Origin of the sequence: Bacillus sp. MUM 13 (genome assembly GCF_001866725.1) — a bacterium.
In the GTDB taxonomy this organism is placed as follows: domain Bacteria; phylum Bacillota; class Bacilli; order Bacillales; family DSM-1321; genus Peribacillus.
This window is the reverse complement of sequence record NZ_MLYQ01000009.1, coordinates 57,672-113,974: the sequence shown is the minus strand read 5'-3', so window position 1 is coordinate 113,974 and position 56,303 is coordinate 57,672. Positions and strand designations below refer to the sequence as shown.

Annotated in this window: 54 protein-coding genes and 2 other annotated features (1 of these 56 only partly in view); of the genes, 44 read left to right on the top strand and 10 right to left on the bottom strand. The window is 43.5% G+C overall.

The window, feature by feature from the left end:
- Positions 1 to 378 precede the first annotated feature (378 nt).
- The 3 genes from lonB (at position 379) to yihA (ending at position 5,311) form a co-directional block, all read left to right on the top strand.
- Positions 379 to 2,043, top strand: a complete 1,665-nt coding sequence (lonB, locus tag BIV59_RS03720) for an ATP-dependent protease LonB (protein ID WP_071350101.1) — start codon at positions 379 to 381, stop codon at positions 2,041 to 2,043.
- Positions 2,044 to 2,411: 368 nt separating this feature from the next.
- Positions 2,412 to 4,733, top strand: a complete 2,322-nt coding sequence (lon, locus tag BIV59_RS03715) for an endopeptidase La (protein WP_071350100.1) — start codon at positions 2,412 to 2,414, stop codon at positions 4,731 to 4,733.
- Entirely contained in the window at positions 4,730 to 5,311 is a 582-nt protein-coding gene (gene yihA / locus BIV59_RS03710; protein WP_071350099.1) for a ribosome biogenesis GTP-binding protein YihA/YsxC, read from the top strand. Before lon ends, yihA begins: the two co-directional genes overlap by 4 nt.
- Positions 5,312 to 5,711: 400 nt before the next feature.
- On the opposite strand, the gene BIV59_RS03705 is transcribed toward yihA, so the two are convergent.
- On the bottom strand, positions 5,712 to 6,194 hold the full coding sequence (locus tag BIV59_RS03705; RefSeq protein WP_071350098.1) for a LiaI-LiaF-like domain-containing protein: 483 nt from the start codon (positions 6,192 to 6,194) through the stop codon (positions 5,712 to 5,714).
- Positions 6,195 to 6,523: 329 nt separating this feature from the next.
- Between BIV59_RS03705 and hemA the strand changes: the two genes are divergently transcribed.
- The 8 genes from hemA (at position 6,524) to ysxE (ending at position 16,032) form a co-directional block, all read left to right on the top strand.
- Complete coding sequence (gene hemA, locus BIV59_RS03700) at positions 6,524 to 7,864, top strand: glutamyl-tRNA reductase (protein WP_071350097.1); 1,341 nt, start codon at positions 6,524 to 6,526, stop codon at positions 7,862 to 7,864.
- A 9-nt stretch (positions 7,865 to 7,873) separates the two neighbouring features.
- On the top strand, positions 7,874 to 8,707 hold the full coding sequence (locus tag BIV59_RS03695; RefSeq protein WP_071350096.1) for a cytochrome C assembly family protein: 834 nt from the start codon (positions 7,874 to 7,876) through the stop codon (positions 8,705 to 8,707).
- 9 nt (positions 8,708 to 8,716) lie between these two features.
- Positions 8,717 to 9,649 (top strand): hydroxymethylbilane synthase, encoded by a 933-nt coding sequence (hemC, locus tag BIV59_RS03690; protein ID WP_071350095.1) that lies wholly within the window; start codon positions 8,717 to 8,719, stop codon positions 9,647 to 9,649.
- Positions 9,649 to 10,437 carry a uroporphyrinogen-III synthase gene (locus tag BIV59_RS03685; protein ID WP_071350094.1) on the top strand — a complete coding sequence of 263 codons (789 nt, stop codon included), beginning with the start codon at positions 9,649 to 9,651 and terminating at the stop codon, positions 10,435 to 10,437. Before hemC ends, BIV59_RS03685 begins: the two co-directional genes overlap by 1 nt.
- A gap of 11 nt (positions 10,438 to 10,448) precedes the next feature.
- On the top strand, positions 10,449 to 11,438 hold the full coding sequence (gene hemB / locus BIV59_RS03680) for a porphobilinogen synthase (RefSeq protein WP_071350093.1): 990 nt from the start codon (positions 10,449 to 10,451) through the stop codon (positions 11,436 to 11,438).
- A gap of 42 nt (positions 11,439 to 11,480) precedes the next feature.
- Positions 11,481 to 12,770, top strand: a complete 1,290-nt coding sequence (gene hemL / locus BIV59_RS03675) for a glutamate-1-semialdehyde 2,1-aminomutase (RefSeq protein WP_071350092.1) — start codon at positions 11,481 to 11,483, stop codon at positions 12,768 to 12,770.
- A gap of 365 nt (positions 12,771 to 13,135) precedes the next feature.
- On the top strand, positions 13,136 to 14,833 hold the full coding sequence (gene spoVID, locus BIV59_RS03670) for a stage VI sporulation protein D (RefSeq protein WP_071350091.1): 1,698 nt from the start codon (positions 13,136 to 13,138) through the stop codon (positions 14,831 to 14,833).
- 152 nt (positions 14,834 to 14,985) lie between these two features.
- Positions 14,986 to 16,032, top strand: a complete 1,047-nt coding sequence (ysxE, locus tag BIV59_RS03665; protein ID WP_083392031.1) for a spore coat protein YsxE — start codon at positions 14,986 to 14,988, stop codon at positions 16,030 to 16,032.
- A gap of 568 nt (positions 16,033 to 16,600) precedes the next feature.
- Here ysxE and BIV59_RS22670 read toward each other — a convergent pair.
- On the bottom strand, positions 16,601 to 16,792 hold the full coding sequence (locus BIV59_RS22670) for a hypothetical protein (protein WP_083392030.1): 192 nt from the start codon (positions 16,790 to 16,792) through the stop codon (positions 16,601 to 16,603).
- 179 nt (positions 16,793 to 16,971) lie between these two features.
- Positions 16,972 to 17,217 (top strand) — a binding site (T-box leader).
- Positions 17,218 to 17,276: 59 nt separating this feature from the next.
- On the opposite strand from BIV59_RS22670, the gene BIV59_RS03660 reads away from it, so the two are divergent.
- Positions 17,277 to 19,925 (top strand): valine--tRNA ligase, encoded by a 2,649-nt coding sequence (locus BIV59_RS03660; RefSeq protein ID WP_071350090.1) that lies wholly within the window; start codon positions 17,277 to 17,279, stop codon positions 19,923 to 19,925.
- Between the two features lie 233 nt (positions 19,926 to 20,158).
- Here BIV59_RS03660 and BIV59_RS03655 read toward each other — a convergent pair whose 3' ends face one another.
- Both BIV59_RS03655 and BIV59_RS03650 read right to left on the bottom strand, forming a co-directional pair.
- Complete coding sequence (locus tag BIV59_RS03655) at positions 20,159 to 21,010, bottom strand: ATP-grasp domain-containing protein (RefSeq protein WP_071350089.1); 852 nt, start codon at positions 21,008 to 21,010, stop codon at positions 20,159 to 20,161.
- Positions 21,003 to 21,920, bottom strand: a complete 918-nt coding sequence (locus BIV59_RS03650; protein WP_071350088.1) for a RimK family alpha-L-glutamate ligase — start codon at positions 21,918 to 21,920, stop codon at positions 21,003 to 21,005. The genes BIV59_RS03655 and BIV59_RS03650 overlap by 8 nt, the downstream gene beginning before the upstream one ends.
- Before the next feature lie 109 nt (positions 21,921 to 22,029).
- On the opposite strand from BIV59_RS03650, the gene BIV59_RS03645 reads away from it, so the two are divergent.
- The 3 genes from BIV59_RS03645 to BIV59_RS03635 all read left to right on the top strand — a co-directional run bounded on the left by BIV59_RS03645 (position 22,030) and on the right by BIV59_RS03635 (position 26,068).
- On the top strand, positions 22,030 to 23,334 hold the full coding sequence (locus tag BIV59_RS03645; protein ID WP_083392029.1) for a bifunctional folylpolyglutamate synthase/dihydrofolate synthase: 1,305 nt from the start codon (positions 22,030 to 22,032) through the stop codon (positions 23,332 to 23,334).
- Between the two features lie 141 nt (positions 23,335 to 23,475).
- The gene (locus tag BIV59_RS03640; RefSeq protein ID WP_083392028.1) at positions 23,476 to 25,197 is read left to right on the top strand and encodes a sensor domain-containing diguanylate cyclase; all 1,722 of its coding nucleotides are present in this window, start codon (positions 23,476 to 23,478) and stop codon (positions 25,195 to 25,197) included.
- A 76-nt stretch (positions 25,198 to 25,273) separates the two neighbouring features.
- Positions 25,274 to 26,068, top strand: a complete 795-nt coding sequence (locus BIV59_RS03635; protein WP_071350087.1) for a CPBP family intramembrane glutamic endopeptidase — start codon at positions 25,274 to 25,276, stop codon at positions 26,066 to 26,068.
- A 63-nt stretch (positions 26,069 to 26,131) separates the two neighbouring features.
- Here BIV59_RS03635 and BIV59_RS03630 read toward each other — a convergent pair whose 3' ends face one another.
- From BIV59_RS03630 to BIV59_RS03620, 3 genes are read right to left on the bottom strand one after another with little or no spacing between them, the layout of a single operon-like run.
- Positions 26,132 to 27,739 carry a type IV pilus modification PilV family protein gene (locus BIV59_RS03630; RefSeq protein WP_071350086.1) on the bottom strand — a complete coding sequence of 536 codons (1,608 nt, stop codon included), beginning with the start codon at positions 27,737 to 27,739 and terminating at the stop codon, positions 26,132 to 26,134.
- Complete coding sequence (locus BIV59_RS03625; RefSeq protein WP_071350085.1) at positions 27,739 to 28,221, bottom strand: PulJ/GspJ family protein; 483 nt, start codon at positions 28,219 to 28,221, stop codon at positions 27,739 to 27,741. The genes BIV59_RS03630 and BIV59_RS03625 overlap by 1 nt, the downstream gene beginning before the upstream one ends.
- Positions 28,205 to 28,669, bottom strand: a complete 465-nt coding sequence (locus BIV59_RS03620) for a type II secretion system protein (RefSeq protein ID WP_071350084.1) — start codon at positions 28,667 to 28,669, stop codon at positions 28,205 to 28,207. The genes BIV59_RS03625 and BIV59_RS03620 overlap by 17 nt, the downstream gene beginning before the upstream one ends.
- A gap of 170 nt (positions 28,670 to 28,839) precedes the next feature.
- On the opposite strand from BIV59_RS03620, the gene BIV59_RS03615 reads away from it, so the two are divergent.
- The 20 genes from BIV59_RS03615 (at position 28,840) to minD (ending at position 48,233) form a co-directional block, all read left to right on the top strand.
- Complete coding sequence (locus BIV59_RS03615) at positions 28,840 to 30,672, top strand: hypothetical protein (protein ID WP_071350083.1); 1,833 nt, start codon at positions 28,840 to 28,842, stop codon at positions 30,670 to 30,672.
- Between the two features lie 34 nt (positions 30,673 to 30,706).
- Entirely contained in the window at positions 30,707 to 31,426 is a 720-nt protein-coding gene (locus BIV59_RS03610) for a PRC-barrel domain-containing protein (RefSeq protein ID WP_071350082.1), read from the top strand.
- A gap of 19 nt (positions 31,427 to 31,445) precedes the next feature.
- On the top strand, positions 31,446 to 32,951 hold the full coding sequence (locus tag BIV59_RS03605; RefSeq protein WP_071350081.1) for a G5 domain-containing protein: 1,506 nt from the start codon (positions 31,446 to 31,448) through the stop codon (positions 32,949 to 32,951).
- Positions 32,948 to 34,609, top strand: coding sequence for a GspE/PulE family protein (locus BIV59_RS03600; protein ID WP_071350080.1), 1,662 nt, complete (start codon positions 32,948 to 32,950; stop codon positions 34,607 to 34,609). The genes BIV59_RS03605 and BIV59_RS03600 overlap by 4 nt, the downstream gene beginning before the upstream one ends.
- A 9-nt stretch (positions 34,610 to 34,618) precedes the next feature.
- A complete protein-coding gene (locus BIV59_RS03595) occupies positions 34,619 to 35,659 on the top strand; it encodes a type IV pilus twitching motility protein PilT (RefSeq protein ID WP_071350079.1) in 1,041 nt (346 codons plus the stop codon).
- The gene (locus tag BIV59_RS03590; RefSeq protein ID WP_071350078.1) at positions 35,660 to 36,868 is read left to right on the top strand and encodes a type II secretion system F family protein; all 1,209 of its coding nucleotides are present in this window, start codon (positions 35,660 to 35,662) and stop codon (positions 36,866 to 36,868) included.
- Positions 36,869 to 36,975: 107 nt separating this feature from the next.
- On the top strand, positions 36,976 to 37,419 hold the full coding sequence (locus tag BIV59_RS03585) for a prepilin-type N-terminal cleavage/methylation domain-containing protein (protein WP_071350077.1): 444 nt from the start codon (positions 36,976 to 36,978) through the stop codon (positions 37,417 to 37,419).
- Between the two features lie 72 nt (positions 37,420 to 37,491).
- On the top strand, positions 37,492 to 38,250 hold the full coding sequence (locus BIV59_RS03580; RefSeq protein WP_071350076.1) for a prepilin peptidase: 759 nt from the start codon (positions 37,492 to 37,494) through the stop codon (positions 38,248 to 38,250).
- Positions 38,251 to 38,274: 24 nt separating this feature from the next.
- A complete protein-coding gene (pilM, locus tag BIV59_RS03575) occupies positions 38,275 to 39,273 on the top strand; it encodes a type IV pilus biogenesis protein PilM (RefSeq protein WP_071350075.1) in 999 nt (332 codons plus the stop codon).
- Positions 39,273 to 39,944, top strand: a complete 672-nt coding sequence (locus tag BIV59_RS03570; RefSeq protein WP_071350074.1) for a hypothetical protein — start codon at positions 39,273 to 39,275, stop codon at positions 39,942 to 39,944. Before pilM ends, BIV59_RS03570 begins: the two co-directional genes overlap by 1 nt.
- Entirely contained in the window at positions 39,941 to 40,804 is an 864-nt protein-coding gene (locus BIV59_RS03565; protein WP_071350073.1) for a hypothetical protein, read from the top strand. The genes BIV59_RS03570 and BIV59_RS03565 overlap by 4 nt, the downstream gene beginning before the upstream one ends.
- Entirely contained in the window at positions 40,801 to 41,271 is a 471-nt protein-coding gene (locus BIV59_RS03560) for a prepilin-type N-terminal cleavage/methylation domain-containing protein (RefSeq protein WP_071350072.1), read from the top strand. Before BIV59_RS03565 ends, BIV59_RS03560 begins: the two co-directional genes overlap by 4 nt.
- Positions 41,272 to 41,376: 105 nt before the next feature.
- On the top strand, positions 41,377 to 42,351 hold the full coding sequence (locus BIV59_RS03555) for an SPOR domain-containing protein (RefSeq protein ID WP_071350071.1): 975 nt from the start codon (positions 41,377 to 41,379) through the stop codon (positions 42,349 to 42,351).
- A gap of 247 nt (positions 42,352 to 42,598) precedes the next feature.
- Positions 42,599 to 43,171, top strand: a complete 573-nt coding sequence (locus BIV59_RS03550; protein ID WP_071350070.1) for a Maf family protein — start codon at positions 42,599 to 42,601, stop codon at positions 43,169 to 43,171.
- A 61-nt stretch (positions 43,172 to 43,232) separates the two neighbouring features.
- Complete coding sequence (gene radC, locus BIV59_RS03545; protein WP_071350069.1) at positions 43,233 to 43,916, top strand: RadC family protein; 684 nt, start codon at positions 43,233 to 43,235, stop codon at positions 43,914 to 43,916.
- 147 nt (positions 43,917 to 44,063) lie between these two features.
- The gene (locus BIV59_RS03540) at positions 44,064 to 45,089 is read left to right on the top strand and encodes a rod shape-determining protein (RefSeq protein WP_071350068.1); all 1,026 of its coding nucleotides are present in this window, start codon (positions 44,064 to 44,066) and stop codon (positions 45,087 to 45,089) included.
- A 170-nt stretch (positions 45,090 to 45,259) separates the two neighbouring features.
- Positions 45,260 to 46,105, top strand: coding sequence for a rod shape-determining protein MreC (mreC, locus tag BIV59_RS03535; protein WP_071350067.1), 846 nt, complete (start codon positions 45,260 to 45,262; stop codon positions 46,103 to 46,105).
- Entirely contained in the window at positions 46,106 to 46,624 is a 519-nt protein-coding gene (gene mreD, locus BIV59_RS03530; protein ID WP_071350066.1) for a rod shape-determining protein MreD, read from the top strand.
- Between the two features lie 119 nt (positions 46,625 to 46,743).
- Complete coding sequence (gene minC, locus BIV59_RS03525; RefSeq protein ID WP_071350065.1) at positions 46,744 to 47,427, top strand: septum site-determining protein MinC; 684 nt, start codon at positions 46,744 to 46,746, stop codon at positions 47,425 to 47,427.
- A gap of 2 nt (positions 47,428 to 47,429) precedes the next feature.
- The gene (gene minD, locus BIV59_RS03520; RefSeq protein WP_071350064.1) at positions 47,430 to 48,233 is read left to right on the top strand and encodes a septum site-determining protein MinD; all 804 of its coding nucleotides are present in this window, start codon (positions 47,430 to 47,432) and stop codon (positions 48,231 to 48,233) included.
- A 366-nt stretch (positions 48,234 to 48,599) separates the two neighbouring features.
- On the opposite strand, the gene BIV59_RS03510 is transcribed toward minD, so the two are convergent.
- The 3 genes from BIV59_RS03510 to BIV59_RS03500 form a co-directional block, all read right to left on the bottom strand.
- Positions 48,600 to 48,845 carry a hypothetical protein gene (locus BIV59_RS03510; RefSeq protein ID WP_071350062.1) on the bottom strand — a complete coding sequence of 82 codons (246 nt, stop codon included), beginning with the start codon at positions 48,843 to 48,845 and terminating at the stop codon, positions 48,600 to 48,602.
- Between the two features lie 74 nt (positions 48,846 to 48,919).
- Positions 48,920 to 49,072, bottom strand: a complete 153-nt coding sequence (locus BIV59_RS23495) for a hypothetical protein (protein WP_170846074.1) — start codon at positions 49,070 to 49,072, stop codon at positions 48,920 to 48,922.
- Positions 49,073 to 49,241: 169 nt separating this feature from the next.
- On the bottom strand, positions 49,242 to 49,448 hold the full coding sequence (locus tag BIV59_RS03500) for a hypothetical protein (RefSeq protein WP_139194297.1): 207 nt from the start codon (positions 49,446 to 49,448) through the stop codon (positions 49,242 to 49,244).
- A gap of 168 nt (positions 49,449 to 49,616) precedes the next feature.
- Between BIV59_RS03500 and BIV59_RS03495 the strand changes: the two genes are divergently transcribed.
- From BIV59_RS03495 to BIV59_RS03455, 9 genes are all read left to right on the top strand, one after another.
- Positions 49,617 to 50,384, top strand: a complete 768-nt coding sequence (locus BIV59_RS03495; protein ID WP_071350059.1) for a M23 family metallopeptidase — start codon at positions 49,617 to 49,619, stop codon at positions 50,382 to 50,384.
- Positions 50,377 to 51,243, top strand: coding sequence for a M50 family metallopeptidase (locus BIV59_RS03490; protein ID WP_071350058.1), 867 nt, complete (start codon positions 50,377 to 50,379; stop codon positions 51,241 to 51,243). Before BIV59_RS03495 ends, BIV59_RS03490 begins: the two co-directional genes overlap by 8 nt.
- A gap of 60 nt (positions 51,244 to 51,303) precedes the next feature.
- Positions 51,304 to 52,788, top strand: a complete 1,485-nt coding sequence (locus BIV59_RS03485) for an Rne/Rng family ribonuclease (protein ID WP_071350057.1) — start codon at positions 51,304 to 51,306, stop codon at positions 52,786 to 52,788.
- A gap of 47 nt (positions 52,789 to 52,835) precedes the next feature.
- Positions 52,836 to 52,918: a sequence feature (ribosomal protein L21 leader region), on the top strand.
- A gap of 13 nt (positions 52,919 to 52,931) precedes the next feature.
- A complete protein-coding gene (rplU, locus tag BIV59_RS03480) occupies positions 52,932 to 53,240 on the top strand; it encodes a 50S ribosomal protein L21 (protein ID WP_071350056.1) in 309 nt (102 codons plus the stop codon).
- A gap of 12 nt (positions 53,241 to 53,252) precedes the next feature.
- Positions 53,253 to 53,585 (top strand): ribosomal-processing cysteine protease Prp, encoded by a 333-nt coding sequence (locus BIV59_RS03475; protein ID WP_071350055.1) that lies wholly within the window; start codon positions 53,253 to 53,255, stop codon positions 53,583 to 53,585.
- A gap of 12 nt (positions 53,586 to 53,597) precedes the next feature.
- Positions 53,598 to 53,888, top strand: coding sequence for a 50S ribosomal protein L27 (gene rpmA / locus BIV59_RS03470; RefSeq protein WP_071350054.1), 291 nt, complete (start codon positions 53,598 to 53,600; stop codon positions 53,886 to 53,888).
- Between the two features lie 351 nt (positions 53,889 to 54,239).
- Entirely contained in the window at positions 54,240 to 54,785 is a 546-nt protein-coding gene (locus BIV59_RS03465) for a Spo0B C-terminal domain-containing protein (protein ID WP_071350053.1), read from the top strand.
- Between the two features lie 48 nt (positions 54,786 to 54,833).
- Positions 54,834 to 56,123 carry a GTPase ObgE gene (gene obgE, locus BIV59_RS03460; RefSeq protein ID WP_071350052.1) on the top strand — a complete coding sequence of 430 codons (1,290 nt, stop codon included), beginning with the start codon at positions 54,834 to 54,836 and terminating at the stop codon, positions 56,121 to 56,123.
- Positions 56,124 to 56,180: 57 nt separating this feature from the next.
- A protein-coding gene (locus tag BIV59_RS03455; RefSeq protein ID WP_090989845.1) for an ACT domain-containing protein crosses the window boundary here: on the top strand, positions 56,181 to 56,303 show its beginning. It continues 327 nt past the right edge of the window; 123 of the gene's 450 nt are visible here — the first part of the coding sequence; its start codon is at positions 56,181 to 56,183; its stop codon lies off the right edge, out of view.

Genomic DNA, 56,303 nt, shown 5'->3' with positions numbered 1-56,303 from the left:
TGCGGGGTCTCACCTTCCCGCTAATCCCGCAGGAGTCTCGCACCTTACGCTCCAATCAACCTGATTTACCAATATAATTGCCTCTAAGAACTCATAAAAAAACAACAATCTTTAAGAGAAAACTCTTCATTAAAAGGTTGTCTTTCAGTTTTTTAATTTCCAATTAAATGGATAATCGTTTCAAACTAGAAAGGATTCGAGCCAAATCAGGTGTGATTAGAGCCAATTCATCAGCTATTCGAGCCAAATCGAGCTTCATTCGAGCGAATTGATATCTGTTGCCCCTTTCGTCATATACCTTCTCAAAAACTTGGATTATTTCAGTTCAACAAAGGAGATACTATCAATAAGATTAAAGGTGTTGCAGGAGGGAATGCGATGAGCTGGACAGGTATTGCTTTGTTTATCCAATTGTTTTTTGGGATTATCATTGGCGTTTATTTTTTGAATTTGCTGAAAGGGCAAAGAACGCAAAAAGTTTCCATAGACCGTGACTCGAAAAAGGAAATGGATCAGCTGAGAAAGATGCGTTCCATTTCGCTGACAGAACCGTTATCCGAGAAAGTAAGGCCAACGTCATTTGAAGATATTGTGGGACAGGAAGACGGAATTAAATCTTTGAAGGCAGCGTTATGCGGCCCCAACCCTCAGCATGTCATCATTTATGGGCCTCCCGGAGTAGGGAAAACGGCGGCGGCCAGGCTCGTTCTTGAAGAAGCCAAAAAAAATAATAAGTCCCCATTCAGGCAGGGAGCTGTATTTGTAGAGCTGGATGCAACCACAGCCCGCTTTGATGAAAGGGGAATTGCCGATCCTTTAATTGGTTCTGTCCATGACCCGATATACCAGGGAGCAGGAGCGATGGGACAGGCAGGCATTCCGCAGCCGAAGCAAGGAGCTGTAACGAATGCACATGGAGGCGTCCTGTTCATAGATGAGATAGGAGAGCTGCATCCGATTCAGATGAATAAGCTATTGAAGGTGCTGGAAGACCGGAAAGTGTTCCTTGAAAGTGCTTATTATCAGGAAGAAAACGTGAATATTCCTACACATATCCACGATATTTTCAAAAATGGCCTTCCGGCTGATTTCAGGCTGATTGGAGCAACAACAAGGACCCCGAGTGAAATTCCGCCGGCTATCCGTTCCCGGTGCCTAGAGGTGTTTTTTAGAGATCTTGAACGCGGTGAGGTTATCAAGGTCAGCAAACGGGCAGCTGATAAGGTGAGGATTTCCATCAGCGAGAAAGGGCTCGAAACCATCTCCGGGTATGCCAGGAATGGCAGGGAAGCTGTAAATATGGTTCAGACATTAGCGGGGATTTCTATTACTGAGGACCGAAACTTTATTAAAGACGAAGATATCGAATGGATTGCCCACAGCAGCCAGCTTACTCCCCGGATGGACCAGAAAATTAAGGAAAAGCCAAAAGTTGGCCTTGTGAACGGACTTGCTGTTTACGGGCCGAATTCAGGAGCCCTTCTTGAGATAGAAGTAACGGTCATTCCTGCAATTGATAAAGGAAGCATTAATATTACCGGAATCGTTGAAGAAGAAAGCATAGGCGGAAATGGGAAGTCCATCCGCAGAAAAAGTATGGCAAAAGGATCGATTGAAAATGTCATCACCGTACTCCGCTCCATGGGTGTGCCGGCTGATCAGTTTGACATTCATGTCAACTTCCCTGGCGGCAGTCCTGTTGATGGTCCCTCTGCTGGTATCGCGATGGCGACAGGAATCTATTCGGCCATTTATAAAATTCCGGTGAATCATAAGCTGGCCATGACAGGTGAAATCAGCATCCATGGGCAGGTGAAGCCGATTGGCGGAGTCATACCAAAGATCAAAGCAGCCAAGCTTGCAGGAGCTGATACTGTGATCATCCCAGAGGAAAATATGCAGAGCATCCTGCAGGAAATAGATGGGATAACCATCATCCCAGTAACAAAACTGAAGGATGTGTTTGACAAGGCATTATTAAAGGATATCATCCCGGAGAATATTATCCCGTCCATCAGCATTTCAAAAAAAGAAAGTGTATAACAAAAACGGCCCCGGTTTACCCATACCGGGGCATCTCTATTTGGCTGAAGCTCTTTTTTTAGGCTATTTTCTTAAAGACTGTTGTTTTTAATGAATTCTGTAAGGAGATCTCGTAGTTAAATCGGGTTGATTGGAGCGTTCTGGAGCGGAAAACATCCACCTTGTTTCAAAGCAGCAACGTTTTCGGAAAAACAGTATTTTATTAAAACAGGTTTAGCCGCATCAACTTCACCACAGCGCGTTGGCTGACCAAACAAATAGACACTTTCATACAAATAAGATAGAATTGTTAAAAGGTTGTCAAACAGGGTAATTTATAAGTGAATGCACATGTTGCAAATAGATAGATCTTATGGAGGTGTCAGGCTATGGCTGATAAAGAAATCATCGTCCCCCTCCTGCCGCTACGAGGACTGCTTGTGTATCCTACAATGGTTCTGCATTTGGATGTAGGACGAGATAAGTCTGTACAAGCCCTTGAAAAAGCAATGGTAGAAGACCATCTCATCTTTTTAACCACACAAAAAGATGTATCTCTGGATGATCCCGGAGAAGAAGATATATATACCATGGGGACTCTTACAAAAGTTAAACAAATGCTAAAGCTTCCCAATGGGACAATCCGTGTTTTAGTAGAAGGTTTGAACCGGGCAGAAATCGTTTCTTTTTACGATAATGAGACGTATTTTTCCGCTAAGCTTGAAGTATTCGAAGACAGTGAAGACAAAGAAACCGAACATCAGGCATTAATGAGGACCCTCCTTGAATACTTCGAGCAATACATAAAAATGTCAAAGAAAATTACCGCAGAGACATTTTCATCAACGGCTGATATCGAAGAACCAGGAAGGCTTGCAGATATTGTTTCTTCCCATCTGCCGCTGAAGCCAAAGGAAAAGCAGGAGATTCTGGAAACCTTAGATGTCAGGCAGCGGCTCGTGCGTGTAATTGAGATCATCAACAATGAAAAAGAAGTGCTGAATCTCGAGAAAAAAATCGGGCAGCGCGTCAAACGCTCAATGGAACGCACACAAAAAGAGTACTATCTGCGCGAACAGATGAAGGCCATCCAGAAGGAGCTTGGAGACAAAGAAGGAAAGACCGGCGAGATTGCCGATCTTACCTTGAAAATACAAGCTGCCGGCATGCCTGAGCATGTAGAGAAAACCGCCTACAAAGAACTGGACCGCTATGAAAAGGTTCCATCCAGTTCTGCTGAAAGTGCGGTAATCCGCAACTACATTGACTGGCTCGTTTCTCTTCCCTGGTCGAAAACCACAAAGGATGACTTGAACATCATCAAGGCAGAAAAAATATTGAACCGCGATCATCATGGCCTTGAAAAAGTCAAAGAACGTGTGCTAGAATTTTTGGCTGTACAGCAGCTGACAAACTCCCTTAAAGGGCCGATTCTTTGTCTTGCAGGACCTCCTGGGGTCGGTAAAACAAGCCTTGCCAAATCAATTGCTGCAAGCATGAACCGGAACTTTGTGCGCGTTTCCTTAGGCGGGGTAAGAGATGAATCTGAAATCCGCGGACACAGGCGCACATATGTAGGGGCTATGCCCGGCCGGATTATTCAGGGAATGAAAAAGGCAGAAACCATCAATCCTGTTTTCCTTCTCGATGAAATCGATAAGATGTCCAGCGACTTCCGCGGTGATCCATCTTCAGCCATGCTTGAAGTATTGGATCCGGAGCAGAATCATAACTTTAGCGACCATTATATAGAAGAAACCTATGATCTTTCACAGGTCATGTTCATCGCGACGGCCAATGATCTTTCAACGATACCTGGACCGCTTCGCGACAGAATGGAAATCATTAATATTTCCGGATATACGGAAATTGAAAAGCTTCATATTGCGAAAGAGCATCTTTTGATAAGACAGCTGAAAAGCCACGGGCTGCAAAAGTCCCAGCTTCAGATCCGAGATGACGGCCTGCTTCAGATCATCCGCTATTATACACGCGAAGCTGGAGTACGGGGCCTTGAGCGCCAGCTTTCTGGCATCTGCCGCAAAACAGCTAAAATCATCGTGTCTGGCGAGAAAAAGCGTGTGGTGGTGAGTGAGGCCAATGTGGCTGATTTCCTCGGGAAAACGATGTTCCATTACGGCCAGGCCGAAGCGGAAGACCAGGTAGGCGTTGCCACTGGGCTTGCTTATACTTCAGTTGGCGGAGATACCCTTCAAATCGAAGTGTCCCTTTCTCCTGGCAAAGGCAAACTGGTTCTGACCGGTAAGCTTGGTGATGTAATGAAAGAATCGGCACAGGCTGCATTCAGCTTCGTCCGCTCCAAAGCTGAAAAGCTTCATATTGATCCGGACTTTTATGAAAAGTATGATATTCATATCCATGTCCCTGAAGGAGCAGTTCCAAAGGATGGCCCGTCAGCTGGAATTACGATGGCAACCGCATTGATTTCCGCATTAACGGGAGTGCCTGTCCGTAAGGAAGTCGGAATGACCGGCGAAATTACGCTTAGAGGGCGTGTACTGCCGATTGGCGGCTTGAAGGAGAAATCTCTCGGTGCCCATCGTGCAGGATTAACGAAGCTCATTGTTCCAAAGGATAACGAAAAGGACATTGATGATATCCCTGAAAGCGTCCGGAAAGATTTAGAATATGTTCTCGTTTCACATGTAGATGAAGTACTTGAACACGCATTGGCAGGTGAAATTGAATGAAAGTAACAAGCGCTGATATTGTGATAAGTGCTGTAAAGCCTGAACAGTATCCCGGCGAGCAGCTTCCTGAATTTGCATTAGCAGGAAGATCGAACGTGGGCAAATCCAGCTTTATCAACAAAATGATTAACCGGAAAAACCTTGCGAGAACCTCGTCTAAGCCAGGAAAAACACAAACGCTGAATTTTTACATTATTAATGACAGCCTTCACTTTGTGGATGTACCTGGATATGGCTATGCTAAGGTATCTAAGTCCGAACGTGCAGCCTGGGGTAAAATGATTGAAACGTATTTCACTAACCGTGAACAGCTGCGTGCAGCCCTGCTGATTGTAGATCTTCGCCATCCTCCAACAAAGGATGACATCGCGATGTACGAATTTTTGAAGCACTACGACCTGCCGCGCATTGTCGTTGCTACAAAGGCGGATAAAATTCCAAAAGGCAAATGGCAAAAGCACTTAAAAATCACACGTGAAACATTGGGCCTTGATAAAGAAGACGAACTGATTCTGTTTTCTGGTGAAACAGGAGAAGGAAAAGAAAAAGCATGGGGCATACTAAGCAAGTATATGTAAAAAAAAGCGGAAGCGCCTTGTTCATAGGATCAAAGACTAAAGACGCCACATCCTGTGGCAACGTCTTTGTGACCCCCATCCTGGGGGCCTAAGCAAATAGGGCTTTGGCCTTGGAAGGCGTTCTTTTGCCTTCTGAGGCCAAAACATCTTAAAAGGATCGAAGGCTAACTGCTCTGCATCCTGCAGAAACGCCTTCATGACCTGCTTCCTGCAGGCCTCAGCGAGCTAGGCGCTGTAGCTGGATTATGTAAAAAGCGAAAGCGCCTTTAAATTGGCGCTGACGCCTGATTATGCGATAACTATAGTACCGCTCCAAAAAAAGAGCCTGGCACATTCCAAAAGGATGGCCAGGCTCTTTTTAATGCGTTTTTAAAGGGATAAAAGGCCTGCTGCCCATATCCTATTTCTTTTTCACAAGAAGAATGATGCCAATCAGCATCACGATGAATGGCCAAAATTTAGCAGGGTCGGCTGTACCTATTTTAATTAATCCCATCATGCCTGTAATTTTGTCATAAAATAAGGAAAGAAGGGAAATGACTAATAATACTACACCATGAAACAATCCAGTGCTGGAGGCCCTTGCCCGCAGGATGAAGCCCAGCGCTATGATTAAGATGAACACTCCAATATTATCGGGCCATATCTCAAGACGGTGGACAACATGGAAGTGCAGCCCGAATCCGAAAAGGATGACACCCGGCAATATGGCTTCGTTATCCTTTCCGCTGTATGCCTGTATCAAAAAGGCGATGCCGACAATGCACAGAATCGTAGGCCAATTGAAAAAGCCCTGAAACAATTCAATGTTTGCCTGTTTCAGAAAAAAGTATAGACCGAATCCTATTAAGATCAAACCGGGGAAAATACGCTGTGATTTCATGATTACCTCCTGGATATGCCAATTACTTGAAGTGCTTATTCATTTTTGTTATGGTACTTTTGTATGTATGCCAAAGGCGGCAAATATGTAAACAAGGATAAGGATGTTTTCCTTTTAATAATAAACGCTTCAAAAAGGACAGTCTAAACTTTTTTTCTTTCATATTCAAAGAAAAAAACTTTCGTCCTGCAGGGGTGAAATTGTTTGGTCCATTTTCATGTTAGCATATGTTTCATAAACTGTTCATAATTTTTTTCGTTTCACGAAATTGTACATGGTATAATAATTAAGGTTCTTAATTGATTAAATCTTGGGGGTGCAAACAAGGGATGCATATACTAGCGGTTGGACTAAATTATAAGACTGCCCCTGTCGAAATACGTGAAAAGCTGTCATTCGATGAAGCTGAACTGGCTGAGGCAATGAAAGCTCTTAAAAATAAAAAAAGCATATTAGAAAACGTCATAGTATCCACCTGTAACCGCACAGAAATTTATGTGGTAGGCGACCAGGTCCATACTAGCCGATATTATATAAAAGAATTTCTTTCAGAATGGTTCCAGATTGAGCAGGAGGAGTTTTCTCCTTATCTATTTGTGTACGAAGGAGACGGAGCGGCAGAGCACCTGTTCCAGGTTGCCTGCGGGTTGAATTCTATGGTTCTTGGCGAAACTCAGATACTCGGACAGGTCCGCCAAAGCTACATGCTGGCGCAGCAGGAAAAGACGATTGGCTCTGTGTTCAATCATCTATTCAAAGAGGCGCTGACATTAGCCAAAAAAGCACACTCAGAAACAGAGATTAACACCAATGCCGTTTCAGTCAGCTATGCAGCTGTTGAACTGGCCAAGAAAATTTTCGGAAGCTTAGACGGCAAGAATGTATTGATTCTTGGCGCCGGAAAAATGGGCGAGCTTGCGGTACAGAACCTGCACGGAAATGGTGCCGGCAATTTGACCGTCATCAACCGTACACATGAAAAAGCCGCTGCTCTTGCTGAACGTTTTTCAGGACAGGCAAAAGAACTTTCCGAATTGCAGTCTGCCTTATCAGAAGCGGATATCCTGATCAGTTCAACAGGTGCAAAGGATTTTGTCATAACGAAGGACATGATGGATAATGTGGACAAAGTGAGAAAGGGCCGTCCGATTTTTATGGTCGACATTGCTGTTCCTCGTGATTTGGATCCAGCGATTTCGGAATCTGAAAATGTCTTTCTTTATGACATTGATGATCTTGAAGGAATTGTGCAGTCCAATCTTGCTGAACGGAAGAAAGCTGCAGAAAATATCCACTTGATGATTGAACAGGAAATTGTCGAATTTAATCAGTGGATCAATATGCTGGGTGTCGTGCCTGTAATTTCTGCACTGCGCGAGAAAGCCCTGGGCATTCAGTCAGAAACAATGGAAAGCATCGAGAGAAAGCTGCCCCATCTTAGCGAACGGGATATCAAGCTTTTGAACAAACATACTAAAAGCATCATTAACCAGATGCTGAAAGATCCGATCCTTTATGCGAAGGAAATGGCAAATGAGCCTAATGCCAGGGAAGCATTGGACCGTTTTGTGAAAATCTTTCATTTAGAAGAATCAACTAGCCCATCTCCAGCAGACAAAGAAACTGTTATAAAGGGTGCAGGAGTCCAGATGATTCCTGCTCAAGCGTAATAAGCATCTATGCTGGAGCTCACGATGACAAGATTGCACGAAGCTACTGTTTTGCTGTATGCCTTAAGCGTGCTCTTATATTTTATGGATTTTCTTAATAATAACCAGAAGGCAAACAAAGTGGCCTTCTGGTTGCTTGCTATTGTTTGGCTGCTGCAAACAATTTTTTTATTTCTTTATATGGCAAAGACAGGCAGGTTCCCGGTTTTAACGATATTTGAAGGTTTATATTTTTATGCGTGGGTACTGATTACCCTTTCGCTGGTGATCAATCGTTTTCTCAGGGCCGACTTTATTGTTTTCTTTACAAATGTGCTCGGTTTCATGGTGATGGCTATCCACACCTTTGCCCCTGTTCAGGTCGAATCGGACGTGCTTGCCCAGCGACTTGTGTCTGAATTGCTGCTGATTCATATTACGATGGCGATTTTATCCTACGGAGCTTTTTCGCTGTCATTTGTCTTTTCCCTGCTATATATGATTCAATATGACTTATTGAAAAGAAAAAAATGGGGAAAGCGCCTGCAGCGCCTTGGAGATCTTTCGCAGCTTGAAAGAATGTCCTTCATTCTTAATGGGATTGGGGTGCCCATCCTGATCTTTTCTCTGATACTGGGGCTGCAATGGGCGTATATTAAGGTTCCGGGTGTCCATTGGTTTGATTTAAAAATTGTGGGCTCATTCATTGTTCTTGCTGTTTACAGCGTGTATTTATATATGAAGGTCCGGAAACAGCTTTATGGAAAGAAGTTAGCGTTATTGAATATTTTTTCGTTCATTATCCTGCTCATTAACTTTTTTCTTTTCGGAAGCCTTTCTACATTCCACTTTTGGGTTACATAGGAGGATATCATGAGAAAAATTATTGTCGGTTCCAGAAGAAGCAAACTGGCCATCACACAAACAAACTGGGTGATTCGCCAGCTAAAGGAACTTGGTGTACCTTACGATTTTGAAGTGAAAGAAATTGTGACTAAAGGTGACCAGATTCAGGATGTAACATTATCCAAAGTAGGCGGCAAGGGTTTGTTTGTGAAAGAAATTGAACAAGCTATGCTTAACAAAGAAATCGATATGGCTGTTCATAGCATGAAGGATATGCCGGCTGTGCTTCCAGATGGTCTGACAATCGGCTGTATACCTCCTAGGGAAGACCATAGGGATGCTTTGATTTCAAAAGGCAATATACCGCTCGATGAACTGAAGAGCGGGGCAGTCATCGGAACAAGCAGCCTTCGCCGAAGCTCACAGCTTCTTGCCAGCCGGCCGGATCTTGAAATCAAATGGATCCGCGGAAATATTGATACGCGTCTGGAAAAGCTGAAAAACGAAGACTATGATGCCATCATTCTCGCTGCCGCAGGACTTGCCAGAATGGGCTGGAAGGCTGAAACGGTGACAGAATATCTGGAGCCTGAGCTTTGCCTGCCTGCAGTAGGCCAGGGTGCACTTTCCATTGAATGCCGCAGTGATGACCAGGATTTGCTGGCAGAGCTGCAAAAGCTTACTTCTGAAGAAACAAAGATTACAGTGGAAGCGGAGCGGGCCTACTTAGATAAAATGGAAGGCGGCTGCCAGGTGCCGATTGCCGGCTATGCCGTTGCCAAGGAAAATGGCAATATCTCACTGACAGCACTTGTCGCTTCTCCTGACGGAAAAGTGATATACAAGGAAGTAGTTGAGGGGCGCGATCCGGCTGCAGTTGGAGAAGAGGCGGCCCGTATCTTGAGTGAAAAGGGTGCCAAGGAACTGATTGACCGCGTCAAAGCGGAGCTGGAGCAATAATGCCCGAAAATAGGCTTCCAAAAGGATACAGGATCCTGGTTACACGGGAAAAAAAGCAAGCTTCTGGTTTAGTACGGAAAATCGAAGCAAATGGAGGGGTTCCGCTTGCGGTCCCTCTTCTTGAATTTGTTCCGCCTGACTCCCTTGAGGTCATCCAAGAAACGCTTATGATGTTAGACGAATTTAATTGGCTTATATTCACGAGCCAAAACGGAGTCGATTTTTTCTTCAGCCAGTATGAAGCAGGAGCTAGAGAGAGCAAACTGCCGAAGATTGCCGTAATCGGGAACCAGACAAAAAAGGCTCTCCTTAGCCGGGGACTGCAGCCTGATTTTATGCCGGATAAATTCGTTGCAGAAGAATTCGCCCGGCAATTTGTCCCGCATCTTAAAGCTTCCGATCAGGTTTTGATTGCAAAAGGAAATCTGGCACGCCCTGTAATTGCAGAGGCAATCAGGGCCGCTGGAACGGCTTGCGAGGAATTGACGGTATACCAAACGAAGCTGCCTGACAAAAGCGGGGAATTGCTGGCCGGACTCCTGAAGCAGCAGCAAATCGATGCGGTTACATTCACAAGCTCCTCGACCGTCCACCATTTTATGAAAATCGTTAAGGTGAATTCCCTGCAAAATGATGTAAGAAACATTATGATAGTATGTATAGGCCCTATAGCAAAACATACAGCTGAGCAATATGGACTCACCGTCCATGTCTGCCCGGATATTTATACATCAGATGCAATGATTGACCAATTATCAGCCCATCTGCAATCAGTACGGAACTTATAGGAGGAATTCAAATGAAAGACCTACAATTCAACCGCCACCGCCGCTTGCGTTCAAGTGCAGGCATGAGAGCATTGGTGCGTGAAACGTTTTTGAGGAAAGAAGATTTGATTTATCCGATCTTTATCATTGATGGTGAAAATATTAAAAATGAAATTTCGTCCATGCCTGGCGTTTATCAGCTGTCGATGGACAACCTTCATGCAGAAATGGAGGAAGTGTCTGCACTTGGCATTCAATCCGTCATCTTGTTCGGAGTTCCTCATGAGCATGATAAAGATGAAACAGGTACAGGCGCCTACTCTCATAATGGTTTAGTGCAGGTGGCCACAAGGCTTATTAAAAAGGAATTTCCTGAAATCATCGTAATTGCCGATACTTGTTTATGCGAATACACAAGCCATGGCCATTGCGGCGTAGTGGAAGGCGGCAAGATCCTGAACGATGAATCACTCGATCTCCTTGCTAGAACAGCCATTTCACAAGCCGAGGCAGGTGCCGATATTATTGCGCCTTCCAATATGATGGACGGATTTGTAACAGCAATCCGCGCAGGGCTTGATGAAGCAGGATACGAAGATATTCCAATCATGTCTTATGCAGTCAAGTATTCATCCGCGTTTTACGGTCCTTTCCGTGATGCTGCAAATGGTGCACCACAATTCGGCGACCGCAAAACCTATCAAATGGATCCGGCTAACCGCATGGAAGCCTTCCGCGAGGCAGAATCAGATGTGGAAGAGGGAGCTGACTTCCTGATTGTAAAACCTGCTCTTTCTTATTTGGATATGGTCCGGGACATGAAAAACAGCTTTACCCTTCCAATTGTAGCTTATAATGTCAGCGGTGAGTATTCCATGATCAAAGGAGCGGCATTGAACGGATGGATTGATGAAAAAGCCATTGTCATGGAAATGCTGACTGGCATGAAGCGTGCAGGCGCAGACTTAATCATCACATATTTTTCAAAAGATGCTGCACGCTGGCTGGATGAAGAAAAATAAGCAAAAGGGCAAGTTACCTTTATATGAAAAGGGGATATGGGAATGCGGTCATATGAAAAGTCAAAATTAGCATTTGAAAAAGCGAAAAATGTTATGCCAGGCGGGGTAAACAGCCCGGTCCGCGCCTTTAAATCGGTCGATATGGACCCGATTTTCATGGAACGCGGAAAAGGCTCCAAGATTTATGATATTGATGGAAATGAGTACATTGATTATGTGCTATCCTGGGGCCCTCTGATTCTTGGGCACTCGAATGACCGGGTGGTCGAGGCAATCAAGAAGGTTGCCGAAACAGGAACAAGCTTCGGGGCATCCACATTAATTGAAAATAAACTCGCCGAGCTAGTAATCGAAAGGGTCCCATCCATTGAGATGGTCCGTATGGTATCATCCGGTACAGAAGCAACGATGAGTGCCCTTCGTCTGGCAAGAGGATATACAGGCCGCAATAAAATCCTTAAATTTGAAGGCTGCTACCATGGACATGGAGATTCCTTATTGATCAAAGCAGGTTCAGGCGTTGCGACACTGGGACTTCCTGATAGCCCGGGTGTGCCTGAGGGAACAGCGAAAAATACAATCACGGTCCCTTATAACGACTTAGCTGCTGTTTCATATGCATTTGAACAGTTTGGCGAAGATATTGCCTGCATCATTGTAGAACCTGTTGCCGGCAATATGGGCCTTGTACCGCCGCAGCCTGGCTTTTTGCAGGGGTTAAGAGATATAACCTCCCAATACGGCGCACTGCTGATTTTTGATGAAGTTATGACAGGATTCCGTGTGGGGTATAACTGTGCACAGGGCTATTACGATGTGATGCCTGACATTACCTGCCTCGGCAAGGTAATTGGCGGCGGCTTGCCAGTCGGCGCCTTTGGCGGAAAAAGAGAAATTATTGAAAAAGTGGCTCCAAGCGGAACGATTTATCAGGCCGGCACGCTTTCAGGAAATCCGCTGGCGATGACGGCAGGCTATGAAACATTGAGCCAGCTGACTCCTGAAGTGTATGAGGAATTTAAACGCAAAGGTGATATGCTGGAAAAGGGCATAAGTGAGGCTGCAGAAAAGTATGGCATTCCGCATACCTTTAACCGTGCAGGCTCCATGATTGGCTTATTTTTCACAAATGAAAATGTCATCAACTACGAAGCAGCAAGATCTTCTGATTTGAACTTTTTCGGTACTTATTACCGCGAAATGGCTGATCAGGGTATCTATCTGCCGCCGTCCCAGTTTGAAGGATTATTCCTTTCAACCGCGCATACGGACGAAGATATCATGAAAACCACCGCCGCTGCTGAAAAAGCATTTGCGAAGTTGAAGAAATAAAGAGACCTGCTATTCAGCTTAGTGCTATCTAAATAATAGGAACCTAACATCAGGAGGCCAGATCCCTTATCATTTATGGGATCTGGCTTTTTTATTTGTGTCTCTGTTAACCTGCCTGTGGATTTCCATTCCAGTACAAGACTCCCGGGGCATTTGCCGATCATGCCAGCTTGGCTCCTGCGGGTATCATCTCTAATCAAAATACACTCTCCAATCAGCAAAGTGAAGATGTCCTCCATGCACTCCTGATACCGTGCATGCACATTTTGTTTTGTTCCTCCAGTAATATTCCATTTTCCTTCTTCATAGATTGTTAATGGCATCGTTATTGTTTTTTTTTCTGAATTATGGAAGGAGGAGTTGTGTTGACCAGAGAAAATCAATCGTCTTTACGATTTTCATTAGAGGAGTCCATTTGGTTTCAGAAGGGACAGGAAGTAGCTGAGCTATATTCCATTTCCCTTGACCCGAATGTATCCATCCAGGAAAACGATCAATATGTGGTCATCAAAGGGACCCTTGACTTAAGCGGTGAATATAGAAATGAAGTTCGCAGCGGAGAATCTGTAATCAGGGATTACACACAAAAAAATTATCCCAAAACCATCCACAATGTGGAGAAAAGAGAAAATGGAAACAGTGAATTTTCCCACAGGTTTCCAGTGGATATCACCATACCGGCAAACCGGATTTCATCACTTTCTGAAATTGATGTGAGCATCCTGTCGTTCGACTATTCTCTGCCGGATAAAAACTGTCTTAAACTTCAGGCGGATTTGCTGATATCAGGCATTTATAATGAAGCACAAGTCAGTACTAGTACTGCAGACAGGTTTGAAGAAGACAGCACAGCTGAAGAGGATGAAGACTACTACAGCTACGCCGGAGCAGAAGAAACAGAAGAAATTGAAGAAACAGAAATATACAGTGACGTACCCCGTGCAGAGGAGAAGGCAGCAGATGATGAAAACACCGATTACTATCCGTATTATGCTGAAACGGAACATCATAGGAATGATGAGGAAATAGAAGATGATCCACACTTTACCCTCCCTGTTGAAACGGAAGAAAGCGGACAGTACAGCTGGTACACTCAGGAAGAAACTGTGACGGCACCAGTTGATGGAGAAGAAGCTGATGCTTTTGCCGGTTACAGAAATGATCCAGCTTTTGATCCTTATACCGAAGCTGAAGAAGAGACCGAGATTTATTTTCAATATGAAGAAGAGCCATCAAGCGATCCTGAAATCAATGAACCGAAAATGGATTATGAACAGCCTCCGAATGAGTCCTATGGAAATGATGTGTTCCAAAACTCGCTATACCGTGCCGATGAAGAACCCGGGCACTATCCTGATAGCGGGGGGGATGAAGAACCTAGGCAAAACCTTTCTTACAGTGAGTACGAGGAAGAACCCGGGCAAAATCTATCTTACAGTGAGTACGAGGAAGAACCCAGGCAAAACCTTTCTCCCAGTGAATACGAGGAAGAAGCTGAGCAAAGCCTTTCTCCCAGTGAATACGAGGAAGAAGAAGAGCTATACAGGCCCTTCAGTGTAGAGGTTACCAAGCCTGCTGAAGCAGAAGAGGAGTCACAGCCTATCTTAATAAAGGAAGAGCAGCAGGCACCGGTTTTTGAGATACCTGTTCTTCCATATGAAAGTGGTGCACCTGACAGCATTCCTGAAGAAATTCTGCGCATAAATGAGAACAAGCAGGATGAAAAACCGGCACGAGCCGAAAAACTGCCTACACCATTATTGGAATTGGCTAGAAGAAGAGAAGCGCCTCCCAAGAAAAATGCCGGCAAAGCGGAAAAGCAGGAGCAGGCGGAAACGGAAAAGCGCGTTTCTTTAACAGATTTTCTCGGCAGGAAGCAGGAAGAGGAACTGACAAAGGTTAAGGTCTGCATTGTTCAATACGGAGAAACATTGGATACACTGGCAGACCGCTATGATGTCTCGGTGCAGTCCCTTTTAAACAGCAATGAACTCGAACCTAACCAGGATATTTTTGAGGGTCAGGTTTTATATATCCCCAAAACACCAAACTTTAAAAGGTGAATATGAGAAATTATAGGTAAAGCAGAGCGGAAACCCTGCTCTGCTTTTTTAGTACAGCGAGAGGGGCTTTTTAAGTTCCAAATGCTTGTCACGGCAGAACAGGCGCATGCGCCTTTTTAAAATGGTCGTTCAGAAGAAAGCGGGGAAATCTCGTGAATGAAAACGAGAATCTGAAACAGGATACAGAAAGGATTGTCCAGGATTATGCGCTTTCTGTTCTTTTTGTGGAGCAGCATGGAAAAATCAGAAAGGTATACACCGACAAAGGCGTTTTCGCACTGAAGCTCATTCCTCCCAAACATGGCATTGATTTTATCCGGAACGTCCAATTTCTGTATCAGCGGGGATATAACCGGATTGTCCCTATATATCCGACTAATGACGGAAGATATGCAATTCTCCATAATGGCAGCCTGTATTATCTGATGCCATGGCTCTCAAATGATGAAAATGGGGAAAGAAATGAGCGGCATAAGCAGATGTTCAGGGAACTGGCCAGGATGCATACTCTATCTTCGAGGGAAATGGCAGTGGATGAAGAACACAGGCAAGAGCATTATCAGACAACACTAGAGGAGTGGAAAAAGCAGGCGGAATTCTTGGAAGAGTATGTGGGAAGCTGTGAAAGAAAATGGTATATGTCCCCGTTTGAGATGATTTTTGCCTCAGCATATGCTGATATATCCCAGGCCCTTAGCTATAGCACGAAGAAGTTTGAAGAATGGTATGAAAAGACAAAGGATAAGGAAAAGGTGAGGACTGTGATGACTCACGGAAAGTTATCACTGAAGCATTTTATCTATGATGACCGGGGATATGGCTATTTTATCAACCTCGAGAACTCAAGGAAAGCGCCTGCCCACTTTGATTTGCTTCCGTTTGTGGTCAAATCGTCCAAAACATATCCTGTTAAAAATGATGATTGCGTGGATTGGATATATAATTACTTTAAGTATTTCCCTCTAAAAGAAGATGAATTGCTCCTGTTTCAAAGTTACCTTGCCTATCCTGGCCCCTGCTTGGACATTGTCAAAAATTATTTTGAGAAAAAAGGCAGCCTTAAAGAAATGGATTACCTGAAGCAGCTGCAGCGGCAATACTGGCAGCTGAAAAATACCGAATATGTTGTCATGAAAATGGAAGAAATCGAGGCCCAGAAAAAGGCCGCTGCCGCACAGCAGGCCCAGGAACAAAGCTAAGACCGGCTGTCTCTTATGGCAAATTCCACAAATCAGTCCAGGGAATCAGCCAGCAGGGAATTAACCGGTCTTTTTTAGATTAACAACATACCTACCTGCGAAAGCGCCTATCAGCAAGGTGCTTTCGCATTTGTGTTCGTCGGACTGCAGTGCCTAGCCTCTCGAGGTCATAAGCCACGCAAGAATTGAAGTCAAAGAGCGCCTTCTATTCTTGCGCGTTTTATGCTTTGATCCTTTAGCTTCCGCAATTGATTTCGTCGAGCTGCAGTGCCTAGCCCCTCGAGGTCATAAGCCACATAAGAGTTGAAGGCAAAGAGCGCCTTCAATTCTTATGTGTCTTATGCTGGTCGGAGGCCCCCAGGACGGGGGTCACAAAGACGTTGCCGCAGGATGCGGCGTTCTTAGTCTTTGATCCTTTTAACGAGGCGCTTCCGCTTTTGATTTCGTCGAGCTGCAGCGCCTAGCCTCTCGAGGTCATAAGCCACGTAAGAATTAAAGGCAAAAAGCGCCTTTTATTCTTACGCGTCTTATGCTGGTCGAGGCTTTCGAGGCGCTTCCGCATCCGGGGTTAGAACCATTCAAGCTGGAATGCGACTGCTATTAGTATTAGCAGGGCCAGCAGCAGTACGTCGAATGTGGTTGGAAAGAAAAAGGTCCGGATTCCCTGGAATATGCAAATGGGAATGATGCATTGCTGGCAGGCGTTTCGGCAGGTTCTCAGCCATGGCGGCATGGAGTAAGGGGAAAATCTTCGCTTCATTCTTCAGCACTTCCTTCATAGAGTCATATTATATTATGGGTATCTGCGCAAAAAGGTGAATAAGCAATCACGCTATTCCCTGAGTGAGTATAATATATAAAAAATCGGAAAGAATGATTGACTGAATAGCTATTTTTTTTGTAGTATATTAGGTATATTACTTTTGATAAAAAAATACATTGAAAGCTATGATCGGGAATAGTACGATGACAGGCTGCTTTAAAGAGAGGGAACCATTTGGTGAAAGGTCCCAAGCCAGCAGCATCGGAAGTCGCCCAGGAGCTGTTTCCGTGAACGTAAGCCAGATAGTAGCGGAAACCGGCAAGAGCCGTTATCTTATTTGAGAGCCGTAGAATGGGTACATATTTGCTGTATCATTTTTCGGAAAAAAGGTGGCACCGCGAACAACTTCCTTCGTCCTTTTGTGATGAGGAAGTTTTTTTGTGTTTAAAAATATGAGATGCATGCAAGGAGGAAACGGACAATGGAAGAAAATCAGATATCCATGCCAACGAAATATGATCCGCAGTCGATTGAAAAAGGACGCTATGAATGGTGGCTGAAGGGGAAGTTTTTTGAAGCGGAAAAAGAATCTAAAAAACAGCCTTACACCATCGTTATTCCGCCGCCAAACGTAACAGGAAAGCTTCATTTAGGGCATGCCTGGGATACAGCGCTTCAGGATATCCTTACACGCATGAAGAGAATGCAGGGCTATGATGTATTATGGCTGCCCGGCATGGACCATGCAGGAATTGCTACACAGGCAAAGGTTGAACAAAAGCTCCGCGCTGACGGCATAAGCCGCTATGATCTTGGACGCGAAAAGTTTGTTGAAGAAACATGGAAATGGAAAGACGAGTATGCTGGTCATATCCGCGAGCAGTGGTCAAAGCTTGGTCTTGGACTTGATTACTCCCGTGAACGTTTTACGCTTGATGAAGGTCTTTCGAAGGCCGTACGCGAGGTATTTGTTTCCCTTTATAATAAGGGGCTGATCTACCGCGGGGAATATATCATTAACTGGGATCCTTCAACAAAGACAGCTCTTTCTGACATTGAAGTTATCTACAAGGATATTCAGGGTGCATTTTATCATATGAAATATCCATTGTCAGATGGATCAGGATTCATTGAAATTGCCACAACCCGTCCGGAAACCATGCTTGGGGATACAGCAGTTGCGGTTCATCCTGAAGATGACCGATACAAGCATTTAATCGGCAAAAACGTGACGCTTCCGATAACTGGAAGGGAAATTCCGATTGTTGCAGATGATTATGTTGATATGGAATTCGGCTCTGGGGCAGTTAAGATTACGCCTGCACATGACCCGAACGACTTCGAAATCGGCAACCGCCATAACCTTCAGCGGATTCTTGTTATGAACGAAGATGGAACGATGAATGACAAAGCAGGAAAATATCAAGGCATGGACCGTTTTGAATGCCGCAAGCAAATTACAAAAGACCTTCAGGAGCAGGGCGTTCTTTTCAAAATTGAAGATCATCCTCACTCAGTTGGACATTCAGAGCGCAGCGGCGCAGTGGTTGAGCCTTATTTGTCCACTCAATGGTTCGTTAAGATGCAGCCATTGGCGGAAGCAGCTATAGCCCTGCAGCAGTCTGAAGATGATAAAGTAAATTTCGTGCCGGGACGCTTTGAGAATACCTACCTGCGCTGGATGGAAAATATCCGCGACTGGTGTATCTCGCGCCAGCTTTGGTGGGGACACCGCATTCCTGCCTGGTACCATAAGGAAACAGGCGAAATCTATGTTGGCCAGGAAGAACCTGCTGACATTGAAAACTGGAACCAGGACAACGATGTGCTTGATACATGGTTCAGTTCAGCGCTTTGGCCTTTTTCAACAATGGGCTGGCCTGATACGGAAGGTGAAGAATATAAACGCTTCTATCCGACAGCAGCGCTTGTTACAGGCTATGATATCATTTTCTTCTGGGTATCAAGGATGATTTTCCAGGGAATTGAATTCACAGGACAGCGGCCGTTCAAGGATGTGCTGATTCACGGGCTTGTACGTGATGAACAGGGCCGGAAAATGAGCAAGTCTCTTGGCAATGGTGTTGATCCTATGGATGTTATCGAGAAATACGGGGCAGATTCTCTTCGCTATTTCCTATCAACAGGAAGCTCGCCTGGACAGGATCTTCGCTACAGCAATGAAAAGGTTGAAGCTGTCTGGAACTTTGCCAACAAAATCTGGAACGCCTCCCGTTTTGCACTGATGAATATGGAAGGCCTGCAGTTTGAGGACATTGATTTGACCGGCGAGAAATCTGTTGCTGATAAATGGATCCTGACCCGTTTGAACGAAACGATTGAAACGGTGACAAGACTTGCTGACAAGTATGAATTTGGTGAAGTGGGTCGTGTGCTTTATAACTTTATCTGGGATGATTTCTGTGACTGGTATATTGAAATGGCGAAGCTTCCGCTATACGGTGAAGACGAAGCTGCCAAGAAAACGACAAGATCCATCCTGGCCTATGTTTTAGACAATACGATGAGATTGCTTCATCCTTTCATGCCATTCATCACAGAAGAAATCTGGCAGAACCTGCCTCATAACGGGGAATCAATCACTACAGCAGCATGGCCGGAAGTGAACGGAGAGCTGCATGATGAAGAAGCCGCCGAGGAAATGAAGCTGCTTGTTGAAATCATCCGTTCTGTCCGCAACATCCGTGCTGAGGTTAACACTCCTCTCAGCAAAAAAATTAAGCTGATACTGAAAGCCAAAGACGAAAAGGCGCTTAGTACACTTAAGAAAAACAGCGCCTATATCGAGCGTTTCTGCAATCCTGAAGAATTGACAATAGGCATTGACGTTGAGGAACCAGGCCAGGCCATGACAGCCGTGGTAACAGGTGCTGAACTGATTCTTCCTCTTCAGGGACTGATTAATGTAGAAGAAGAAATCAAACGCCTCGAAAAAGAGCTCGATAAGCTGAATAAAGAGGTAGAGCGGGTTCAAAAGAAATTGGGCAACGAAGGCTTTGTTAAAAAAGCGCCTGAAAGCGTAATTGAAGAAGAACGCGCAAAAGAAAAAGACTACAGCGAAAAACGCGACGCCGTAATCCGCCGCATCGAAGAAATGAAACAACTCTAAAAAGCGCAAGCGCCTTGTTAAGCTCGCGAAGCAAAACGTCTTTCAAGGATCGAAGGCTAAATACTCTGCATCCTGCAGAAACGCCTTCATGACCTGCGTCCTGCAGGCCTCAGCGAGCTAGGCGCTGGAGCTGGATTAAATAAAAAGCGCAAGCGACATGTTAAAAAGAGCCGCCCGGAATTATCTCCGGGCGGCTTTTGGTTTCTATAATAAGCTTGTTCACAGTGCAGCCATTATTGTGATTCCGCATTCAAATCATCACAAATAAAAGTTAAATACTCCCGGACAAGATTAATGTCTGAAAGCATGCTCAATGTCCTGCTTCCGACTACATCTTCAATTTCATTCAGAAGCAGGCTGCCATCTTCATTGAAAATAAAGTCAATGCCACAAAGCCCAAAATCAAATAAAGAGGCGATTTTTTCTGCAAGAAGGCGTTCATCCTCTGACAGCTCATATAGGGAGGCGCTGCCGCCAAGCGTGAAATTGGCCTTAAAGTCAAGGTCAGAATGCCGCAGCACAGCTGCGATTATTTTTTTGCCGATAACAAAAACACGGACATCTTTACCGAGCTGTGCGGGTTTTTGAACAATCCATTTTCCGTGAGGATCCAGCCTTATGTTTTTCTTCTCATCTTCATTTCCCGCTAAATAGACGGCATTTCCTCCGCGTCCATGTACCTCTTTGACAATGTAAGGAAAAGAAAATACCCGGTCCAATGAAGTTTCGTAAAAAAGGGTATCTGCCATTGGAATTCCATAAGTGCTCAGATATTGATGTGTTTTTGCTTTATCATTGCAGATTTCCGAAACAAAAGAGGAGTTATAACACGTAACTCCCATAAGCTCCAGCTGTTTTGTGAAAAAAGGATCAATCGTTCGGACAATAGCAAAGCCGGGAAGATCAGTACTATTTCCGTGAAGAGACAAAAACAGCTCCTGGTTCTGATATCCAATTTGGAAATCCTCCCTGAAATGAAGGTCAAGGGAAATTCCGAGCAAACCAGCCTCCTCAAGCATCCAATTGATATAGGCTTGATTTTTTTCTGCATCATTTTTGCTGTATATAAGCCAACCGTTAATCATTGTCAGCCCCGATTCCAAACTGTTTTTTTAAAATATAAGAAATCATGCTGTCTGCAACATTAACCCCTGTACAATCATAAATGTTCAATAAGTGGGCGTTGGAATTTACTTCACAAAGCAGCGGGCCGTTTTCTCCAAAAAGCAGATCCACCCCGGCGAAATCCGTTTTCAGGATCTTCGCGCATTTTATGGCCAGCTCACATTCTTCCTTTGTCGGCGTATAGGGATATGTTTTCCCGCCGGCCGTGACATTGGCCCGGAAATCGGTTTCGGACTCCCGGTACATGGAAGCGGCCACAGCATCTCCTACTACATTCAGCCGGATATCCCGGCCTTTGCTGTGTGAAATGAATTCCTGAAGGATGAACGGCTTGTGCTTAAGCACAGCTATTTTTTCCAAAAGCTCTGCTTCATTATGTATTAAATAAACCTGCTGGCCGAATGACCCATACGATTCTTTGATCACAAGAGGATAGCCCAGCACTTCCCCCATTTTTGCAAAAGCTTCATAATCATTCCGAAGTATCCCCTCAAAGGTAAAAGGAGGGAAGATTGTTTTAGGCATAGGAATTCCGCTGTTTATGAGCGCTTGATGGGTTTTTGCTTTGCTGTCGCAAATATCGATTGCTTCACTGCTGTTATATACGTGCAGTCCCATTGTTTCCAGGTGCCGGGCAAGATGGATATCCTTGTCCATAAATAGAACGAAATCGGGCAGATCCCCCTTAAAGCCGGCAAGAATCGGCTTGCCATCCTCAATCATTGAGATGAGTTCAGTATTGCGGACAATCTCCGCATCGATAGAGTAACGTTCAGCTGAATGTTTTATAAAAAGAGCTAAATCAGAAAATTTTTTCTGCTGCAAATATCCATTTACAATGATCCAGCAGCGTATTGTATTCGTATGCATAGTGGTGCACTTCCTTTTTGATGTCGATTTATCTCATCTGCCTTGAAATATGATAGGATGAGAATGATATTGATATTGCATGGTTCTTTGTGTATAGGGGGCTTATATAATGAAATACTCGAAAATGGATGAAATAAACAGTGCTATAGAAAAAAGACAGCTCAAGCTTGGCATGGATTTTGGCCTATCGCGAATGGAAATGCTGCTCGAAAGGCTCGGAAATCCGCATCAGCAGCTGAAATATGTGCATATTGCCGGATCCAACGGAAAAGGTTCCACTCTAAATTATATGAAAGAAATCCTGATAACTGAAGGAATATCTCTGGGAGCATTCACATCTCCATATCTGGTGAAGGTGAATGAGCAGATCAGCCTGAACCGGGAATCTATCAGCGATGAGGATTTCATCTCGATTTATCAGGAAATATATCCTGTGATACAAGAAATGGATGAAGAAAATTGCGGTCCGACCGCTTTTGAAATTCTCACAGTTATGGCACTCCTATTTTTCAGCAAAAAAAAGCCGGAAATTGTTTTGCTTGAAACAGGGCTTGGCGGCCGGCTGGACTCGACAAATGTTGTGGTTCCTCTGTTATCTGTCATTACTTCGATCTCTCTTGAGCATACCAATATTCTTGGCAATACGCTTGAAGAAATTGCCGGGGAAAAAGCAGGAATCATCAAGCCGGGAGTTCCTGTAGTTACAGGTGCCATTGAAACAGGGCCTGCCAGGGTTATTGCTGAGACAGCTGAAAAAAATCATTCTGAACGATATACGCTTGGCAAGGACTTTATTCTATCAGATTATTCTTCACATGCCGGACAGCAATCCTTTTCATTTAGGATGAATTCTTTCAGGCTAACCGATGTAAAGTCCGGCATGCTTGGCAGGCATCAAGGTGATAATGCAGCACTTGCGCTTGCTGCTGTGCTCCTTTTGAAGGAAAAATACGGTTTTTCCATAAAAGAAAGCAGCATGAAAGAGGGGATTTGGAGGTCCAAGTGGAATGGGCGTTTTGAAGTTTTAGCGAAAAATCCACTGGTTATCTTGGACGGAGCCCACAATCCGGCGGGAATGGATGTTTTGCTGCAGACATTGCGTGAAAATTATCCGGACTTTAAATATCGTTTTGTTTTTTCTGCATTAAAAGACAAAAACTACAAAAAAATGCTTGCTGCCATTGAAAACAGCGCTTTTGAAGTTATTGTGACAGAATTTCCTCATGAGCGGGCTGCAAGTGCAACAGAGCTGATAGTGGCCAGCTGTTCAGACAAAACTGTAGAAATAAGAGATTGGAGAAACGCATCCCAGCAGGCTTTACAGGAAATCGGTGAAGATGAGCTGGTTATATTTACGGGTTCTCTTTACTTTTTAACACTAGTCAGAGCCTGGCTTTCGGAAAGACTGAAATAATAATAAATGAACGAAAATAAATTAGTGTGACAATATTGTATATATTTGTTAAAATATTCTTAAAATCGAGACTATTTTACCAGATCGGCTATTACATTAAAATCACAATTTCCGATATAAAAGGGAAAGGAGCGGTGGAACATGGATGTGTCAAAAGGCAAGCAGCTCACAGTGTGGATATTATGGCTCCTGATTATTCCGGCGGGGCTAATGATGACATTACATTTCTACCCTCTAAATTTGGACAGAGGCCTATTGGATATGGCGTTCTTTTTAATTTTGATGGGAATCCTTTCATATATTCCAATCATCATTAATAACATTCCAGTTTCAGCATATCAGGGCGTTTCTCTGGCTGTTTTTCTCGTGTTTGGACTATCTGCAGAAATTATTGTTACCCAGCTGGCGTTCGTCTTCTTGCTCTTGACGCTGCGGCTTGGAAAAAATGAAATATATCGTTTTCCGCTGAATTCGCTGATTTTTTTCTTTGTCTGCCTTTTGAGCGGCATGATTTATTATGCCATTGGCGGCAGCGCTGAATTCAACGGAATGCTTGATGCTTCACATTTATGGTATGTCATTATCTATCAGCTCGCTTATTTTGTATTAAACAGCTTTTTGATCTCTTTTGTGCAAATGTCTTTGCATAAAAAGAAGTTTACACTGTATACAATTGATACCCTGTGGGATGGTGTATCGACACTGATGATACTTCCTATCGGGATTATTTTGTTTTTGGTTTATCAGCAAATGGGCATGGTATCCATCCTGCTGATAGGAATCCCGATCATCAGCATGTCTTTGATTTTGAGGCTCTATTATAATTCAAAAGAAATGAATGCCCACTTGAAAGAGGCGAGCAAATTCGGTCAGCAGCTCACTCAAAGCCTTCAGAAGGAAGAGGTGCTCAGTTTATTCATTGACCGCATCTCAGCCATCATTTCTGCAGAAGGTGCTTATATTTTTGATGTATTCAATAAAGAAATAGAAATACAGCTTTTGAGATATGCGGAGAATGGAAAAGAAATGGATAAACGAATGAAGGCCATGAGGCTGGATTCTGGAGTCTGCGGGACTGTGTGGAAAACAAGAAAAGCACAATTCTATCATTCAAGAAAAGAATGGAGCCATCTCGACACAGGCGTGTTTCCTGAGCATGTTGAAAGCATTCTGGCTGTCCCGATTGTCCGCAATAGCCTAGTTGTAGGTGTTGTAGTCATGACTTCAGCAAAAAAACGGGCATTCGAACAATATCAAATGATGATCATGGATATTTTATGTTCTTATCTTGGGGTAGCCATCGAAAATGCCCGCCATCATGAAAAGGCCAGACAGCAGAGTGAGAGGTGTGCGCTGACAAACCTATACAACTTCCGTTACTTCGATGCAAAGCTGCAGGAAGAATTCAATAAATTGGACATGAATATCTTAAAAAGCCTATCGATCATACTGCTTGATATTGACCGTTTTAAATCGGTGAACGACACATATGGCCATCAAAGCGGCAATGAAATTCTCACACAGCTGGCAGAAAGGCTGGACCAGATTATCGGCAAACGTGGAGTGCTTGCCAGATACGGCGGGGAAGAATTCGTCATGCTGCTGCCTAATATGGAGAAAGCGGAGGCATATGATTTTGCTGAATTCATCCGCCTCTCGATTGCCAACAAGCCATTCGCTGTCCATTCCGACCTGGACGAGCACCGCAGCAGACTGCTTGTGCCTATAACGGCAAGCATCGGTGTGGCAGCTGCTCCAACAGATGCAGAAGATGCCCAGGCCCTTATCCGCCACGCAGACCGCGCCATGTACACCGGCGCCAAGCAGGCTGGACGGAACAAGGTTGCACAGTATGTGGGGTAATAGCTGAATACAAAAATGACAGGGGATTTCATACAGAGATCTCCTGCTTTTCTATGAAGATGAAGAGGAGATACTTATGAAGAGATTTATAACGGGAGCGGCCAGCATTTTTATATTAGACGTATATTTCAATGCTTCAGCACATTTTATATCAAATAGTGCAGCTCAATTTATCTGTCTTTTGCTGTTTTTTCCGTTTGCTTCATACATAGCAAAGATAAATGGCCTTGAGGGACTTAAAGGAATCGGCTTTAGGTTGGATCAGAATAGCCTGAAGTACTTTACAGCGAGCTTCATAATGGGGTTTGGTGCATGGGCGATTATGTATGCAGTATACTGGAGGCTTGGGAAATTTGAAATCATTGGCATCAAATCAGGGATGGATGCGGTGATGACACTGGTGTTTGTCGCAGTCGGATTTTTATTAGGGTCACTGATCAATGATTTAATAACAAGAGGATTAATTATTAACCTCCTAAAGGGGAAGCTTGCTCCAATATATTTGGCGGGCATCAGCATTTTTGCTTATGCGGCAGATGACTTTTGGAATGGCGACCTGACTGTTATGAATTTTGTTTTCTCTATTATCCTTGGCCTTTCTTTTACCTATTCCTTCTTAAAAACAGGTTCTGTTTGGGCTGATACAGGGATTCACTTTGGATTGAATACAGCCTTTGGGCTGCTTTATGGGCTGAATGGCAATGAAGGCGGGGGCATACTGGTAATTAAGCAAGGAAAAATAGATTCGGTGCTTAATAACATGATTGTATTATCATTTGCCGCATTGCTGTTTGCTGTTTCCTACATATATTACCGCGGAAAGAGTAATGAAAAGAAGAGAGATAATAATGTTGTTGCGGATGTTATATAAATAACGAAAAAAAACATTGCCTTTCTGGGGAGAAGGGCAATGCTTTTTATTGTTTGAAAATGTTTATTTCGTATAATGTTTTTCGATTTCTTTCATGGAAATTTTCTCTACAGTAGGAATTCCATTTGGAGGGTTATAAATCAATTCATTTTTAAAAATAATAGATAATCTGGATTTAGAAGGTTCCAAGCCAAGCTGGTTATTTTCAAACCATAAACCACCCTTATCAAATGAATTCTTAAATTGACTGGTGTTGGTTTTCCCTTTCATAGCGTTTAATTCAACTGGGTTTCCATAGACACCGCCATTTATTTTTAAATTAGATCCTACCCCATATATTTCAAGTGAACTATTGGAATAGAAATAGGCATTTATTTCCTTAGGCACATCGTTGTATAGGTTATTATTAGACACCTTAATCGTACCATCGCAAATTAACACTAATGTTCCTCCGCTGTTATTGGATAGATTGGTAACTTCAATTCCAGTGTTAGCGTAAAGAGTTCCATTTGTATTGAAGTCTTCTTGTATATCTGCATTCTTGTTGACATACATTTGTCCGTTTAGCGTGAAACTCTCTATGGTTGCTTTTCCATTTATATAAATATATTTATTTTGAGCAAGGTTTAGAGTACCGCTTAAAGTTGCGGCTTCTGATACGTAAATATTTCCATTAACGGTAAGCTTGCCGTTACCGGTTATGGTTAAAGAACCATTTACTATAAGATCGCCATTTATAGTTAAGTTTCCGTTATTACCTATCACTAATGAATTATAACGGGCATTTCCTATTATCGTTTCGGATGTGTTATAGGTCATAGGAAGAAAATAATTCCAGACAGAAGTATATCCATAGAAAGGAAATTTGTTGCCACTAGCTGGATAAGCAGATTTTTGAGCTATTATGCTGCTGACAGCGATTGGTGTAAAGCTTGTATTTCTATCTTTAATGACCGGCGCTAAAGAAAATATACTTTGTAAATTTTGAGTGTTCTTGGGCACTTGGGTCCATGAAAAAATTGAATCATTTATATTTCCGCCGTATATAGAGCCTTTAACAGTAAGTTTCCCATCTATGGCCGGATATGAGGTTGGCGCATAATAATATTTGTTGCCAGTCATGAATTTTCCGTAATTCAGGGACAACAAATTTCCATTTGTAAATACATCACCTTGTAAATAGGCGGAACCATTTAATTTGAAATCACCATTACTTACGGCACTATATTGAAAAATGTCTTTAATAGTGGATAATGCGACCGTTTTCACCAGTTTTTTCCCGTTTTTATTAACGTATACAGTAAATGTAGCGTTGACATTATAAACGCCTTCTCTTTGCCCATCTTCTGTAACAGTCTGGACAATGTTATATTTCCCGCCGCTAGAAGCATTTACATTATTTATTAATGCAGTTATTTTATCAATGATCGGAGAAGCATTTGTAAGAGTCGGATTAATAGCCTCCAGCCCTGTCTGGACTTTCATGATGGCTTCATCCATGATTCTCTCAGCCCTCAACTTATCCTGAACGGAAGCTGTGGATGTATTAATGAATTTCTGCGAATTGACGGAATAACTGTACATGGTGACTGTACCGATAGCAACAACTGCAATAAAAAGCAAAACGATAACTAGTGCATATCCTTTTTGGTTTTGAAAATAGTCCTTCATCACTTATCACCTGCCAGTCGGTAAATGGTTTCAATGTCGATGCTTTGTTCGCCTTTTGACAGGACTTTGTTAGAAAGAATGAAATGAAGTCTCAGATTATTCGTCAGTTCAAATGAAGTGTCCTTTAAGGTGGTGCCATCGCTATTAATTTTCATTCCATTAATAAATACATCATCACTCTTTTTTTCTAGAAGGACTTTAGGATCATTAATGCCCAGATCTTTATCATTCAATTGAAGAGTAAAGTCCCCGTTTGTATTTTGGCTGACCAACGTGACCGAATCAATATTCTCCATAGCCAAATCCACCTTCTGTGTCACAACCGAGAGCTCATTTCTCAATGTGTGTGAGACTGCAACTTTTTTAGATTGAGAGATGGTAGTTAAAAAAACGGTGTATAGCATGGATGAGATAATCAAGAAAATCACGGTGGATACCAAAACTTCTATTAAGGTAAGACCTTCCTCATTGTGTTGTTTCATCTTTTATATACCCCTCAAAGGTTTGTGATTTTTGCTTTTTTTCCAGAGAAACGACAGTGATTTTAATAAGAATGAGCTTATTTGGCAGGCTATTATCAGTAGTATCAGACGGGTTATCTAGGTATTTAGTGAATTCTGCATAAATATTATAGTTTTTTAGATCTGCCTTCTCTGATTCTGTTAAAGAAGGAATGATGTTTGTGAAATTAACCGTTTCCTTTTTGTTAACCTTGTTTTTAATATCCGGGAAGTTTTGGTCCTGGTAATATTGCAGGGTATTTTTACCTATATAAATGGAATCGAATTTTTTGTCGGATGAGCTAGAGAAATTGAAGCTGTTTGATAAAACTGAGCCCATGGTAAACAAAAAAATGCTGATTATTACTAGGGAAACAAGGAGTTCAATGAGTGTGAATCCATCATTCGCTAAAATTCGCTTCGTTTTCATTTCGACACCTATTTCAAAAGTATTAGATAAATTGACATTTTTTCGACATGAGAAATCTTTCAAAATACCTATATTTATTATACAATATTTTATAGTTGATTTTAGAAAAAATAGATATAATTGCGTAAATATGAAAAATATAGAGAAATCTATCGAAAAGGGGTGAAGAATTGGAGAATATAGTGTTTGCGCTTTTGTCTCTTATATTGCTGATTCCAGTAATCATTTTCCTGCCTATCGGAATTAACTGGAAGGGAAAAGCAGCCGTAACAGTTTCAGCACTTTTTATTTCTCTTGTCGGGCTTGCTGCAACGTCGGTCTTCCCGCTATGGGAAAGCTTGCTGATTTCCTTGCTTTTGTTTCTGTGTGTGATTTATATGATCGGTAAGAGGTCTGAAAGTTTTTTGACTGCGGCAGACGATACAGATGACAAGTATTACTATGCTGAAGAGGAGCCCAAAAGTGCTATCACCAAAATGAACGATGTTTTTGTGATTGAAAGTGAAAAACCTGCATTTAGGGATAAAGGCCCGGAACAGGATCGTGCAGAATTACCGGAAGAGCTTCTAGCTGAACTTGAATATGCAGCTGCAAAAGATATAGATTCGGCTGAAGGCATAGAAGAAAAAGAGATCGAAGAAGATTCCTCGTTTCTTGAGCAAAGAGAGCTTTTATGGGATGACCTGGAGGTAACAGAGGAAGTGCAGGAACCCGAAACGGCCGTAAATTTAAGTGAAATAGAAATGATGCTCGAAGATGGAGATTCTGAGGGAACCATTTCTCTGGAAAAAGCAGAACCAGAAGAAGTGCAGGAACCTGAAACAGACGTGGATTTGAGCGATATAGAAATGATTCTCCAAGACGGGGATTCAGAGGGTACTATTTCTCCGGAAAAAGCAGAACCAGAAGAAGTGCAGAAACCCGAAACAGACGTATATTTAAGCGAAATAGAAATGATGCTCCAAGACGGGAACACAGTGGAAACTATTTCTCTGGAAAAAGCAGAAAGTGTAAAAGGACTATCTCAAGAGGAATATGAATTCTTGCTAGAAAATCCGGGAGAAAGTATCGAAGAGTTAGAGATGCCCGTATGGGATGATACTCAAAAGGATGACCGTGAAAAAGAAGAAGAAGCTGAAACAGCAGCAAATGATTGGCTTGAGCTCTTGGAAAGTGAAGAATATGTCATTGTTCCTATGGATGAAGAGAAACAAGAGGCCGATATTAACAGCGGCAGTGAATTGAACTCTGAAACGTTAGAGATCGAAGTTCTGCTAGAGGAAACGAATACTGAAACGTCTATTGAGGAAATGGTACAGGCTCAAGCTGACACTCCGCTTGAAGACAATCAACTTCCAGAATTAGAGGAGCTTAATGAGCCGGAAGAAGAATCCCAATCTTCTGAGCTGGTTATGGAAAGCGATTTCGTTCAGAGTGCGGATGAAGTGCTTAATTCCTTTGAAGAAAGTACTGAAGAGCATAAAAAACAATTAACTAATGAAATAATTTCTGAGCCTGCAAAAGAGGCAGAACTATCACACTGGGAAGATTCAGTGAAAACAGAAAGAGAAGAAATTGTGCACATCGAGGAAATGGCGGATATGAACGAAGAGCCTGAAGATGATTCGATTTACATCCATGGGGATGAGGAAGAGGCAGTAAATTCCAGCATCACACCATCGTATATAGAAGTACAGAAAGAAAATGTCATTGCAACACAGCTTCAGCAGCAAATGTTTCAGACACTCATAGATCAGATTGAACTTGCGAGAAGCACATACAGCAGCAGCCAGTTTGAAGAGTTAGTGAAAAGCCACCTGAATCCGGATCTTCCTGATCTTGAATATTACACGTTCGCAAGCATTTTGGTGAATCACTATATCAAAAAAGGCGATTGGGACAGGTTGAGGCATGAAATTATAGAATTACAGAGTAAGTTTGAAAAGCATTCCATCATCAAAGAAGAACTGAAATTTTTAATGGACAGATACTGCAAGGCATAATATCAAACTAAGAAGATTAGGTAAGGTGAAGGCTATGAGAACCAGTGCACAAATATTAGGACTTCCTATCATCAGCATTAAAGAAGGACAGGAAATTGGAACCGTTAAATCGCTTGTTATTAATCCGGAGAAGGGTTCCGTGGATTTCCTGACAATCGAACATGAGGAATGGCAGGTAAGCGTTAAAGCAATTCCATTCAAGAAGGTTATAGGCATTGGGGAATACGCAGTAACAGTGGAAAGCGAGCGCTCTGTTATTGATTTGAATGAAATACCGATTGCGAATCAGCTTGTGAATAAAAAAATTAAAATCACTGATGCAAAGGTGATGACACGAAAAGGCGAGCTATTGGGAGCGGTTCATGAATTCTTTACAGACGAAGAAAATGGAATGGTCATCGGAATGCTGATGAAACAGAAAGAAAATGAATTTGTTTTGCCATCAGAAACAGTTCTGACTTTTGGAAAAGACATTTTGATAGTGACAGAAGATGCAGCTTCACACTTCTTGACAAATCCATTGCATCTGATCCATCCGGAAGAGGAAAGTGATGAATCAGGGGCCATCAGCCAGGAGCTGAGAGAAAAGCAAATCGAACTTCTGCAGGGAAAAGTGCTGCAGAAGGATATCCTCGATAAAGCAGGGAATGTGTTATTCACAGAGGGTTCAGTCCTGACAGAAGAAGATATTAAAAGAGCGCAGCAGGAAGGGCCGGGTGTCCTTGTGGGGCTCTCGATGAATGTTGGAGCGTGAGGTAAAGGAGGGGCAAGAGGTGAAAAACCAGCCCATGGTGAAAATATTTCTTACGCTGATTTTATCAACAGCCTACATTTTCAGTTTCTCCCATTTAGCCGCATTTGCGTATGACCGTTTTGTGCATCAGGGAGATGTATGGGAGCAGGGGACAAAGATCGGCAGTTTAAATGTTTCTGGAAAAACATCACAGCAAAGCGCACTCCAGCTTGAACAGGCAGTTAAGAAATGGACAAGTGAAAACCGCGTTACTTTTACCTATAAAGAAAAAAATATGAAGATCGATAATTCAATGTTTCAGTTTCAAAATGAGGACACAATCGGCCATTTAAAATCCGGCCAGAAAAATCTTGCAGCAGTGAAACTGGATCAAAACAAGCTCGAGGATGCCGTATATGACACATCGATCAGCCTGTCTTCCCAGAAGCTGGACTTTGACAAGCTTTCACAGGATCTTTTAGTCAGTGCTGCTATGCTTGAGGGCGGGCAATATACCTTTCATCTTGAAAACTATGTTTCAGGGTCTTCAAAGGAGCATGAAGTCATCACAAAAGCGGAGATTAAGGCTGGAAAAGATGAAAAAGAGCTGAAAGAAATCGTCAAAAGGCTTGGCAAAACAGACATACAGGGCCAGAGTCAATTTTCCCTTTTAAACACATTGAAGAATGCCAAAGCTGAGAAGTTGAGCAGCGATGCGCTTAGCAGAGTGGCTTCTGGAATTTACCGTGCTATTCTTCCGACGAACTTCGCTGTTGTTGAACGCAATATCAGCAGAGAACTGCCTTCATATGCAACACTCGGATATGAAGCAAGAGCAGATAACGGAAATGACATGGATTTAGTCGTGGCCAACATGAATGACACAGCTTACTCGCTCTATTTTTCGATTAAAAATCATACATTAATCGTTACATTAAAAGGGCAGGCATTTTTGAACAAGTACTCTATCCTGGAAACTGATAAAATGAAATACCCTCCAGGCACAGTACAGCAATTCAGCGCGCTTCTGTCCACAGGTGAGAGAACAGTGAGAGAACAAGGCAAGGACGGCCTGGAAGTGAAAATTGTCAGGAAGATATTCAATGAAACAGGAAAGCTTGTAAAAACCGAGCAAATCTCGGATGATTTTTATCCGCCTGTACAAAGGGTAGAGGTATCAGCCCTTGCAGAGCCGGCAGTGATCCCTGCCGATGGGGGGACTACAGTACCTGCAGCAGGTGATGGAACAATTCCTGCGGCAGATCCAAATACCGACCCGCCAGCAGATCCGAATATGGTTCCCTCTGATCCAAATACAGTGCCTCAAACGGGCACGGATGGTGTTCCGCCAGCAGATTCTTCTAATCAGAATCCCTGGAATCCCGGTATTCCCCCTGCGGGAATAAATAAAAACAACTGGAACAATGGCTTGCCAAAAGGATCTGGAGCAAGCTCTAAAACGCCTGCAGACAGCAGTTCGGATTCTGAGAGAAAAAAAGAAGATGTCTTGAATCGTGACTCTGAAAAAAGCGGGGATGAAAAATGACACAAACCCGAAAGCGCCTTGGAGATCTATTGGCTGAAGCAGGACTCATCACAGAGGAACAGCTTCAGTCGGCATTAAAAGATAAAGCAAAAGGCCAGCGCCTTGGTGATGTTCTTCTTCAAAAAGGGTTTATAACAGAGCAGCAGCTGATTGAGGTTCTCGAATTCCAGCTTGGCATTCCGCATGTCAGTTTATACCGCTATCCATTTGATACCAAGCTGTTCACGCTGATTACAAAGGAGACTGCAAAAAGAAATCTGCTGATTCCCTTAAAGCGTGAAGCCGATAAGCTGTTTGTTGCGATGGCAGATCCTATGGATTTTTATGCGATTGATGACATCAGGCTGTCCACTGGCTTTCAAATTGAAACGGCCATTGCGACAAAAGATGAAATCCAGCGCACAATAGCCAAATATTATGACCGCGACGAAGGCCTTGAAGAATTTATGGGTGACTTGACCGCTTCAGATAGCGGCGAGGAAGAGCAGATAACTGAACAGGATTCTCCTGTTGTCCGTCTCGTTAACCAGATTTTATCCAATGCCGTTACCCAGAAGGCAAGTGACATCCATATTGATCCGCAGGAAACAAAGATGATAGTCCGTTACCGTGTGGACGGAGTTCTGCGGACAGAAAGAGTACTGCCGAAGAACATGCAAAATGTGCTGATTGCCAGGATTAAGATCATGGCCAATCTGGATATTACAGAACACCGTGTTCCGCAGGACGGGCGGATTAAGATCAATTTAGAGTTTCATCCTATTGATTTGCGCGTTTCATCCCTTCCAACCGTTTATGGAGAAAAAATGGTTCTTCGAATCCTGGATCTTGGAAGCTCCTTAAACGATATCGGAAAGCTCGGATTCAACAGACTGAATCTGCAGCGTTTTGAAGGAATGATAAGTCAGCCAAATGGAATCGTGCTAATTACCGGCCCTACAGGATCGGGCAAATCCTCCACCTTGTATGCAGCTCTGAACAAACTGAACACCGAAGAAGTGAACATCATTACCATCGAAGATCCTGTAGAGTACCAGCTTGAAGGAATTAACCAGATACAGGTGAATTCAAATGTGGGCATGACATTTTCTGCCGGTCTCCGGTCCATTCTCCGCCAGGACCCCAACATCATCATGGTCGGGGAAATCCGTGATAAAGACACGGTGGAAGTCGCGATACGGGCTTCATTGACAGGCCACCTTGTACTGAGCACAATCCATACCAATGATTCACTCAGCACGATTACGAGACTTGCAGATATGGGAGTGGAGCCTTTTCTGGTCGCATCCTCGCTAAGCGGCATCGTGTCACAGCGTTTGGTGCGAAGGGTGTGCAGAGACTGCGGGAAAAGTGTTCCTGCGTCAAAACGCGAAGTGGAGATATTCGCTAAGCGCGGCCTGAAAATCGAGCAAATCACACGAGGATCCGGCTGTTCTTCCTGCAACATGACTGGATACAAAGGCAGGATTGCGCTTCATGAGGTTCTGGTCATCAATGATGAAATGAGAAGGGTAATCATGAACGGTGAATCCTTCACAAGGCTTCGGGAGCTTGCCGTAAAAAATAAAATGATTTTCCTGATTGATGATGGATTGCTCAAGGTCAAACAGGGCCTTACGACAACAGAAGAAGTTTTGCGTGTTGCCACATTGGAATAGAGGTGCCCGATGAATACAAAGATTGATCACTTGCTTCGAGCCGGCTTTGAATTAAAGGCTTCAGATATCCATATTACCGTCGGTGTGCCTCCCATCATGCGCTTGAATGGCGAGCTGAAGAAGTACGGCAAAGAAGAGCTGCGCCCAGAGGATACGGAAGGAATGGCCAAGTCCATCATTCCCGAGAATATGTGGAAACAGTTAAAAGAAAAAGGGGAGCTGGATTTTTCCTATGGAATTCCCGGTGTCTCCAGGTTCAGGATTAACACCTATTTTCAGCGCTCCTGCATTGCCATGGCGATCAGGATTGTCCCGACAAGGATACCGACCATTGAAGAGCTAAAGCTTCCGGATACGTTAAAAAAGATTACCGAGAAGCCACAAGGGCTTGTGCTTGTGACTGGCCCTACAGGAAGCGGGAAGTCAACAACACTTGCCTCCATGATTCAATATATGAACCATACAATGAGGAAGCATATTATTACCCTTGAAGATCCTATTGAATATTTGCACAAGCATCAAAACTGCATCATTGACCAGCGTGAGGTCGGCTTTGATACGAATAACTTCGCCAATGGGCTGCGGTCGGCACTGAGACAGGATCCGGATGTTATTTTAGTCGGGGAAATGAGGGATCTTGAAACGATTCATACTGCCATTACGGCAGCAGAAACGGGTCACCTGGTTTTCGGCACACTCCATACCTCAAGCGCTCCATCAACGATTGACAGAATCATCGATGTCTTCGAGCCTGCACAGCAGGCGCAGGTCAGGATTCAGCTTGCCTCCGTGCTCGTGTCGATTGTATCGCAGAGGCTGTTCCCGACAGTGGACAAAAAGGGACGGAGAGCGGCGACGGAAATACTTGTCAACAACTCAGCGGTAGCCAACCTGATCCGAAACGAAAAAATCCATCAGATTGTGAATATCATGCAAACATCACGGGCCCAGGGCATGCATACATTGGATAGTGATATCAAAGAGCTTTTGACAGCAGGAGTTATTTCAAAGGAAAGTGCATTTTCATTTTTGCAGGATAAGGTGGAGTAAATGGCACGCTTTAAATATACAGGCCGCGACAAAAGCGGCAAGAAATCAGGGATCATCACAGCCCAGTCGAAGCGAGAAGCTATCGGGAAGCTGAAGGATGACGGAGTCAGGGTCGTTGAGATGACACTTGTTCCAGAAACCTTCCTCACAAGGGAAATTACGATTGGTAATCCTGTAAAGCTGCAGCATTTCGTCATATACCTGCGCCAGTTCGCCACTTTGCTGCGTGCAGGGGTTTCCGTAGTGGAATCTACTAATATCTTATCTTCCCAAACGGAAAGCAAGCACCTAAGAAAGGCCCTGCAAAGCATTGAACAAGAGCTTAGAGATGGAAATCCTCTGTCACAGGCGGCTTCCAAACACAAAAACATCTTCACGGCCATGTTCATCAATATGGTGAGGGCAGGGGAAGCAGGCGGAAACATGGATGAAACACTGGAGCGCCTGGCCGATCATTATGAAAAGCAGCATAGCACACGCCAGAAAATCCAGTCAGCCATGGCCTATCCGACTGTTGTGGCATTCATCGCGATTTTTGTTGTTATCTTTCTATTAAAATCAGTTGTGCCGACATTTGCAGATATGTTCAAGGACTTTGGCGGGCAGCTGCCTGCGATTACCCAGTTTGTGCTGAATAGCAGTGCGTTCATGCAGAAGGCGTGGTACCTGATTATTTTATTTTTCGTTCTGATGGCCATTTTGATCATTTATATTAAGAAGAATAAAACAACAAAGTATTATTATGATTATTTCTTTTTAAGGATCCCAATCTTCGGCAAGATGATGCAAAAAGCCGTGCTGGCCAGGATGACAAGGACACTAAGCTCGCTGTTCACAAGTTCTGTGCCGATTCTTCAGGCCATGACAATCGTGGATCAGGTGGTGGAAAACGAAGTGATTGGCGGAGTGATCCGAAAATCCCGCGATTCGCTTGAAAAGGGACAATCCCTAACAGATCCAATGAGAAATCACTGGGCCTTTCCGCCCCTCGTAACACAGATGATTGCCATTGGGGAACAGACCGGTGCGCTTGATGCCATGCTATCAAAAGTAGCCGACTTTTATGAAAAAGAAGTAGAAAACAGCACCGACCAATTAAAATCATTGATTGAGCCCATCATGATTGTCGTGCTCGCCGGAATCGTAGGAACCATCGTCATTTCCATCATGGTTCCAATGTTCGAAATCTATAATCAAGTAGGAAAATAGAAGCACATTTTCCTACAAAAAATGGATATCTCTTTTTAGAAAAATATAGTATATTGTAAAATAAGTAGTAAAAAAGTAGGATAATAGGAAAATAGGAGGAATTATGTATGAATTTTATTAAAAAGCATCTTAAAAACGAGAAGGGATTAACGCTGATAGAGCTATTGGCTGTTGTTGTAATCCTGGGTATCATTGCAGCTATCGCCATTCCGAGCATCGGCGGTTTGATTGATAACTCTAAGAAGGATGCACACGCTGGAAATGCCCAGCAGATGATTAACTCTGCTAAACTCTGGGTTTCTGCACATAGTACTGATGAAGGTTTTACTGGATCGAAAAACTTGACTTTAAAAGATATGTACGATGACAACCTGCTCGATACTATTGATGATCCAGATGGCGGTACTTATTCTCTAACTGGATCTTTTGTAGCAATTACTAAAAGTGCGAATGCCTATACTTATACGGTCACTTTAACTAATAGTAAAAGAGGGGTCTATGCTCAAACTGGAAAAATAACAAGAAACAAAGTAACAGATGCCTCTAAATAAATTGATACAAGGAAATAAAGCCCTTATTAATAGAGCTAACATTAAAAACCCTAGGGAATTAAAGGATAACCTATGACTCTATTATTGCTAGCATGTTTCATTCTCGGCACAATCCTCGGTTCCTTCTACAACGTAGTAGGCTTGAGCGTGCCGGTCAAGAGACCGTTTGCTAACCGGCGTTCTGCCTGCCCGATCTGCGGCAGGACGCTTACGCCAATAGAATTGGTGCCAGTGCTTTCATATGTGATTCAGGGGGGAAGATGCCGCGGCTGCAAGTCGCGCATTTCTCCGCTTTATCCGATTGTCGAGTTCCTGACAGGACTGCTGTTTGCGGCTTCTCCGTTATTGCTTGGCTGGACATATGAAGTATTTGTAGCCTGGACATTGATTTCTTTATTGATGATTATCTTTGTAAGTGACATCCGCTATATGCTGATCCCTGATAAAATACTGCTGTTTTTTGCAGTTGTTTTTTTGTTTATACGCATATTCATTCCGCTGCAGCCGTGGTGGGACCCGCTGCTTGGTGCCGTGTGCGGATTTGGTTTGTTATTGTTTATCGCAATTATCAGCAGGGGAGGAATGGGTGGCGGCGATATCAAGCTGTTTGGCCTGCTGGGCTTCATTCTTGGCCTGAAGCTTGTTTTTCTCGCTTTTATCTTTTCCACCTTTTACGGAGCCATAATCGGCATCGCCGGTTTGCTGACGGGTGTGGTTAAACGGAAGAATCCGATCCCGTTTGGCCCGTTCATTGTATTTGGAACACTTACCGCTTATTTTTATGGAGATGCCATCTTGAGCTGGTATCTGCAATTTTTAACTTCATCATGAATTTGATAGTAAGGAGTATTCTGCATGCCTTTATCCTTTTTTACCGGTAAAAATCGGATCGTCAACCTTGTTATAAAGGACCATGCGATCCGTTTTGTTGAATTTAAACAAAATAATCCTCCGGTCGTTTCAGCGTGCGGAGAACATTATTTGCCTTCAGGAATCATCAAAGATGGAAAAATCATGGATTATGGGACATTGCAGAATATCCTGGAGCAATGTCTGGATGAATGGAAGCTATCAAAGCGGGAGGTCCGGTTTTTAGTTCCGGACCCCTTTGTTGTAATCCGCAAGCTGTCCATTCCAAAGGATATCAAAGATGATGAAATTGAAGGGTATTTATACCTTGAACTTGGAACAAGCATCCACCTGCCGTTTGAGGACCCTGTATTTGATGCAGTCGTGCTGGGAGAATCGGAAGAAAAACGCGAGATTCTTCTTTTTGCAGCTCCCGAAGAAATTGTTTCCGAATACAGCGGACTTCTTGAGGAAAGTAAATTAAGGCCGATTGCTGCAGACATCTCTGCACTTGCACTGTACCGGCTTTACTTTCTTGATGATCGTGCCCGCGCGAAAAAAGGGGCTGTCATGCTGCTTCAGTTTGACTTGCTGACGGTGAATGCAAGCATTTTTGCTGATGACAAGCCGATTTTTATGCGGCATATTCCGGTCTCTGGAGATATAGATGACTGGGAACAAGGCATGTCGCGCCTCGGAAATGCCGAGCTTGTATATGGGGGACAAAAAGAACAGTACTTTCAAACCTTTGAAGATTCTTTTACAGAGATTGAAAGAGTGCTGGATTTTTATAAATACTCTTTAAATGAAGCACAAGAGGATATTTCAGAAATTGTAATCTGCGGTGACCATCCGTATCTTGATGACATTATTTCTAGGCTTGAAAATCGTGTGGCAGCATCCGTCATCAAGCTTTCAAGAGAGTTAAATGATCCGGAACAAAACGGGCTTTTGGCTCCTTCCTACTATGCGGCCGCAGGGCTCGCTCTTAAAGGGGTGAGATGATGCTCGCAGAAATTAACCTGCTTCCTAAAAGAGAAACAAAAAGTCTCGCCTTTTTATTGATCATCATTGTATTTGTTGTTCTTCTGGCCATCGGCAGCACTGTTTTTTACTTTCAGCACCAGGCGAAGGAGCAGAATTTGAACAGCATCCAAAGCCAAACTCAAAAAACAAAGGAAACGATAGCCGCAGAGCAGCAAAGGGCCATCACGATCCAGGATGCAAATTCAGCATCGCAATTGAAAAACATGGTGGACTGGGCAGAAACATACCCTGTGAAAACAGTGCCCGTGATTAAGAAGCTGATTTCCAAGCTTCCAGAACGGGGATTTTTCCGTGAGTTTGCTTATACAGAAGATGGAACCATCTTGGTTACGGTTCAATTCGATACATCAAGTGATGCGGCGTATTATCTGAACGACCTGACAAAGTTAAAGATGCTGTCAGAAGCAAAAATGAAATCATTAAAAGTTGAAAATCCAGAGGATGAAAAAACCACTGTCAGCAATGAAACGAATTCTGATGGAACGGCGAAAGATCAAACAATGGAGAATGTCCCTTTCCTGCCGCGTTATTTGGTTGTTTATGAAGTTAAACTGGATACAGAATATGCAAAAAAAGAGGTATCTCAGGAAACGGAAAGCGTGTGTGATGAAGGAGGGGCTGCAAAGTGAATCTTCGTTTAAACAAAAAACAGGGATTTATGCTGTTTGCAGCCATTTTAGCCGGCTCTCTTCTGCTTGTGGGATTGTATTTCTGGAGGATCTATCCTTTGGATGCAAAAACAAAGCTTGCACAAAATGAATTGACTTCGCAGCAAAAGATGCTCGAAATGATGGGCACGAATTCTGTGCAAACCAAAAAAGAAGCATTTGCAGCCACCACTGAGCTGCAAAAACGTCTACCGGTAAAAGCCTCTGTTCAGCAGCTGATGCTGGATTTTGAAAAAGCAGAGGTGGTTTCCAAAAGCTTCATTACGGATATGGAATTTAAGGATGAAGCCGATCCATCTGGCACAGCTGCAGTTCAGGCACCGCCTTCACAATCTCAGCAGCAGGAAAAGGCTGTCAGCGATGCAGCAAGTTCATCAGAAAATAAAAATGCAGCCGCCACCAGCAATTCCGCTAACACGGCCACTGCCCAGCCGGGAAGTACAAGTACGGGATCAGATACCGAGATTCTTCCGTCTGGCGTCCAGAAAATAACGGTCGTAATCAAGGCTCAGTCTCCCGATTATTTTGGTATGGAGCGATTTTTGGCTTCATTAGAATCGATGGAGAGAATAGTAAGGATAGAAAATCTTAAGTTTACAGGTTCAGAGGAAATTTCTTCTGTCACCCAGGCAGCTGCGCCGATTGTTTATGAACTGACTGTTTCTGCCTATTACTCTCCAGGCCTAAAGGATCTTCAAGATCAGTCTCCGAAGATGGAATCACCGCCGCCTAGCGAAAAGGCCAATCCTTTCAATGATTTCCCTGACTCTGCTGCTGAGGGTACTGAAGCATCCAGCAGTTCTGCCGGTAATCAGCCATGATACATCCGGTAAAAAACAGTATGCCGGATGAGAAGGGGCTTACACTGATTGAACTGCTGGCTGTCGTCGTAATTCTTGGAATCATAGCGGCAATTGCTGTTCCTTTGATTGCGGGGATCATACAGCATTCAAAAAAGAATGCCTTTGTTTCAAATGCACAATCTGCAAAAGAAGCTGCAGGGTTTTATTTGAAGGATAAAGTTATGCAAGAAGAAACAATCCCTGAAAAAATCACCTATAAAGAGCTGGTAGAGCATGATTATCTGGATGAAATCCGCGATCCTGATACAGGCGGTCTTTGGGATGCTGACACCAATCTTTCTTTTATTGCTGTAGAAGATTCAAAGGCTAAAGCGGTTTGCCTTCTTGGCGAAAAGCGGCAGCTGTGCGGCAAAAAAGGCAGCACATCAAAAGAGGCGCTGCCCTTTCTTGGACTGTCCGCAGATGATGTGACAGAAAACCCCTGAAAAATATGACGAACGCTAATGATAACAAGACGACAAAAGTCTTGTTATTTTTTTTTGCCTCTATGATAGGATGGAAAAAACGAACGCGAAGGGGGGATGATAGAGATGGACAAGACTGATGAAAGGCGAAAAGGCATTACGATAAAAATAAACGGAAAAGAAAAATCATTCATCCATAGAGAGTCCGATCTTCCCGGTCCTGAAATTGCGGCGGCAGCGGAAAAAACGGAGGACAGCTTTGAATGGATCCTGCCTGAGGATTATGAAAATCATGATGAAATCACTACGGGAAAAACGATGGAAGGAAAAGCGCTGATCCTTTCCCATCATAATAAATCCGGGGGAAAGACTAAAAGAAGCTTTATGATTAAAGCCCCGCTGGTTTCTATTATTTGTGCAGTACTCTGCGGCTCGCTGCTTGGTTTTATCGTATTGAAAATGATTACTGCAAATCAGGGTGCCAAAAGCATACAGCCGGCCATTCAGGGTACTGCCGTTCCTGTCAGCGGGAAAGCAAGCGCTGCTCTGCCTGAATTAAAGGCGTATTTGGTGCAGGGAGGGATTTTTTCAAGTGAGGCAGCTGCAAAGGGCATTCAGCAAAGGGTAGCCCAAAAACAGATTCCATCAGAAATATTCAAAAGGAAGGACAGCTATTATCTTTTTCTTGGAACGGCAGAAAGCCTTGATGAAAGCAAGCAGCTTGCTTTATTCTTAAAAAGCTACGGTGCTGATGTATTCTGGAAGGAAGTAGACATCAAGCAGGGGTCTAAAAAAATGGACAGTACATCTGCAGCCAGTCTGAAAGAGATGGTTTCACTCTATCATCTTCTGTCTGGCTCTTCTTCCAAAAATCTGATTGGAGATAAGTCGGCAGCAAACAGTGAAACATGGGCAAAGAAAACCGCAGCCGTCAAAAATCTGGCAAAGAATCCGGCAACAGACGAAATGAAGAGTGATGTGTTATCAGCTGCTGAACTGCTGAAGCAATATGAAACCTCCAGGCAAACCGCCCAGCTTCTTCAGGCACAGGGGAAATTGCTGTCGTTTTTAGCCGGGTATCAAAAAATATCTGGAAGCTAAATGTCGGGATATGCTTATTTTCCGGGAAATATAACAATGTGTGTTCAAAACTTCTGCTGTTTTAGACTAAAGAAGTATATTCGGGTGAATTCTAAACGGGGGAAACTTGTTTGGCAGCAAATTGTGCCGGCAAAGAATTCTTATCGTTTAGAATTCTTTTTTGTCAGAGATTGTTAGATGATGAAGAATTTGATACGATAGGAAATGTATCTCCCTAAATATGCTTTTGTAAGGTAAGGTGAACACCATGAAAGATGTAATTTTAGCTTCATCATCACCGCGTCGAAAAGAACTTCTCAACTTTCTTCAGATTCCATTTCAAAGTGTACCTTCTAACATTGATGAAACCATCGAGCCAGGAACTTCAGCTGCTGAAGCTGTGAAAGATCTGGCGTATCGCAAGGCAGCCGAGATATCAGGGGATTATCATGATCATTGCATCATCGGTTCTGATACGGTTGTTTCCCTTAATGGCGAAATTCTCGGGAAACCGTCCGGGCGAGAAGACGCAAAGCGTATGCTTCAAAGCTTGTCCGGCTGCACACATACCGTGCATACCGGTGTCGCCATCATGCATGGAGCTCGCAGCACAGTATTTTCAGAAAGCACAGAAGTCGTTTTTTGGGAACTGTCAGATGATGAAATTGAAAATTATCTGGACAGCGGAGAACCTTTTGATAAGGCAGGCAGCTATGGGATCCAAGGATTTGGCTCTCTGCTGGTTAAAGAAATACACGGTGATTATTTCACAGTCGTAGGATTGCCTGTTTCAAGGCTGGCGAGAGAATTAAAAGCCTTTCAAAAAAAATCGACATCATAGAACATTTTTTTCGATTTCCTGACAATCTTCCCTCATAATAGAAAGGAAGGACAGGATTGCTATGACTAAAATGCTGATCAAAGATTTTCCGAAAGACGAAAGGCCGCGTGAACGCTTTTTGCAGGAAGGGCCAAGAAGCCTGTCCAATCAGGAACTGCTGGCTCTTTTGCTGAGAACAGGGACAAGGGATCAATCTGTCCTGCAGCTTTCCAATAAGCTGATCAGCACCTTTGAAGGACTGAGGCTTTTAAAGGATGCTTCCATCGAAGAAATCACGGCTATTAAGGGAATCGGGGCGGCAAAGGCCATTCAGATTCTTGCATCGGTAGAGCTTGGCCGGAGAATTAGCTCGCTGAACTACCATGACCGCTATGTCATCCGCACACCGGAAGACTGTGCAAATTACTGTATGGACGAAATGCGTTTCCTTTCTCAGGAGCACTTCGTTTGCCTGTATCTGAATACGAAAAATCAAGTCCTCCATAAGCAAACCGTTTTCATTGGCAGCCTCAATGCCTCTATCGTACATCCGCGCGAGGTATTCAAGGAAGCCTTCCGCCGTTCGGCGGCCTCTATCATTTGTCTCCATAACCACCCTTCAGGTGACCCCGCTCCCAGCAGGGAAGATATTGAGGTAACAAAAAGATTGTCTGAATGCGGGAAAATCATGGGGATCGACATCCTGGACCATATTATTATCGGAGAACAGAAATTTGTGAGTTTAAAGGAAAAAGGTTATTTATGACACTATCAAAATCCTCCAGTATAGGCTATAATATGGTTTGTGATTTTTGCAGGAAATTCTTGTTTTAGAGAGACTATTTCCATTAATAATGTTAACTATAATCTTACTATAAAAAAGTATATTGTTTTACGAAAGGGAGATACTTCAATGTTTGGAATTGGTGCAAGAGATCTTGGAATCGACTTAGGAACAGCTAATACGCTGGTTTATGTAAAAGGTAAAGGCATTGTTGTAAGAGAACCTTCCGTCGTGGCTTTGCAGACAGATACAAAGCAAATCGTCGCTGTCGGAAATGATGCGAAAAATATGATCGGACGTACTCCCGGAAATGTTGTTGCCCTTCGCCCGATGAAGGACGGCGTTATTGCTGATTATGAAACAACAGCTACTATGATGAAGTACTATATTAATGAAGCACAGAAAAAAGGCGTATTCGGCAGCAAGCCATATGTCATGGTCTGCGTTCCTTCAGGTATTACAGCGGTTGAGCAGCGTGCAGTCATCGACGCAACAAGACAGGCAGGCGCACGTGATGCCTACCCGATTGAAGAGCCATTTGCAGCTGCAATCGGTGCTAACCTTCCCGTTTGGGAGCCTACAGGCAGCATGGTAGTGGATATCGGCGGCGGAACGACAGAGGTTGCCATCATTTCACTTGGCGGCATCGTGACAAGCCAGTCCATCCGCATTGCAGGGAACGAAATGGATGATGCGATTATCAGTTATATCCGCAAAAATTATAACTTGATGATCGGAGACCGCACAGCAGAAAATATTAAGATGGAAATCGGTTCTGCAGGTGAAATAGACGGAATTGATAACATGGAAATCCGCGGTCGCGATCTTTTGACGGGACTTCCGAAAACGATTGAAATTACGGCTAAGGAAATTTCTTCTGCACTTCGCGATACAGTGTACGCTATCGTGGATTCTGTGAAAAACACACTGGAGAAAACACCGCCTGAGCTTGCGGCTGATATTATGGACCGCGGCATCGTCCTGACTGGCGGAGGAGCTCTTCTTCGCAATTTGGATAGAGTCATTAGTGAAGAAACAAAAATGCCCGTACTTATCGCAGAAAATCCGCTTGACTGTGTGGCAATTGGAACAGGAAAAGCCCTTGATCATATTCATTTATTTAAAACAAAATCAAAAGATTCAAGCAGATATTGAGCCTGAATCTTGATAAATAAGGAATCAGTGATGTCAGACTTGTGCTGGCATTGCTTATTTTCCTGTGAAAAAACGAACGCTGCCCTGCTGTCTGTTTTTTTAATTTCTATCAAAAAATGCAGGCTGGCTCACGGGCAAAGTCGGAAAAATGATAGAGGTGCAAATTTTCCATGCCACAATTTTTCTTTAATAAAAGGCTCATTTTATTACTTGTAAGCATCATCATTCTCGTGGCATTGATTGGCTTTTCGTTAAGAGAAAGAAGCAAATTAACCTGGCCGGAACAATTTTTAAAGGATACATCAGGATTCTTTGAAAATATTTTCGATAAACCTGTATCAGCGGTTTCCGGATTATTCTCAAATGTCAGCGATCTTCAGCATACATATGACGAAAACAAAAGGCTTAAATCACGTCTGGACGAATATGTGCAAATCAAAACAGAGGTCCAGGCGCTTGAAAAAGAAAATAAGGACCTTCGCAAGATTATCGGGAAAGAAGATGATCTTCGGAAATTTTCTCCTATCCAGGCGACTGTCATTGGCCGCAATCCGTCACGCTGGCATGAAATGATCACGATCAATCAAGGAAAGCTGCAGGGTGTCGAGAAGGATATGGCGGTCGTAACAGCTGAGGGGCTTATCGGTAAAGTGAAAAGTGCCAATAATTTTACTTCATCGGTCCAGCTTTTGACATCCATTGATCCCGAAAACAGGATATCTGCCATTGTCCAGGGGGACAAAGATGCCTATGGCGTAATAGAAGGCTATGATAATAAACGCGATCTGCTTCTCATGAAGCGGATACCATATGATAAGAAAATCAAGAAGAATTCGAATGTTATCACATCCGGATTTGGCGGTGTGTTCCCGAGCGGCCAGCTGATCGGGAAAGTCGTCGATGTAAAGATCGACCAATATGGATTGAACCAGACTGCATATATCGAGCCTTCAACGGACTTTTATGATATTAATAATGTCATGGTTTTAAAAAGAGATGTGCGGGGGGCTGAATAAGTGAAACGTTTTATCCTTCCCCTTGCAGCCCTGGTTTTTTTTATATTTGAGAGTTTGCTGGCCAATTTGTTTGCCGGACATGTTTTTGGGAGCGAAAAAATTTTCGTTCCCCGTTTTATCTTGATTTTCATCGCTTTCCTGACCATTTACGGTTCAAGAAGAACGGGCATGATTTACGCATTTTTCATGGGACTTGCCTATGATGTGGTGTATACTGAGATATTGGGAGTTTATATGTATACGCTCCCTGCTCTCGCTTACCTGATCAGCAAGGCGATGAAGGTGCTTCAGGCGAATTTGTTCATTACTATTTTTGTGACGATTTTTTCAGTGGCAGTACTGGAATTTGTCGATTATGAAATTAACTTTTTGATTCATTTTACAAAAATGGGCTTCAGCGAATTTGTTTCTGTCAGATTATGGCCGACTTTGCTGCTCAATCTGATTTTCCTGATCATCTTCTCACTGCCGCTTAAAGCGATGGTTGAAAAGCTGAAGCTGGACGAAGAAATAGAGTAGGTCCCAGTTCCTCCCTGCTGCTTAAGCAGGGCTTGGGTCTTGTAATTTTCAATATACTTAGAAAAAGGAAATTTATCCGGGCATGTCGAATTATACTTCATTGAGGTGAAACAGGCGTCATGAATAAAAGAATACCGCAAAATGTTATGATAAAAGGCACAAAGGACGGGCTCACGCTGCATCTCGATGATTCATGCTCCTTTTCTGAGTTATTGAAAGAGCTTGAAACAAAGATTTCTGCTAATTACCAGTTCCAGGAAAACGACCCGTTAATTGCCGTGAAAGTACACACAGGCAATCGCTATTTAACTGAAATACAGCAAGAAGAAATAAAAGACCTGATACGCAAAAAAAAGAAGCTTGTAGTGGACGAAATTGTCTCCAATGTCATGACAAAGGCCGAGGCATCACAGTGGAAAGAAGAAAACCAGATCGTGACGATCGTCAGGATGGTCCGGTCCGGACAGGTTCTTAAAGTCACTGGAGATTTATTGCTTGTCGGTGATGTGAATCCTGGAGGAACGGTTGCGGCCGGGGGAAACATCTATATAATGGGCACATTAAAAGGCATTGCTCACGCCGGGTGCAATGGCAACAGTGAAGCAGTGGTGACGGCCTCTGTCATGAAGCCGGCACAGCTGAGAATCGGCAGCTCCGTGAACCGCGGCCCGGACCAGTATACGGAGGACGGCCATGCCATGGAATGTGCATTCATTGATGATGACGGACACATTATTGTAGATAAACTGCAAGTCTTAAAGAAACATAGACCTAATTTAGATAGTTTTGAAGGGGGACTCTAATTGTGGGAGAGGCTATAGTTATTACATCCGGCAAGGGCGGAGTAGGAAAAACGACAACATCCGCCAATTTAGGAACCTCGCTGGCTCTGCTTGGCAAAAAGGTGTGCCTGATTGACACTGACATCGGCCTGCGCAATTTGGATGTTGTCATGGGCCTTGAAAACCGGATCATTTATGATTTGGTTGATGTAGTGGAAGGCCGCTGCAAAATTCATCAGGCGCTTGTAAAAGATAAACGCTTTGACGATTTGCTGTATCTTTTGCCGGCTGCCCAAACGAGCGATAAGTCCGCCGTCAGCCCTGAGCAAATGAAAACGCTTGTTACAGAGCTGAAGCAGGATTATGATTACATTGTCATCGACTGCCCTGCTGGAATTGAACAGGGCTTTAAGAATGCCATTGCAGGTGCTGACCGGGCCATTGTGGTTACAACGCCGGAAACCTCTGCAGTGCGTGATGCAGACAGAATCATCGGCCTCTTGGAAAAGGAAGAAACCATCGAGGCGCCAAAACTTGTAATCAACCGGATCCGCAGCCATATGCTGAAAAACGGTGAAATGCTTGATATAGATGAAATCACGACACACCTATCCATCGACTTGATCGGAATCGTGGTGGATGATGACCAGGTGATCAAAGCATCCAATGAGGGAGAGCCGATTGCACTTGACCCGAATAACCGTGCATCAATCGCCTACCGCAATATTGCAAGAAGAATCCTGGGTGAATCTGTGCCATTGAACCCCCTTGAATCCGAACCAAAAGGATTCATGGCAAAAATCAAGAAAATATTTGTCGGAAGATAGTAAAGAGTGCGGGAATTGTATTCCGCGCTCTTTTTTTGCTTGAATTTATAACAAAACCAAACATTTGATACGCTTTTTTGGCAAAACACTGATGATCAGGGGAGCTATCCTTGATAAATAGCTGCAAATGCAAGGTTTCTATCTGAATATTTTCCAATAAAATGGATAATTGGTTCAATTTAGCCCTGATTAGAGCCAAATCACCCTCCATTCGAGCGAAATCCACGCCGATTAGAGCGAAATTCCGCTTCATTCGAGCGAGTGTCGCTGAGAGCAATGCAGACTTTATCAAGCTCACTGTTCCACTGGGTTTTTCTGAAAGGGACTCGCATGGATTTTAAATTTTGTAAGAAAATAGATTCATAATTAATACATAACAAACATTTGATACGCTTTTTTGGCAAAACCCTCATGATCAGTGGAGCTATCCTTGATAAATAGCTGCAAATGCAGGGTTTCTATCTGAATATTTTCCAATAAAATGGATAATTGGTTCAAATTAGCCCTGATTAGAGCCAATTCACCCTCCATTCGAGCGAAATCCACCCCGATTAGAGCCAAATCACCCTTCATTCGAGCGAGTGTCGCTGAGAGCAGAACAAGTTTCAGCAAGCTGCCTATTCCACTGGGTTTTTCTGAAAAGGACTCGCTTAGATCTTAAATTTTGTAAGAAAATAGATTCATAATTAATACATACCAGATATTTGATACGCTTTTTTGGCAAAACCCTCATGATCAGTGGAGCTATTCTTGATAAATAGCTGCAAATGCAGGATTTCCACCTGGATATTTTCCAATAAAATGGATAATTGGTTCAATTTTGCCCTGATTAGAGCCAAATCGCCCTCCATTCGAGCGAAATCCCCGCTGATTAGAGCCAAATCCTGCTTCATTCGAGCGAGTGTCGCTGAGAGCAACGCAGAGACTTTATCAAGCTCACTATTCCACTGGGTTTTTCTGAAAAGGACTCGCATGGATCTTAAATTTTGTAAGAAATTAGACTCATAATTAAAAAATACCAAACATTTGATACACTTTTTTGGCAAAACCCTCATGATCAGTGGAGCTATTCTTGATAAATAGCTGCAAATGCAGGGTTTCTACCTGGATATTTTCCAATAAAATGGATAATTGGTTCAATTTAGCCCTGATTTGAGCCAAATCGCCCTCCATTCGAGCGAAATCCACCTCGATTAGAGCGAAATGCTGCTTCATTCGAGCGAAATACTCTTTAGCCTTTATTTCTTTGACTCTTTGAGCGTAAGTTGCGTGACTCCTGCGTTCCAAAGCAGCAAAGTTTACGAAAACCTCCGTCATAGTTTGGACAAGGGACTCATAACATGGAGATAAAGAGCTTGAACTAAGCAGGGGGGAGCTGCCGGGATGAAGGACCGAAGAAGGGAAATCCAGGAACGGATTGCGAAACGAAGGAAAATGAGTGAAGCGAAAGCGGATGGGATTTGGCAGTCTTTTGATCACCAGGAGGAAATGCATGGATTTGAACGAGTGGCTGCCTATGATGGCTCAGATCCGGAGAAAGATCATCCACTATTTAAGAAAGAGATTTTCTTTTTTAAGATACTTGGGGCTGCTGTGCTGTTTCTGCTTATTGCTGTCATGTACAAGCATCCATCGTCCAAGCTTGATTCGGCCCGCAGCTATGTGAAGGAAACAATGAACCATGATTTGCAGTTTGCGGCGATTTCCTCCTGGTATGAAGATAAATTCGGAAAACCGATCGCCTTTTTGCCTAAGGAGGATGCTGCAGGTGATAAAAAGACGATTGTAAGCAGGGAAGAGGCGCTTCCGGTTACGGGGAAAATCACAGAAAGCTTCCAGACAAACGGTGAAGGCATCATGCTTGAAACCGGTAAGGATTCAGAGGTTGAGGCAATAAAAGAAGGTACCGTCACATTTGCCGGGGAAAAAGCGAATTTGGGCAAAACAGTGATCATTCAGCACAGCGATAAAAGTGAATCCTGGTATGGGGGGCTTGAGAATATACAGGTGAAAGTCTATGATGCGGTTAAAAAAGGAAAAGAAATTGGACAGGTTTCACCTACAGAGGATGGTTCAAAGGGAACCTACTATTTAGCTATACGAAAAAACGATGCCTTCATCGATCCTAAAAAGGTGATAACCTTTGAATGAATACTTGAAGCTGCTTTTTAAAATCAACGTCCATCCTACCCTATGGATTGTTATGGGCATTAGTGTCCTGACTGCTCATTTTACATCAGTCATCATGCTGTTTATGATTGTTTTCATTCATGAACTGGGACATGGGATCGCCGCTGCTCATTTTAATTGGCGGATCAAGTCCATCAAGCTTCTTCCTTTTGGCGGGGTACTTGAAACGGAGGAGCACGGAAACAAGACACTGAAGGAGGACCTGATTGTGACGCTCTCAGGGCCTGTTCAGCATCTGTGGCTTGCGGGTGCCTCGTTTTTGCTGTATCGGGCATCATTTTTATCATACGAAACGTATCAGCAGTTTTTTTATATGAATCTATCGCTCATGGTGTTTAATCTGCTGCCAGTCTGGCCGCTTGATGGGGGAAAGCTGCTGTTCATGGGTGTATCTCTCTACAGATCCTTTCTTGACGCCCATCGCTTTACATTGATTTTTTCAGCGGCGTTTTCAGCTTTTTCCGTGCTGCTGGTCACCTTGATCCAGCCATTCAGCTTAAATGTATGGATTATTGCTGCGTTTCTCGTTTTTTCGCTTATGATGGAGTGGAAGCAGCGCTATTATGCCTTCATCAGGTTTCTCCTTGAGCGGTATTACGGAAGAGGCGGCAAGCCTGATATGCTGAAGCCGATTATTGTGGACGAAAATGAGGCCATTTATAAGGTGCTGGAAAAATTCCAGAGAGGCTGCAAACACCCGATCATCATCACTAAAAATGGCCGGGAAAGCGGTTCTCTTGATGAAAATGAAATCCTGCATGCGTATTTTACCGATAAAATGACCAATGTAAAAATTGGCGAACTGTTATATTCCTATTAATTATGATATTCTTTCTTCAAATGAGCTGGATGCAGCGGTTTTGGAGAAGGGATTTTTTTTATGAAAAAAGTAATTGTGAATATGTTATCAAGGGAAAAAAGATATGGTGTTGTGGAGGATGAAAAGCTGGTTAAGCTTGAAATATTCCCCCCGCACCAGGCAAGTCTCGTCGGCAATGTGTATGCAGGCAAAGCTGTGAAAATCCTTCCCGGAATGGAAGCGGCTTTCATTGATTTTGGCGGAGAGAGAAATGGTTTTCTCCATCGTGATGACCTGCCCTCCTACCAGGCTGCCAAAAGAGCGGGAGAAGCGGACGGGTCAATCAGCCGCTACATCACACAGGGAGAAAGACTTATGGTGCAGGTGACCCGTGATGAAACCGGGCTGAAGGGTGCGAAATTGACAGCATTGATTGAGCTTTCTGCAGACTCTCTTGTATATATGCATGGCATTGATTATGTCGGGGTTTCAAAAAAATTCACCGACCATCAAAAGCAGCTTCATTGGCGGGAAACGGCCTTGGCATGGAAAGAAAAGCATGAAGGGCTGATCATCAGGACCTCGATGGAAAATCAAACGGAGGAAGTGTTCAAGATTTTGCTCGGATCACTCCGCGGAAAATTCCAGGAGCTCACAAAGCGTGCAGACTCGGCGAAATCACCTGGGCTGATACACCGTCATGACACATTTCTTGAAAATGTTGAGAGTGAGCTTTCCTCCCTTGTGCCCGGTGAAATTGCTATCGATGACTTTGAAGGATATAAAGCGATTGAAAGCTGGATGAAGACGCAGGGAAGCCAGTGGAAACTATTCTATGAAACAGGGACAAAGAATATCTTTTCACAGCATGGCATTGAAGCGCAGGCGGAAAAGGCACTGAAAAAAATGGTATGGCTCGATAACGGAGGCTCACTTATTTTTGAAGAAACAGAGGCGTTTACTGTCATTGATGTGAATAGCGGGAAAAACACCGGGAAAGGCGAAAAGGAACAGACGATTTTCGAAACAAACATGAGTGCGGCTAAGGAAATTGCCCGCCAGCTCCGGCTCCGGAATATCGGCGGGATTATTCTCATTGACTTCATTAATATGAAGGATCATAAAAATCGGGCGCTGGTTGCCGGTGCTGTAAAGGAAGCAGCAGCAAAAGATGAAAGGCGTGTTCAGGTCATTGGCTTTACTGAGCTTGGCATTCTTCAGCTTACCCGAAAGAGGACATCACCTTCATTGATAGAGAAAACACAGTCACCATGCCCCGTTTGCGCCGGCACTGGCAAAGTCGACAGTGCTGAAACGGCAGCCTTCCGCCTTGAGCGGGAGCTGTTTGAGCATCGTAAGCGTGATGAAGAAGCAGTCTGGATTGAAGCGGATAGCGCAGTTTCAGAGGCGCTTCTCGGGGAACGGGAAGCGCACAGGGACGTTTTGGAAGGGGCCATCGGCAAAAAACTGCTGTTTTCCATTGCTGAAGGTGTACAAAATCATTATCATATAAAACGATTCGGGAGCACGAAAGAATTACAAGAAGCAATGCACAAAAGCTATTGACATAAACCTTGAATATATGATAGGATTTTAATGTTATGTTTGTAGCACCCGTGCTACAACCGCACAGATCAGGTTGATAAGTTTTTGCAGCAATGCAGAACGCCTGTGATTGGCGAGTCTGAGTTATATAAGGAGGTGCAGGTATGTACGCAATTATCGAAACTGGCGGTAAACAAATTAAAGTAGCAGCTGGCGAAACAGTTTACATTGAAAAATTAGACGTTGAAGCAGGCGAAACTGTTACATTTGACAAGGTTTTATTCGTAGGCGGTGAAGACGTGAAGGTAGGTTCTCCATTAGTGGCAGGAGCTACTGTAACTGGCAAAGTTGAAAAACACGGTCGCCAAAAGAAAATCATCGTTTTCAAATACAAAGCGAAGAAAAACAACCGTAAAAAACAAGGTCATCGTCAGCCATACACAAAGGTTGTTATTGATGCAATCAATGCATAAGGCTAGACTGATATGATTAAAGTTACAATCGATGCTCCGCAGGAACGGATTGTTTCGTTCACTTTAAGCGGACATGCTGATTATGCGAAAAAAGGTTCTGATATTGTTTGTGCAGGCGCATCTGCGGTTTCCTTTGGAGCCGTGAATGCCATTATGTCTCTTACGGATGTAAAGCCTGAGATTGAGCAGGGCGGAAAAGGCGGCTACCTTCGATGCGGGATTCCTGAGAATATCTCAGAAGAATCGCAGGAAAAAGTTCAGCTTCTCCTGAACGCCATGCTGATATCGCTCCAGACGATCGAACGTGATTATGGCAAATACATTAAAATCATCCTTAACAAGTAGGAGGTGGAACATATGTTAAGATTAGATCTTCAGTTCTTCGCTTCCAAAAAGGGAGTAGGTTCTACAAAGAACGGCCGTGATTCAATCTCTAAGCGTCTTGGCGCTAAGCGTGCAGACGGTCAGTTCGTAACTGGCGGTTCTATCCTTTATCGTCAGCGCGGTACTAAAATCTACGCAGGCGAGAATGTTGGACGCGGTGGAGATGACACTCTTTTTGCAAAAGTTGACGGTGTTGTACGTTTCGAACGTTACGGCCGTGACCGCAAAAAAGTAAGTGTATACCCGGCAGCACAAGAAGCATAATTCGGCATCTTTTAATAGAGGCTGGCTCATAAGGGTCTGACTCCTTCTATTGGACATGGTACGGCACCATTCGTAATGGCTGCAGTATTATGGGGAAGGAGTCAGGCCCTTTATATATTTCTGTTATGATAAAACAGCACAATGCTCTGCCATCGTCCAAAGAATGAATCCCAAGGATCTGTTTTTTGGACGGTGGAGCTTATGGACAATAGGGCAGGGATTTTCTCCTATTCCTGCAGCTGGCTTTTTTGGTATACTTAAGGAAATCGAAGTGATCCAGAATCCCGTTACTATTCACCACAAGTCAGAGCAGTGAGATTTGTTTTTTATTATAATTACAGGAGCTATAGAATGGAAAAAAATTGGACGACAGTGGAGATTTTAGGCCATTCAAGACATGATTGGCTAAATAAGATCCAGCTGATAAAAGGAAATCTCGAATTAAATAAAACCGAACGCGTGAAAGCAATTATAGACGAAATCATTATAGATGCACAGCATGAGGCGAGGCTTTCCAATTTGAAAATGTCCAGGTTCGGCGAACTTCTGATGACTGCCAACTGGGGCAGCAGGCCGTTTCGCCTGGAATTCGAAGTCATTGAAGTGTTAAAAGGCTGCGCGCCGCTCGATGGCACGATGCACCACTGGACAAGCCAATTATTTTCTGTCCTGGATGCTGCACTGGATATGTTTGGAGAAAATGTTTTGTCTGTTTCCATTTTTGAAAATATGGCAGGACATATCCGATTTTCCTTTGAACTGCAGGGTATGCTAAAAAATGAATCGCAGCTGCAGGAATTTTTAAACAAGCCAGTAGATGACCATACTAGTGTGGAGATTGAAGAAATTACAGACAGCGATTGGGTTTTTTCTGTTGAACTTAAGTGTGAAAAATAGATGAACGTACAGCATTGATGTACATAAAGAAAACAAGGAAGTGATTACATGTTTGTCGATCAGGTCAAGATATTTGTAAAAGGTGGAGACGGCGGAAACGGAATCGTTTCTTACCGCCGCGAAAAATATGTTCCGCTGGGCGGTCCTGCAGGCGGAGACGGCGGCAACGGCGCCGATGTTATTTTTGAAGTGGAGGAAGGCTTGAGAACGCTCATGGATTTCCGCTATCAGCGCCACTTTAAGGCACCAAGAGGCGAGCACGGAATGTCCAAGAACCAGCACGGAAAAAATGCCTCTGACATGATAGTAAAAGTTCCCCCGGGCACTGTTGTCATCGATGAAGAAACAAAGGAAGTCATCGCAGACTTAGTTGAACACGGACAGCAGGCTGTCATAGCTAAAGGCGGACGCGGAGGACGCGGCAATTCACGATTTGCCACTGCGAACAATCCTGCACCTGAAATTGCGGAAAACGGCGAGCCGGGACAGGAAAAAAATATAATCCTGGAATTGAAGCTTCTGGCTGATGCCGGCCTTGTCGGATTTCCCAGCGTAGGAAAATCCACATTACTTTCTGTTGTTTCTGCTGCAAGGCCGAAAATTGCCGAGTACCACTTTACAACAATCGTTCCTAACCTTGGAATGGTCGAAACAGAAGACGGGCGCAGTTATGTAATGGCTGATCTTCCCGGACTTATCGAAGGGGCATCAGAGGGAGTGGGCCTTGGCCATCAGTTCCTCCGCCATATTGAAAGAACGCGAGTCATCATTCATGTTATCGATATGAGCGGACTTGAAGGACGGGATCCTTATGAAGATTATTTAACCATCAATAAAGAGCTCAGTGAATATAACCTTCGCTTAACAGAGCGTCCTCAGATAATCGCTGCAAGCAAGATGGATATGCCAGATTCCGAAGAAAACCTGAAAATCTTCAAGGAAAAGCTGCAGGAGGATTTCCCTATATTCGAAATTTCTTCAGTGACCCGGTCCGGCATCCGTGAATTGGTATTTGCCGTGGCAGATAAAATTGAAGAAACGCCAGAGTTTCCTTTGGATCATGAAGAAGAAGAAACAGGCATTCACCGTGTTATTTATAAACATGTAAATTCACAGGATGAATTCGATATCACCCGTGATCCTGATGGCAGCTTTGTTGTTTCAGGCTTCAAGATCGAGCGTTTATTCAAGATGACCGATTTCACAAGAGATGAGTCGATCAGGCGTTTTGCCCGCCAAATCCGTTCATTTGGCGTAGATGAGGCATTGCGCAAAAAAGGTGCAAAAGACGGCGATATCGTCAGAATCCTTGAATACGAATTTGAATTCGTGGATTAATGAATTTGTGTCCGGGGCTTTGACCGGATATGATGCAGGATAAGCGGGGTGCGCGGATTGAAAGGTACGGATAAGAAATTTTTCCTGGTTCGTGAGGATGTACTTCCGGAAGCAATGAAAAAAACACTGGATGCCAAAGAAATGATTGAACGCGGCAAGGCAGAATCCGTCTGGGAAGCT

Bases quoted from the DNA above. Each gene is read 5' to 3' on its own strand.
- BIV59_RS03660 (WP_071350090.1), top strand. From the start codon at position 17,277: ATGGAAGAAAATCAGATATCCATGCCAACGAAATATGATCCGCAGTCG.
- BIV59_RS03585 (WP_071350077.1), top strand. From the start codon at position 36,976: ATGAATTTTATTAAAAAGCATCTTAAAAACGAGAAGGGATTAACGCTG.
- BIV59_RS03625 (WP_071350085.1), bottom strand. From the start codon at position 28,221: ATGAAACAACACAATGAGGAAGGTCTTACCTTAATAGAAGTTTTGGTA.
- BIV59_RS03640 (WP_083392028.1), top strand. From the start codon at position 23,476: ATGGATGTGTCAAAAGGCAAGCAGCTCACAGTGTGGATATTATGGCTC.
- BIV59_RS03685 (WP_071350094.1), top strand. From the start codon at position 9,649: ATGCCCGAAAATAGGCTTCCAAAAGGATACAGGATCCTGGTTACACGG.
- hemC (WP_071350095.1), top strand. From the start codon at position 8,717: ATGAGAAAAATTATTGTCGGTTCCAGAAGAAGCAAACTGGCCATCACA.
- BIV59_RS03465 (WP_071350053.1), top strand. From the start codon at position 54,240: ATGGAAAAAAATTGGACGACAGTGGAGATTTTAGGCCATTCAAGACAT.
- BIV59_RS03500 (WP_139194297.1), bottom strand. From the start codon at position 49,448: ATGAAGCAGCATTTCGCTCTAATCGAGGTGGATTTCGCTCGAATGGAG.
- BIV59_RS03560 (WP_071350072.1), top strand. From the start codon at position 40,801: ATGATACATCCGGTAAAAAACAGTATGCCGGATGAGAAGGGGCTTACA.
- BIV59_RS03655 (WP_071350089.1), bottom strand. From the start codon at position 21,010: ATGATTAACGGTTGGCTTATATACAGCAAAAATGATGCAGAAAAAAAT.
- BIV59_RS03620 (WP_071350084.1), bottom strand. From the start codon at position 28,669: ATGAAAACGAAGCGAATTTTAGCGAATGATGGATTCACACTCATTGAA.
- yihA (WP_071350099.1), top strand. From the start codon at position 4,730: ATGAAAGTAACAAGCGCTGATATTGTGATAAGTGCTGTAAAGCCTGAA.
- hemB (WP_071350093.1), top strand. From the start codon at position 10,449: ATGAAAGACCTACAATTCAACCGCCACCGCCGCTTGCGTTCAAGTGCA.
- BIV59_RS03705 (WP_071350098.1), bottom strand. From the start codon at position 6,194: ATGAAATCACAGCGTATTTTCCCCGGTTTGATCTTAATAGGATTCGGT.
- minC (WP_071350065.1), top strand. From the start codon at position 46,744: ATGAATAAAAGAATACCGCAAAATGTTATGATAAAAGGCACAAAGGAC.
- BIV59_RS03540 (WP_071350068.1), top strand. From the start codon at position 44,064: ATGTTTGGAATTGGTGCAAGAGATCTTGGAATCGACTTAGGAACAGCT.
- BIV59_RS03580 (WP_071350076.1), top strand. From the start codon at position 37,492: ATGACTCTATTATTGCTAGCATGTTTCATTCTCGGCACAATCCTCGGT.
- BIV59_RS03645 (WP_083392029.1), top strand. From the start codon at position 22,030: ATGAAATACTCGAAAATGGATGAAATAAACAGTGCTATAGAAAAAAGA.
- BIV59_RS03570 (WP_071350074.1), top strand. From the start codon at position 39,273: ATGCTCGCAGAAATTAACCTGCTTCCTAAAAGAGAAACAAAAAGTCTC.
- hemL (WP_071350092.1), top strand. From the start codon at position 11,481: ATGCGGTCATATGAAAAGTCAAAATTAGCATTTGAAAAAGCGAAAAAT.
- lonB (WP_071350101.1), top strand. From the start codon at position 379: ATGAGCTGGACAGGTATTGCTTTGTTTATCCAATTGTTTTTTGGGATT.
- radC (WP_071350069.1), top strand. From the start codon at position 43,233: ATGACTAAAATGCTGATCAAAGATTTTCCGAAAGACGAAAGGCCGCGT.
- mreC (WP_071350067.1), top strand. From the start codon at position 45,260: ATGCCACAATTTTTCTTTAATAAAAGGCTCATTTTATTACTTGTAAGC.
- BIV59_RS03555 (WP_071350071.1), top strand. From the start codon at position 41,377: ATGGACAAGACTGATGAAAGGCGAAAAGGCATTACGATAAAAATAAAC.
- BIV59_RS03695 (WP_071350096.1), top strand. From the start codon at position 7,874: ATGCTGGAGCTCACGATGACAAGATTGCACGAAGCTACTGTTTTGCTG.
- rpmA (WP_071350054.1), top strand. From the start codon at position 53,598: ATGTTAAGATTAGATCTTCAGTTCTTCGCTTCCAAAAAGGGAGTAGGT.
- BIV59_RS22670 (WP_083392030.1), bottom strand. From the start codon at position 16,792: ATGAAGCGAAGATTTTCCCCTTACTCCATGCCGCCATGGCTGAGAACC.
- BIV59_RS03650 (WP_071350088.1), bottom strand. From the start codon at position 21,920: ATGCATACGAATACAATACGCTGCTGGATCATTGTAAATGGATATTTG.
- BIV59_RS03595 (WP_071350079.1), top strand. From the start codon at position 34,619: ATGAATACAAAGATTGATCACTTGCTTCGAGCCGGCTTTGAATTAAAG.
- BIV59_RS03600 (WP_071350080.1), top strand. From the start codon at position 32,948: ATGACACAAACCCGAAAGCGCCTTGGAGATCTATTGGCTGAAGCAGGA.
- hemA (WP_071350097.1), top strand. From the start codon at position 6,524: ATGCATATACTAGCGGTTGGACTAAATTATAAGACTGCCCCTGTCGAA.
- BIV59_RS03630 (WP_071350086.1), bottom strand. From the start codon at position 27,739: ATGAAGGACTATTTTCAAAACCAAAAAGGATATGCACTAGTTATCGTT.
- BIV59_RS03495 (WP_071350059.1), top strand. From the start codon at position 49,617: ATGAAGGACCGAAGAAGGGAAATCCAGGAACGGATTGCGAAACGAAGG.
- rplU (WP_071350056.1), top strand. From the start codon at position 52,932: ATGTACGCAATTATCGAAACTGGCGGTAAACAAATTAAAGTAGCAGCT.
- BIV59_RS03590 (WP_071350078.1), top strand. From the start codon at position 35,660: ATGGCACGCTTTAAATATACAGGCCGCGACAAAAGCGGCAAGAAATCA.
- BIV59_RS03475 (WP_071350055.1), top strand. From the start codon at position 53,253: ATGATTAAAGTTACAATCGATGCTCCGCAGGAACGGATTGTTTCGTTC.
- BIV59_RS03635 (WP_071350087.1), top strand. From the start codon at position 25,274: ATGAAGAGATTTATAACGGGAGCGGCCAGCATTTTTATATTAGACGTA.
- pilM (WP_071350075.1), top strand. From the start codon at position 38,275: ATGCCTTTATCCTTTTTTACCGGTAAAAATCGGATCGTCAACCTTGTT.
- BIV59_RS03485 (WP_071350057.1), top strand. From the start codon at position 51,304: ATGAAAAAAGTAATTGTGAATATGTTATCAAGGGAAAAAAGATATGGT.
- lon (WP_071350100.1), top strand. From the start codon at position 2,412: ATGGCTGATAAAGAAATCATCGTCCCCCTCCTGCCGCTACGAGGACTG.
- BIV59_RS03610 (WP_071350082.1), top strand. From the start codon at position 30,707: ATGAGAACCAGTGCACAAATATTAGGACTTCCTATCATCAGCATTAAA.
- BIV59_RS03550 (WP_071350070.1), top strand. From the start codon at position 42,599: ATGAAAGATGTAATTTTAGCTTCATCATCACCGCGTCGAAAAGAACTT.
- obgE (WP_071350052.1), top strand. From the start codon at position 54,834: ATGTTTGTCGATCAGGTCAAGATATTTGTAAAAGGTGGAGACGGCGGA.